Source organism: Pantoea sp. AG702, assembly GCF_003182295.1.
Lineage (GTDB): Bacteria > Pseudomonadota > Gammaproteobacteria > Enterobacterales > Enterobacteriaceae > Pantoea > Pantoea ananatis.
The window spans coordinates 801,069-858,739 of record NZ_QGTU01000001.1 but is presented as its reverse complement, the minus strand read 5'-3'; the positions used below and the strand labels follow the sequence as shown (position 1 = coordinate 858,739).

52 protein-coding genes (2 of these 52 cut by a window edge) are annotated in these 57,671 nt (G+C 52.3%); 23 read left to right on the top strand and 29 right to left on the bottom strand.

The genetic code is table 11. The features are described 5' to 3' along the window. On the top strand, positions 1-667 hold the 3' portion of the coding sequence (tus, locus tag DFO57_RS04145) for a DNA replication terminus site-binding protein (RefSeq protein WP_110015101.1). The gene continues 263 nt to the left of window position 1, outside the view; the window shows 667 of its 930 coding nt (coding positions 264-930); the start codon falls outside the window, past its left edge; it ends in the stop codon at positions 665-667. A 33-nt stretch (positions 668-700) separates the two neighbouring features. Here tus and fumC read toward each other — a convergent pair whose 3' ends face one another. Next, positions 701-2,098 (bottom strand): class II fumarate hydratase, encoded by a 1,398-nt coding sequence (gene fumC, locus DFO57_RS04140; protein ID WP_013025710.1) that lies wholly within the window; start codon positions 2,096-2,098, stop codon positions 701-703. A gap of 198 nt (positions 2,099-2,296) precedes the next feature. Between fumC and manA the strand changes: the two genes are divergently transcribed. The 3 genes from manA to add all read left to right on the top strand — a co-directional run bounded on the left by manA (position 2,297) and on the right by add (position 6,315). Continuing rightward, positions 2,297-3,472 (top strand): mannose-6-phosphate isomerase, encoded by a 1,176-nt coding sequence (gene manA, locus DFO57_RS04135; protein ID WP_110015100.1) that lies wholly within the window; start codon positions 2,297-2,299, stop codon positions 3,470-3,472. Between the two features lie 132 nt (positions 3,473-3,604). Continuing rightward, positions 3,605-5,104: a YdgA family protein gene (locus DFO57_RS04130; protein ID WP_110015099.1), complete on the top strand. Its 1,500-nt coding sequence runs from the start codon at positions 3,605-3,607 to the stop codon at positions 5,102-5,104. Between the two features lie 215 nt (positions 5,105-5,319). Then, positions 5,320-6,315, top strand: a complete 996-nt coding sequence (gene add / locus DFO57_RS04125; RefSeq protein WP_028715104.1) for an adenosine deaminase — start codon at positions 5,320-5,322, stop codon at positions 6,313-6,315. A 43-nt stretch (positions 6,316-6,358) separates the two neighbouring features. Here the strand turns inward: add and DFO57_RS04120 are convergent, their stop codons facing one another. The 5 genes from DFO57_RS04120 to DFO57_RS04100 form a co-directional block, all read right to left on the bottom strand. Further along, positions 6,359-7,399: an oxidoreductase gene (locus DFO57_RS04120; RefSeq protein ID WP_104933360.1), complete on the bottom strand. Its 1,041-nt coding sequence runs from the start codon at positions 7,397-7,399 to the stop codon at positions 6,359-6,361. Positions 7,400-7,477: 78 nt separating this feature from the next. Continuing rightward, positions 7,478-8,395: an arabinose operon transcriptional regulator AraC gene (gene araC, locus DFO57_RS04115; RefSeq protein ID WP_014593654.1), complete on the bottom strand. Its 918-nt coding sequence runs from the start codon at positions 8,393-8,395 to the stop codon at positions 7,478-7,480. A 72-nt stretch (positions 8,396-8,467) separates the two neighbouring features. Next, positions 8,468-9,454: an L-arabinose ABC transporter permease AraH gene (araH, locus tag DFO57_RS04110; protein WP_013025704.1), complete on the bottom strand. Its 987-nt coding sequence runs from the start codon at positions 9,452-9,454 to the stop codon at positions 8,468-8,470. A gap of 12 nt (positions 9,455-9,466) precedes the next feature. Beyond that, positions 9,467-10,987: an L-arabinose ABC transporter ATP-binding protein AraG gene (gene araG / locus DFO57_RS04105; protein WP_024471580.1), complete on the bottom strand. Its 1,521-nt coding sequence runs from the start codon at positions 10,985-10,987 to the stop codon at positions 9,467-9,469. 144 nt (positions 10,988-11,131) lie between these two features. Further along, on the bottom strand, positions 11,132-12,115 hold the full coding sequence (locus DFO57_RS04100; RefSeq protein WP_110015098.1) for an arabinose ABC transporter substrate-binding protein: 984 nt from the start codon (positions 12,113-12,115) through the stop codon (positions 11,132-11,134). Positions 12,116-12,480: 365 nt separating this feature from the next. On the opposite strand from DFO57_RS04100, the gene DFO57_RS04095 reads away from it, so the two are divergent. Both DFO57_RS04095 and araA read left to right on the top strand, forming a co-directional pair. Beyond that, entirely contained in the window at positions 12,481-14,166 is a 1,686-nt protein-coding gene (locus DFO57_RS04095; RefSeq protein ID WP_015700357.1) for a ribulokinase, read from the top strand. Between the two features lie 11 nt (positions 14,167-14,177). Then, complete coding sequence (gene araA / locus DFO57_RS04090; RefSeq protein WP_014593649.1) at positions 14,178-15,668, top strand: L-arabinose isomerase; 1,491 nt, start codon at positions 14,178-14,180, stop codon at positions 15,666-15,668. A gap of 333 nt (positions 15,669-16,001) precedes the next feature. Here araA and DFO57_RS04085 read toward each other — a convergent pair whose 3' ends face one another. Continuing rightward, the gene (locus DFO57_RS04085) at positions 16,002-16,739 is read right to left on the bottom strand and encodes a hypothetical protein (RefSeq protein ID WP_014605895.1); all 738 of its coding nucleotides are present in this window, start codon (positions 16,737-16,739) and stop codon (positions 16,002-16,004) included. 210 nt (positions 16,740-16,949) lie between these two features. Beyond that, positions 16,950-17,672 (bottom strand): SDR family oxidoreductase, encoded by a 723-nt coding sequence (locus tag DFO57_RS04080; RefSeq protein ID WP_022622740.1) that lies wholly within the window; start codon positions 17,670-17,672, stop codon positions 16,950-16,952. Positions 17,673-17,765: 93 nt separating this feature from the next. On the opposite strand from DFO57_RS04080, the gene DFO57_RS04075 reads away from it, so the two are divergent. Both DFO57_RS04075 and DFO57_RS04070 read left to right on the top strand, forming a co-directional pair. Next, a complete protein-coding gene (locus DFO57_RS04075; RefSeq protein WP_022622739.1) occupies positions 17,766-18,716 on the top strand; it encodes a LysR family transcriptional regulator in 951 nt (316 codons plus the stop codon). Positions 18,717-18,858: 142 nt separating this feature from the next. After that, the gene (locus tag DFO57_RS04070) at positions 18,859-19,557 is read left to right on the top strand and encodes an RluA family pseudouridine synthase (RefSeq protein WP_022622738.1); all 699 of its coding nucleotides are present in this window, start codon (positions 18,859-18,861) and stop codon (positions 19,555-19,557) included. 101 nt (positions 19,558-19,658) lie between these two features. Here DFO57_RS04070 and DFO57_RS04065 read toward each other — a convergent pair whose 3' ends face one another. Beyond that, entirely contained in the window at positions 19,659-20,594 is a 936-nt protein-coding gene (locus tag DFO57_RS04065) for an alpha/beta fold hydrolase (protein WP_014605899.1), read from the bottom strand. A 97-nt stretch (positions 20,595-20,691) separates the two neighbouring features. Here DFO57_RS04065 and DFO57_RS04060 point away from each other — a divergent pair, with 97 nt between their 5' ends. Continuing rightward, the gene (locus DFO57_RS04060) at positions 20,692-21,282 is read left to right on the top strand and encodes an ABATE domain-containing protein (protein ID WP_013025694.1); all 591 of its coding nucleotides are present in this window, start codon (positions 20,692-20,694) and stop codon (positions 21,280-21,282) included. Positions 21,283-21,370: 88 nt separating this feature from the next. On the opposite strand, the gene DFO57_RS04055 is transcribed toward DFO57_RS04060, so the two are convergent. Both DFO57_RS04055 and DFO57_RS04050 read right to left on the bottom strand, forming a co-directional pair. After that, the gene (locus tag DFO57_RS04055) at positions 21,371-21,910 is read right to left on the bottom strand and encodes a DUF2058 domain-containing protein (protein WP_014593642.1); all 540 of its coding nucleotides are present in this window, start codon (positions 21,908-21,910) and stop codon (positions 21,371-21,373) included. 395 nt (positions 21,911-22,305) lie between these two features. Then, positions 22,306-22,788, bottom strand: a complete 483-nt coding sequence (locus tag DFO57_RS04050) for a cold-shock protein (RefSeq protein WP_013025692.1) — start codon at positions 22,786-22,788, stop codon at positions 22,306-22,308. Positions 22,789-23,080: 292 nt separating this feature from the next. Here DFO57_RS04050 and DFO57_RS04045 point away from each other — a divergent pair, with 292 nt between their 5' ends. The 5 genes from DFO57_RS04045 (at position 23,081) to DFO57_RS04025 (ending at position 27,770) form a co-directional block, all read left to right on the top strand. Continuing rightward, positions 23,081-23,746 carry a haloacid dehalogenase type II gene (locus tag DFO57_RS04045; RefSeq protein ID WP_014593641.1) on the top strand — a complete coding sequence of 222 codons (666 nt, stop codon included), beginning with the start codon at positions 23,081-23,083 and terminating at the stop codon, positions 23,744-23,746. Positions 23,747-23,780: 34 nt separating this feature from the next. Next, a complete protein-coding gene (locus DFO57_RS04040) occupies positions 23,781-24,827 on the top strand; it encodes a phosphotransferase (protein WP_072136724.1) in 1,047 nt (348 codons plus the stop codon). A 14-nt stretch (positions 24,828-24,841) separates the two neighbouring features. Continuing rightward, complete coding sequence (locus tag DFO57_RS04035) at positions 24,842-26,209, top strand: aspartate aminotransferase family protein (protein ID WP_022622736.1); 1,368 nt, start codon at positions 24,842-24,844, stop codon at positions 26,207-26,209. 10 nt (positions 26,210-26,219) lie between these two features. Further along, positions 26,220-26,723, top strand: a complete 504-nt coding sequence (locus DFO57_RS04030) for an Lrp/AsnC family transcriptional regulator (protein WP_014605903.1) — start codon at positions 26,220-26,222, stop codon at positions 26,721-26,723. Between the two features lie 675 nt (positions 26,724-27,398). Then, the gene (locus DFO57_RS04025) at positions 27,399-27,770 is read left to right on the top strand and encodes a hypothetical protein (RefSeq protein ID WP_228225217.1); all 372 of its coding nucleotides are present in this window, start codon (positions 27,399-27,401) and stop codon (positions 27,768-27,770) included. A gap of 107 nt (positions 27,771-27,877) precedes the next feature. Here DFO57_RS04025 and DFO57_RS22565 read toward each other — a convergent pair whose 3' ends face one another. The 6 genes from DFO57_RS22565 to DFO57_RS03995 form a co-directional block, all read right to left on the bottom strand. Then, positions 27,878-28,171, bottom strand: a complete 294-nt coding sequence (locus DFO57_RS22565; protein ID WP_146206683.1) for a hypothetical protein — start codon at positions 28,169-28,171, stop codon at positions 27,878-27,880. Positions 28,172-28,213: 42 nt separating this feature from the next. Continuing rightward, entirely contained in the window at positions 28,214-29,041 is an 828-nt protein-coding gene (locus DFO57_RS04015) for an MBL fold metallo-hydrolase (protein ID WP_110015096.1), read from the bottom strand. Between the two features lie 106 nt (positions 29,042-29,147). Then, positions 29,148-29,855: an alpha/beta fold hydrolase gene (locus DFO57_RS04010; protein WP_110015095.1), complete on the bottom strand. Its 708-nt coding sequence runs from the start codon at positions 29,853-29,855 to the stop codon at positions 29,148-29,150. 104 nt (positions 29,856-29,959) lie between these two features. Then, on the bottom strand, positions 29,960-30,541 hold the full coding sequence (locus DFO57_RS04005) for a histidine phosphatase family protein (protein ID WP_014605907.1): 582 nt from the start codon (positions 30,539-30,541) through the stop codon (positions 29,960-29,962). A 172-nt stretch (positions 30,542-30,713) separates the two neighbouring features. After that, positions 30,714-31,817, bottom strand: a complete 1,104-nt coding sequence (locus DFO57_RS04000) for a mechanosensitive ion channel family protein (RefSeq protein WP_176019091.1) — start codon at positions 31,815-31,817, stop codon at positions 30,714-30,716. A gap of 572 nt (positions 31,818-32,389) precedes the next feature. Continuing rightward, on the bottom strand, positions 32,390-33,277 hold the full coding sequence (locus tag DFO57_RS03995) for an SDR family oxidoreductase (RefSeq protein WP_110015093.1): 888 nt from the start codon (positions 33,275-33,277) through the stop codon (positions 32,390-32,392). A gap of 79 nt (positions 33,278-33,356) precedes the next feature. Here DFO57_RS03995 and DFO57_RS03990 point away from each other — a divergent pair, with 79 nt between their 5' ends. Continuing rightward, positions 33,357-34,304, top strand: a complete 948-nt coding sequence (locus DFO57_RS03990; RefSeq protein WP_072138732.1) for an AraC family transcriptional regulator — start codon at positions 33,357-33,359, stop codon at positions 34,302-34,304. An 89-nt stretch (positions 34,305-34,393) separates the two neighbouring features. Here the strand turns inward: DFO57_RS03990 and DFO57_RS03985 are convergent, their stop codons facing one another. From DFO57_RS03985 to DFO57_RS03950, 7 genes are all read right to left on the bottom strand, one after another. Then, entirely contained in the window at positions 34,394-35,824 is a 1,431-nt protein-coding gene (locus tag DFO57_RS03985) for a cytosine permease (RefSeq protein WP_015700374.1), read from the bottom strand. A 513-nt stretch (positions 35,825-36,337) separates the two neighbouring features. Then, entirely contained in the window at positions 36,338-37,231 is an 894-nt protein-coding gene (locus DFO57_RS03980; protein WP_105088132.1) for an N-acetylmuramoyl-L-alanine amidase, read from the bottom strand. Further along, a complete protein-coding gene (locus tag DFO57_RS03975; protein WP_029568750.1) occupies positions 37,232-37,507 on the bottom strand; it encodes a helix-turn-helix transcriptional regulator in 276 nt (91 codons plus the stop codon). Positions 37,508-38,189: 682 nt separating this feature from the next. Beyond that, positions 38,190-38,438: a helix-turn-helix domain-containing protein gene (locus DFO57_RS03965; RefSeq protein ID WP_105078606.1), complete on the bottom strand. Its 249-nt coding sequence runs from the start codon at positions 38,436-38,438 to the stop codon at positions 38,190-38,192. A gap of 51 nt (positions 38,439-38,489) precedes the next feature. Beyond that, positions 38,490-39,194 (bottom strand): fimbria/pilus periplasmic chaperone, encoded by a 705-nt coding sequence (locus DFO57_RS03960; RefSeq protein ID WP_105091445.1) that lies wholly within the window; start codon positions 39,192-39,194, stop codon positions 38,490-38,492. After that, positions 39,166-41,526 (bottom strand): fimbrial biogenesis outer membrane usher protein, encoded by a 2,361-nt coding sequence (locus DFO57_RS03955; protein ID WP_110015092.1) that lies wholly within the window; start codon positions 41,524-41,526, stop codon positions 39,166-39,168. The genes DFO57_RS03960 and DFO57_RS03955 overlap by 29 nt, the downstream gene beginning before the upstream one ends. 55 nt (positions 41,527-41,581) lie before the next feature. After that, on the bottom strand, positions 41,582-42,268 hold the full coding sequence (locus tag DFO57_RS03950; RefSeq protein ID WP_231858583.1) for a DUF1120 domain-containing protein: 687 nt from the start codon (positions 42,266-42,268) through the stop codon (positions 41,582-41,584). Positions 42,269-44,032: 1,764 nt separating this feature from the next. On the opposite strand from DFO57_RS03950, the gene DFO57_RS03945 reads away from it, so the two are divergent. Both DFO57_RS03945 and DFO57_RS03940 read left to right on the top strand, forming a co-directional pair. After that, positions 44,033-44,938 carry a winged helix-turn-helix domain-containing protein gene (locus DFO57_RS03945; protein ID WP_014593630.1) on the top strand — a complete coding sequence of 302 codons (906 nt, stop codon included), beginning with the start codon at positions 44,033-44,035 and terminating at the stop codon, positions 44,936-44,938. After that, positions 44,931-45,389, top strand: a complete 459-nt coding sequence (locus DFO57_RS03940) for a hypothetical protein (protein ID WP_019105277.1) — start codon at positions 44,931-44,933, stop codon at positions 45,387-45,389. Before DFO57_RS03945 ends, DFO57_RS03940 begins: the two co-directional genes overlap by 8 nt. 84 nt (positions 45,390-45,473) lie before the next feature. On the opposite strand, the gene DFO57_RS03935 is transcribed toward DFO57_RS03940, so the two are convergent. The 5 genes from DFO57_RS03935 to ytfQ all read right to left on the bottom strand — a co-directional run bounded on the left by DFO57_RS03935 (position 45,474) and on the right by ytfQ (position 52,104). Continuing rightward, complete coding sequence (locus DFO57_RS03935) at positions 45,474-47,054, bottom strand: sensor domain-containing diguanylate cyclase (RefSeq protein ID WP_110015091.1); 1,581 nt, start codon at positions 47,052-47,054, stop codon at positions 45,474-45,476. Between the two features lie 526 nt (positions 47,055-47,580). Further along, positions 47,581-48,567: a galactofuranose ABC transporter, permease protein YjfF gene (gene yjfF, locus DFO57_RS03930; protein WP_014605917.1), complete on the bottom strand. Its 987-nt coding sequence runs from the start codon at positions 48,565-48,567 to the stop codon at positions 47,581-47,583. Continuing rightward, positions 48,564-49,580: a galactofuranose ABC transporter, ATP-binding protein YtfT gene (gene ytfT / locus DFO57_RS03925; protein ID WP_014593626.1), complete on the bottom strand. Its 1,017-nt coding sequence runs from the start codon at positions 49,578-49,580 to the stop codon at positions 48,564-48,566. The genes yjfF and ytfT overlap by 4 nt, the downstream gene beginning before the upstream one ends. Beyond that, positions 49,573-51,093, bottom strand: coding sequence for a sugar ABC transporter ATP-binding protein (locus tag DFO57_RS03920; protein WP_014605918.1), 1,521 nt, complete (start codon positions 51,091-51,093; stop codon positions 49,573-49,575). The genes ytfT and DFO57_RS03920 overlap by 8 nt, the downstream gene beginning before the upstream one ends. 54 nt (positions 51,094-51,147) lie before the next feature. Next, positions 51,148-52,104: a galactofuranose ABC transporter, galactofuranose-binding protein YtfQ gene (gene ytfQ, locus DFO57_RS03915; RefSeq protein ID WP_013025666.1), complete on the bottom strand. Its 957-nt coding sequence runs from the start codon at positions 52,102-52,104 to the stop codon at positions 51,148-51,150. A 666-nt stretch (positions 52,105-52,770) separates the two neighbouring features. On the opposite strand from ytfQ, the gene ydgT reads away from it, so the two are divergent. From ydgT to rsxD, 6 genes are all read left to right on the top strand, one after another. Then, positions 52,771-52,986, top strand: a complete 216-nt coding sequence (gene ydgT, locus DFO57_RS03910; RefSeq protein WP_014605919.1) for a transcription modulator YdgT — start codon at positions 52,771-52,773, stop codon at positions 52,984-52,986. 106 nt (positions 52,987-53,092) lie between these two features. After that, positions 53,093-53,536 carry a DUF2569 domain-containing protein gene (locus tag DFO57_RS03905; RefSeq protein ID WP_013025664.1) on the top strand — a complete coding sequence of 148 codons (444 nt, stop codon included), beginning with the start codon at positions 53,093-53,095 and terminating at the stop codon, positions 53,534-53,536. 123 nt (positions 53,537-53,659) lie between these two features. Then, complete coding sequence (rsxA, locus tag DFO57_RS03900; protein ID WP_013025663.1) at positions 53,660-54,241, top strand: electron transport complex subunit RsxA; 582 nt, start codon at positions 53,660-53,662, stop codon at positions 54,239-54,241. Then, on the top strand, positions 54,241-54,819 hold the full coding sequence (gene rsxB, locus DFO57_RS03895) for an electron transport complex subunit RsxB (protein ID WP_013025662.1): 579 nt from the start codon (positions 54,241-54,243) through the stop codon (positions 54,817-54,819). The genes rsxA and rsxB overlap by 1 nt, the downstream gene beginning before the upstream one ends. After that, the gene (gene rsxC, locus DFO57_RS03890) at positions 54,812-57,256 is read left to right on the top strand and encodes an electron transport complex subunit RsxC (protein ID WP_104933350.1); all 2,445 of its coding nucleotides are present in this window, start codon (positions 54,812-54,814) and stop codon (positions 57,254-57,256) included. Before rsxB ends, rsxC begins: the two co-directional genes overlap by 8 nt. Further along, positions 57,257-57,671, top strand: the start of a protein-coding gene (rsxD, locus tag DFO57_RS03885) for an electron transport complex subunit RsxD (protein ID WP_072138019.1). 644 nt of this gene lie beyond the right edge of the window; 415 of the gene's 1,059 nt are visible here — the first part of the coding sequence; its start codon is at positions 57,257-57,259; the stop codon falls past the right edge of the window. It abuts the gene before it with no gap.

Sequence of the window (57,671 nt, the reverse complement as noted above, 5' to 3'; positions counted from 1 at the left end):
TAAAGCCGCCGTGCGCTTGCCAGGTGCGCTTTGTATTGCGTGCAGCGAACAGGAAGAAACGGAGCTCACTGAGCGCATCGCGGGAATCAATCACCTTAAAGCCCGGCTGGAGCACCTGATTACGGTGGAGTCCGGCCTGCCCTCTGAAGCCCGCTTCGAGTTTGTCCATCAGCATTTGCGAGGGCTAATCACCCTGAATGCCTACCGGACCATCACTGCGATCGCGGCACCGGAAAGTGTACGTTTTGGCTGGGCCAATAAGCAGGTGATTAAAAACGTGAAACGGGAAGAGATCGTTGCCCAACTGGAAAGAAGCCTGAAAGCGGGCCGCGCACAGGCGCCCTGGACACGAGAACAGTGGGCAGAAAAGGTTCAACAGGAGCTGGCAGATGTCCGCGCCCTGCCCGCCTCAGCACGTCTCAAGATTAAACGCCCGGTGAAAGTGCAGCCTATTGCGCGCATCTGGCGCGCAGAAGAGAAAAAGCAAACCCAGCTGGCCTGCCCGTCACCGATTCTGGTGCTGTGCCGCGACCGCAGCCAGGTGCCGCAGTTGGGTGAGCTGCTGAATTATGATGCCGACAATATTACGCATCGTTATAAGCCAGCCGCCGAACCACTGTCTTTGCTGATCCCCCGGCTGCACTTATGGGTTGATTGTCTGGTGTGATGTCAGGGCCGTGAAGGCCCTGACGTGCCTGACTCACTGCTTCATGCTGCCAACCATCTCTTCCGGGCGAACCCAGGCATCAAACTCGTCTTCAGTCAGATAACCCAGTTTCAGCGCCGAGGCTTTAAGCGTTAAGCCTTGCTTGTGAGCCTGCTTGGCAATTTCCGCCGCTTTGTCATAACCGATGTGGGTATTTAACGCGGTAACCAGCATGAGCGATTCGTTGAGTAACTGTTCAATTCGCTCACGCACCGGCTCAATACCGGTCGCGCAATGGTGGTTAAAGCTGTCCATGCCGTCGGCCAGTAAACGAACCGATTGCAGGAAGTTATGAATAATCATCGGACGATAAACGTTCAGCTCGAAGTTGCCTGACGCACCGCCCATGTTAATCGCTACATCATTTCCCATCACCTGGCAGCACAACATTGTCAGGGCTTCACACTGGGTTGGATTCACTTTGCCCGGCATAATGGAGCTGCCCGGTTCATTTTCCGGAATAGCGATTTCACCGATACCACAACGTGGGCCCGATGACAGCCAGCGCACGTCGTTGGCAATCTTCATCAACGACGCCGCCAGCCCTTTAAGTGCGCCGTGCGCATGCACCAGCGCATCGCAGGTTGCCAGCGCTTCAAATTTGTTGGGCGCGGTCACAAAGGGTTGTCCGGTCAGGTCGGCCAGTGCTTTAGCCACGCGAACGGCATATTCAGGATGCGTATTCAACCCGGTTCCTACCGCCGTTCCACCCAGCGCCAGTTCTCCAAGGTGCGGAATGCTCTGTTCGATGTGCCTGAGGTTATGCTCAAGCATGGCAACCCAGCCCGAGATTTCCTGTCCCAGTGTTAACGGCGTGGCGTCCTGGAGATGGGTGCGGCCAATTTTAACGATGTCTTTAAACGCCTCAGATTTGGCGCTCAGCGTTTGTTTAAGCACGTTCAGCTGTGGGATCAGATGTTCACGCACCGCAATGACGGCCGCCACGTGCATGGCGGTGGGAAACACATCATTCGAACTCTGGCTCTTGTTAACATCGTCGTTAGGATGCACGAGGCGCGACATACCGCGCTCTCCGCCGAGCAGCTCACTGGCCCGGTTAGCCAACACTTCATTCATGTTCATGTTGGTCTGGGTACCTGAACCGGTCTGCCAGATTGCCAGGGGGAATTCGTCACTGTGCTTGTCCGCTAACACCTCATCGGCGGCGTTCACGATCGCTTCCGCCCGCTCGGCCGGTAATAAGCCCAGATCCCGGTTAACGCTCGCGGCGGCGCGCTTGGTCATTGCCAGCGCATGAACCAGCGCGACAGGCATTTTTTCTGTCGAGATGCGGAAGTGCTCCAGTGAGCGCTGTGTCTGAGCGCCCCAAAGTTTCTCAGCCGGTACATCAATTGGCCCCATTGAATCTTTTTCAACGCGATTGGCTGCCATGATTTTCTCCTTAGCACAGTTTTAGATAAGACTTAGCGTCATCGGTTGTCGATTAGCCCCTGTCTGACGCGGTTAAACTTACACAATTTTTTAACATCCTCCGAGCTTAGCATCCTTCTTGCGCGGGATATGTATTTTCCATGGCGGTTTCTGGTTTAATAAGCGCAGTCTTTTTCCGCCAGTAAGGCAATTAAAAAAATGAAAAAAATGATTAACTCCCTGCAAAATTATGCATGGGGCAGTAAAACCGCTTTAACCTCGCTGTATGGCATAGCCAATCCAAAGCAGTTACCGATGGCTGAATTGTGGATGGGTGCGCACCCTAAAAGCCCATCGACTGTGGAAGAACATGGCAAGCCCCGTTCGTTACGTGATGTGATTGCGGCCAATCCGCAGCAGATGCTGGGCGATGCCGTGGCGAAGCGCTTTGGCGAGCTGCCTTTTTTGTTTAAAGTGCTTTGTGCCGATCAGCCGCTGTCCATTCAGGTGCATCCCTGCAAACGCGCTGCCGAAGAGGGGTTTGCGCGTGAAAATGCCGCGTCAGTCCCTCTCAATTCCGCAGAACGCAATTATAAAGACGCTAATCACAAGCCCGAACTGGTCTATGCGCTGACGCCCTTCAAAGCCATCAACGGCTTTCGCGAACTTAACGAAATGGTTTCGCTGCTGGAGCCGGTTGCCGAGGCACACCCGCAGATCGCCCAGTTCCTGCGCCAGCCCACTTTGGCGAATCTTGCCCAGCTGTTTTCCACCCTGCTTTCCCTTGAGGATGATGAAAAAACGCAGGCGCTGCGCGTACTGATGACCGCCGCACAGCAGCATCATGGCGAGCCATGGCAGACTATCAACGACATTGCGGAAGTGTATCCGCAAGACAGCGGCCTGTTTTCACCGCTGCTGCTTAACGTGATCACGCTGCAACCCGGCGAAGCCATGTTCCTGTTTGCCGAAACCCCGCACGCCTACCTGCACGGCGTCGCGCTGGAAGTCATGGCCAACTCTGATAACGTGTTGCGCGCGGGCCTGACGCCGAAATATATCGATATCCCAGAATTGATGGCCAACCTTGCATTTAAAGAAAAGCCGGCCAGTCAACTGCTCACGCAACCCGAGCAGCACGAAAACAGCCTGCATTTCCCCGTACCCGTGGAGGATTTTTCGTTCTCTATTCATGCGCTTACTGATAAGCCGCTTTCTGTCCATCAGGACAGCGCTGCGTTGCTGTTTTGCGTTGAAGGCGAGGCGACGCTCGTCTGTGGTCAGCAGCAGCTGGTGCTCAAACCTGGCGAATCCTGTTTCGTGGCAGCCAGCGATCCGTCTCTGATCATTGCAGGTCACGGCCGTGTTGCACGCGTATTTAATGAGTTAAGCTGAGACGGCTGACGTCACCGCGCTTAACTGCTATTATTTCAATCTATTAGCTAAAAATGCCTGTGGGCGCTTTTTCATCCGCCGTTTGGCGCGGTCTGTCAGGCGGGTGAAATCAAGGATAAGGACGATTCAGCAATGAAAAAGACTCAAGTTGCCGTTGGTGTGGTAGTTGCTCTGGGCGTAGTCTGGACAGGTGCGGCATGGTTTACCGGCAAAAAGCTGGAAAGCAATATGGATCAGATGATCCAGAACGCCAATGCCCAGTTAACGGCGATGGCCCCGAACAGTCGTCTTAAAGTGAGCTATCAGGATTATCAACGCGGCATTTTCAGCAGTAAAATGAATGTGGTTATCCAGGCGAGCTCGCAGACGGAAGACAACCCGCTGCTAAAACCCGGCCAGAGCATCATTCTGAATGAACAGATCGATCACGGTCCTTTCCCGTTTGCCCAGCTGAAAAAATTCAACCTCATTCCCAGCATGGCCTCTGTTCACACCACGCTGGCAAACACCGATGCGGTAAAAAAACTGTTTGAGCTGACCAACAACCAGTCGTTTATCAATGCTGAAACGCGCGTGGGATACAGTGGAAGCACCGATACCGCGGTAAATATTCTGCCCATCGATTATCAAAATGCACAAACGGCGCAGCGCGCGGCCACCAGCGGCGGCACGGTGAATATCAGCGCAGATAACAAAGGCGATAAAGTTTCGCTGGGCAGCGACATCGACAGTATTGCGATCACCAGCAAAAACCAGGTCGATCAGCCGGTCATGTTTACGTTAAACGGACTGAAGCTTAAAGCCGATACGCACCTGACCAGCGAAGGCGTTCGCATTGGCGATCAGTCAATCAGCGTGGATAAACTGGCTGCCGCCGTTAACGGACAGGATGCGGTGATCCTGAATAAGATGGTCGGTGATTCTGCTTTTGATAATAAAGCGGGCAAAATCAGTGGCGACATCAACTATAAAATTGATGGCGTGGAAGTGCAGAAACAAAATCTGGGCCAGTTCGCATTAAAAATGAAGCTGTCTCAGTTCGATGCGCAAAGCGTAAAAACCTTCTCTGACAACTACAACGCACAGCTGACCACGCTGATGAATCAGCCGGGCGTGGAAGATGATCCGGTTCGTTTCCAGAACGGTGTTCGTGCCATTCTGCTGAATAATCTGCCTACCCTGTTAAAAGGTGCGCCTACCGTTAGCGTTGCACCGCTGAGCTGGAAGAACGATAAAGGCGAAAGCACCTTTAATCTGAACGTTAATTTTAACGATCCGTCGACGGTAACGGGCGAGCCGCAGACGCTGGCCGCATCGGTTGATCGCGTGCTGAAAACGCTGGATTTAAAACTCTCTGTGAATATGCCAATGGCAACCGAAACCATGCGCCATATTGGCCTGGCTGAGGGCTATCAGGCGGACGACGCGCAGAAGCTGGCGGATCAGCAGGTCAAAGGTCTGGCAGCGATGGGACAGATGTTCCGTCTGACACAAACCCAGGACAACAATATCGTCACCAGCCTGCAGTATGCTAACGGCCAGGTAAATATGAACGGCGACAAAATGACGCTGGAACAGTTTATGTCGCGTTACATGCTGGGCGTGCCAACCAACGAAGGCATGCCAGAGTAAGCGTTATCTTCTGGAATCAGGCGGCCTTTGGCCGCCTTTTTTTATTCCAATGCCTGGCGGGTGTGCCGCTGCTGGTAAATTCATTCAGTGCCCATCACGCAACTTTGCGCAATTTATCAGCACCTGACTCACTTGTTGCGCAAATTGCTGGCGTTGTTGCGCAAGATATTTTTATAATGCTCTGCACTTTACAGATACCCGGACGAGTGCACTCCATGATTGATTCAAAACTTCCGCTTACCGACATTCATCGCCACCTTGATGGCAACATCCGTGCACAAACCATTCTTGATTTAGGCCGCCAGTTTAACCTGTCGTTGCCCGCCACTACGCTTGAAGCCCTGCGCCCGCATGTGCAGGTAACCGAAACACAGCCGGATCTGGTGAGCTTTCTGCAAAAGCTGGACTGGGGCGTAAAAGTGCTGGGCGATCTTGACGCCTGCCAGCGCGTGGCGCGGGAGAACGTGGAAGATGCCGCCAGAGCAGGCATTCATTACACCGAGCTGCGTTTCTCGCCGGGCTACATGGCGATGACCCATAATCTGCCGATTGCAGGCGTGGTCGAGGCGGTCATTGATGGCATAAAAGCCGGATGCCAGCAGCATGATATCGACGTGCGTTTAACCGGCATCATGAGCCGTACGTTTGGCGAACAGGCCTGTCTGGATGAGCTCAACGGTTTACTGGCCTTCCGCGACCATATCACCGCCGTCGACTTAGCCGGTGACGAGCTGGGTGCGCCGGGGAGTCAATTCCTCAGCCACTTTGCCCGCGCGCGTGATGCCGGTTTCCGCATTACGGTTCATGCTGGTGAAGCAGCAGGCCCGGAAAGCATCTGGCAGGCCATTCGTGAATTAGGCGCTGAACGTATCGGTCACGGTGTGAAAGCGATTGAAGATCGCGCACTGATGGATTACCTGGCGGAACACGCGATCGGCATCGAATCCTGCCTGACCTCCAATATTCAAACCAGTACCGTGTCCTCGCTGGCCCAGCACCCACTGAAAGTCTTCCTGGAGCACGGCGTTCTGGCTACGATTAACACCGACGATCCTGCGGTACAAGGCATTGAGCTGGCCCATGAATACCTGCATGCCGCCCCGGCGGCAGGGTTAAGCCAGGCTCAGATGCGACAGGCCCAGGAAAATGGCCTGACGATTGCCTTCCTGAATGAGGCGGAAAAAGCGGCCATTCGGGCGAAGGTGCAGTAAACAACAAGGCCGCTGATTCAGCGGCCTTTTTTTTGCGTATTGACTATTTTAAAGACACCGTCTGGCGTTTTTCTGCAGACTGTAGCCCTCGCTCAATCAGCTCCATCACCTGAATTGCCTCTTCAGCAGTGACCGGGTTCGCGCCTCGTCCGTTAATGGCATCACGGATCCCCGCATAGTAGGCCGGATAGTTGCCGGGCTGTGTCAGGCAGGTTTTCTCGGTCATGCTATCACCCTCAACCTGCGTCAGCGTGCCATCGCGCATATCGTAGCCCCACTCTTCGCTCGGCGGAAAATCACCGGCTTTAAGACGATCTTCCTGCGGGTCCAGACCGTATTTCACGTAGCTGCCTCGCGTACCGTGAACCGTATAGCGCGGTGACTCTGCCGCCGCTAACATGCTGGCATGGAGTACCACGCGTCGCTGCGGATAGGTTAACGTGGCGTGGAAGTAGTCGGTCGTTTGTGCGCCGGGACGCAGTTCAGCTAAATCCACATTGATCGCCACCGGTGGTCCAAACAGCTGCAGCGCCTGGTCCAACAGATGCGGGCCTAAATCGAACCAGATGCCGCTGCCCGGCCCTTTCATTTCACGCCAGCGTTGGCGAACCTCCAGCCGGAAGCGGTCAAAGTGCGATTCAAAATAGCGCACCTCCCCCAGCTCGCCCTCGGCAAGTAAGGCTTTTAGCGTCAGGAAATCGCTGTCCCAGCGGCGGTTGTGGAACACAGACAGCAACAACCCTTTGGCTTTGGCTAGCGCATCCAGCTCGCGCGCCTGTGACAACGTCACGGTAAAGGGCTTATCAACGACCACGTGCTTGCCCGCATTCAGTGCCGCTTTGGCCAGGGGAAAATGCGTATCGTTGGGGGTGGGGATGACAATCAGTTGTAGGGTGGGATCGTCCAACAGCGCCTGAGGATCGGCCACCACCTTTATGGAGGGCCAGTCGGCATTGACTTTGCTGGCATCGCTGCTGGAAATGGCTGCCAGCTCAACATCCGGCGTTCCCGCAATCAGCGGGGCATGAAATGTTTTACTGGCAAAGCCATATCCAATGAGTCCAACTCGCAGTTTCTCGCTCATTCCTTTTCCTCTCTATTCGCTAACCAGACTGATTTAAGACTAATAGTCTCGTCAGGACAAGGAGGATTCCCCTTAAAATCAGGAGACTGTGCTGCGGGCGACCGTCCAGGCGTGCTGACTGGCTAAATTATCGTGCACGTCCTGATTACGTCGACGAAAATCACTGGGGCTGACGCCCACACGTTTACGGAAGACGCGCGAGAAATAAAGCTGATCGTCATAGCCCACTTCGCGACCAATGCTGGCAATCGGCTCCTGCGTGGTCTGCAGCAGCAACTTGGCCCGTATCACCCGCTGATCTTCACGCCAGCGAAGCAAATTCACGCCCATCTGCTCACGGAACAGGTGCGCCAGCCGCGAAGGCGATAAGCAGACGTGGCGAGCCACTTCTTCAATTTTCACCTCGCTGGCGAGATGATTGTTCACATACTGGCAGGCTTCGATGATGCGCGGATCGCGAATTTGCTGGTGATTCCGCGGATCTTCCTCCACCGCACGCAGCAACAGGCGCTCCAGCAAATTCATCGCCAGTTCTTCGGCAAAGCGGCGTGAGGAGTTATGGGTTTGTTCAATGGTGGCAAACAGGCGATCGAATTCGCCACGCAGGGATTCGGGCAACCGCAGGCGCCCTACACCTTCCTGCTCATCCTGCCAGCGCAGCCAGTCATGCCAGTAAGCGCGCGGCCGGAAATAGACCCAGCGGTGAAACCACTGCGGGCTGTCGGGGGCACGACCGTAATAGTGGGCGGTTTTCGGCTGAAACAGCAGCATTTCACCGGGTTCACAATCAAAGGCTTTTTCGCCATCGAATACCCGGCCTTTGCCTTTGATGGTCAGGTTAAGAATATAGCCCTTCATGCCGTGCGGGCGATCGATAAAGAAATCCAGCGGACCATCCGCGGTGATAGGCGTTAACCCCGCCACCAGCCAGGCATTAAACGCGTATCCGGGCAGCAGGGGATTTTGCTGCTCTGCCGGTAATTCACGGTGATACATAATGTCCTCACTTCGTCGTTGAGTGATCACCCGCGGACGCCTTTCGCGTCCGCGGGAAGGTTTCACGCCAAATCAGACTTTATTTTTTTGTTTGTAGCGGTCAAATATCACCGCGGCTAACAGTATCAAACCACGCACAACATACTGTGAGAATGGCGAGATATTTAACAAATTCATCGCATTCTCGACGGTGCCAAGAATAAGCACGCCCGCCACCACGTAGGAAATTTTACCGATTCCGCCCTTAAGGGATACGCCGCCCAGGACGCAGGCAGAAATGACCACCAGCTCATAACCGATGGAGGTCATCGGCTGTCCGCTGGTCATACGGGACGCCAGAATGATGCCCGCCGCGGCGGAAACCAGACCTGAAAGGATAAAAATAATGATACGAGTCCGCACTACCGGTACGCCTGCCAGTCGCGCGGCTTCTTCATTGCCGCCGATAGCCAGCGTGTTGCGTCCAAACGTGGTTTTATTCAGCAGGAAGGCAAAAATCACCATGGTGGCCAGGGTGATCCAGATGGGGGCAGGCACGCCCAGCCAGTTGGCGAAGCCCAGCACAAAGAAGCGCTCGTCTTCGATGCCGACCGCTTTGCCATCGGAGAAAATGTAGGCCAGACCACGCACGATCTGCATTGTCGCCAGGGTCGTAATCAGGGCGTTAATCTTCAGTCGTGCAATCACGAAACCGTTGATAAAGCCGGTCGCCATTCCAAGCAGCAGCCCGGCCCCCACGCCAATCCACAGGCTTTCGGTCATGTTAATGACCACCGCCGTTACTACGCCTGCACAGGCGATAACGGAGGCAACCGAGAGATCGAAATCGCCGGATGCCAGACAGAACAGCATGCCGCAGGCGACCATGCCGGACATCGACATGGCCAGCCCCAGGCCTTTCATATTGATAAAGGAGCCGAAGTTGGGCACAAACACAGCACAGGCAATAAACAGCAGTGCAAAGACCACCAGCATGCCGAAATTGTCCCAGATGCGACCAAAATGCAGACCACGGCGTGGCGCTGCTGGCGGCGTATTAGATGTCGTGGATGAAGTCACGGTACTCTCCTGTCAGGCCACGGCGGCCGCTTGTGTCGTTTTAGGCATAGCCAGGCTCAGCGTCTGCTGCTCCGTAGCCTCGTCATGCAGTATTTCTCCGGCGATAGCCCCTTCACGCATGACCACAATGCGGTCAGCAAGGCCCATCACTTCCGGAAGATCGCTGGAAGCAAACAGCACCGCAATGCCCTTGTTTGCCAGCGCATAAATCAGGTTATAAATTTCGTGCTTGGCCCCAACGTCAATGCCGCGCGTGGGCTCATCCAGCAGGATCACTTTCATCTCCTCTGACAACCAGCGCCCCAGAATGGCTTTTTGCTGGTTGCCGCCAGAGAGGTTCATGATCAGCTGATCGGCACTCGGTGTTTTGATGTTGAGCGAACGAATATGACGGTCAGCGTTCGTGGCTTCCCAGCCGTTTTTAATCAGGCATCCGGCGGTCAGGTTATGGCGACGGGCGCTGATGTTGATATTGTCGCGGACCGAATGTACCGGAATGATGCCTTCGGCTTTGCGATCTTCCGGGCAGAGCATCACGCCAGCACGGATAGCATCGATTGGGGCACTGAGCTTCAGCGGTTTGCCATCCAGCAGCACCTGACCGCCACGCAGTCGCGTTGCGCCAAACAGCCCTTTCAGCAGCTCGCTGCGCCCTGCGCCAACGAGGCCAAATAAGCCGACAATTTCGCCCGCGTGCACATTGAGCGAAATCGGCGTTCTGACGCCCTTCGCTTCCACATTTTGCAGTTCGAGCCGCACGGCGCCTTTTTCACGCGGCGAATACCCATAAATGTCGCCCAGATTACGCCCGACCATCGCCTGAACCAGATCGTCGTGATGCGTGTTGGCCATGTCGGTAAAGGTTCGAACATAGCGGCCATCTTTAAAAACGGTGATGGCGTCGCTGAGGGCAAAGATCTCTTCCATACGATGCGAAACGTAGAGCACCACGCGCCCTTCTGCCCGCAGCTGACGGATAACCCGGAACAGGTTATCGATTTCCCGTGCAGACAGTGAACTGGTGGGCTCATCAAACGCGATGATGCGCGCATTGCGCGCCAGCGCTTTGGCAATTTCCACCATCTGCCATTGCCCCAGAGACAGGTATTTCAGCGGCATGTCGGGATCAACGTCCATGCCTAAGTTTTTCAGTTGCAGTCCGGCTTCGTAACGCAGCAGTTTTCGGTTGACCAGCCCGCGCTTGTGCGGCAACTGACCGAGATAAATATTTTCTGCCACGCTCATTTCGGGGACTAAATGCAGTTCCTGGTAGATAATCGCCACGCCCGCGTCCAGCGCGTCAGTGGTGTGCTGAAAATTAACCGGCTTTCCTTTGATACGAATTTCACCGCCGCTCGGCAGATAGCTACCACTGAGGATTTTAAGCAGTGTCGATTTACCGGCACCGTTTTCTCCCATCAGCGCATGCACCTGACCACCGTGGCACTCAAAAGAGATGTCCTGTAACGCTTTGACGCCGGGAAAGGTTTTACTGATGCCATGAAACGACAGAAAGGCTGAATCAGTGTTCATGGTTTCTCCAAAAAATGGCGTTGATGATTCGGGCCACCGGCAGTTAAGGATTTATCCTGTTACCCCATTGGGTAACGCTGTAAAACCCCTGCTTTCTCTGTGGCCCGATAATGACTTTACCTGTGCTGCCTCAGCAGCCTGTTGTTACATCAACCCTTTCTTCGCCAGCTCGGCTTTAAAGTTGTCGCGGGTGATTAACACCACGTCGGTGACTTCAGTGAATTTCGGCGGTTCCTGACCTTTGCTCACCCAGTTGTAGAGCATCTGGCTGCTCTTATAACCGTGGATATCCGGGCTTGGCAGCAGAGATCCATAGAAGCCGGTTGCGTTGGCCTTCGACAGTTCACTCACCGCATCCACACCGTTAATACCGATACCGATGACGTCAGCGGCTTTAAAGCCCTGTCCTTCGGTTGCGCGCACGCCGCCCAGCACGGTGTTGTCGTTCATGCCGACAATCAACCAGTGTTTCACTTCCGGGTGCTGAACCAGCAGAGAGTTACCCGCATCGAATGCACCAGGGATATCATTGGACTTGGTAGGCACCTGGTAGATCTGTTTTTCCGGGAATCCTGCGGCTTTTAGCGCATCCATCGCCCCCCCGGTACGACGACGGGCGGTATCCAGCTCGTTCGCCGTAATCGCCATCACCGCCGTGTCTTTTGCGTCCCAGCCGCGTTTTTGCATTTCTTTATAGAGTTCCTGACCCTGACGCTCACCTATCTTGGTCGCCGCCATCATCACTAACGGCACGCTATCCATGGGTTTGCCTTTGGCGTTGACGAACTGGTCATCCACCGCAATCACTTTCAGTCCGTAGCCCCGTGCTTTTGCCATAATGGCCGAGCCCAGCTTGGGATCCGGTGTACAGATAACAAAACCTTTCGCGCCGCTTGCCGCAAGGCTGTCTATCGCATTGAGGGTTTTTTCACCGTCCGGAACGGCAATTTTGATGACCTCGAAGCCCAGATCTTTTCCGGCCTTATCGGCAAATTTCCATTCCGTCTGGAACCACGGCTCCTCGGGTTGCTTGACCAGAAAACCCAGCTTCATGGTCTCGGCGATAGCTGATTGTGACATAACCGCTGCCAGCCCAATGGCTGCCAACGCTTTAGTGAATTTATGCATGATGCTCTCCGGCGCTAGTTGTTTTATCGCTGTTAAAAACGAATTGGTGTAAACGCTACCAGTTAACTTTCTTTTAGGGGTACAGAAGTAAATCAGGACGTTAGCGCGAGCCGCGATGGTAGCCTGCTTAAACGTTGGCCTATTTTTAGCGGGAATGGAGAAGAAAAATGTAGAGCGGTATCACATCTTAAAATCACGACAGAATGATCCATATATTCAGCGAATTTAACCGTCTCTTAACTTTTGCAATGGATCACAATTTCACTGCTGATGGCAGAAAAGTGCATATTCTCAGCCAGCCGTGACTAACCGTTATTTCTTACACATCACAGGATAAGGAGGTTTATTCATAACAGGAGATTCAAATGCGTACTGAAGCCATCACCCTGGGACTGGACTTTGGTAGTGATTCGGTGCGTGCGCTGGCGGTGGATTGTCACTCTGGTCAGGAGCTGCAAAGTGCCGTGGCAAACTATGCACGCTGGCAGCAAGGCCTTTACAGCGATCCTCACAGCAACCGCTTCCGTCACCATCCACAAGACTATATTGATGCCATGGAGCAGGCGATGCTCGAGGTGTTAAATGCGTTGAGTGAAGAACAACGCGCTGCCGTCGTCGGTATCGGCGTTGACAGTACCGGCTCCACACCCGCGCCTGTTGACCGTGACGGCAAGGTTCTGGCGCTGCGGCCTGAATTTGCTGAAAACCCGAACGCGATGTTTGTGCTGTGGAAAGATCATACGGCAATTGAAGAAGCCGAAGAGATCAATCAGCTGTGCCGTAGCGGCCGCTTTACCGACTACAGCCGTTACATTGGCGGCATTTACTCTTCTGAATGGTTTTGGGCAAAAATCCTTCACGTGACGCGTCACGATGCAGCGGTGCGCGAGGCCGCAGTCTCCTGGGTTGAACTGTGCGACTGGGTACCGGCATTGCTCAGCGATACCGTTGCCCCAGAAAAACTGCGCCGTGGACGCTGCGCCGCCGGTCATAAAGCACTGTGGCACGGCGACTGGAACGGCTTGCCGGATGTGGAATTTCTGAATGCGCTCGATCCCCATCTTACTCAGCAGCTTGACTCCCCGCTGTTTAAAGACACCTGGACCGCGGATTTGCCGGTGGGCACGTTGAGTCCCGAGTGGTCACAGCGCCTGGGCTTATCCCAGCAGGTGACGATTTCAGGCGGTGCCTTTGACTGTCATATGGGTGCAGTGGGCGCAGGCGCACGGCCCTACACGCTGGTGAAAGTGATTGGCACCTCCACCTGCGACATTTTGATTGCGGATACTGAGAAGGTGGGCGACCGCGCGATCAAAGGCATTTGCGGACAGGTCGATGGCAGCGTGGTGCCGGGCGCCATGGGTCTGGAAGCCGGACAGTCGGCGTTTGGCGATATTTATGCCTGGTTCAGTCGTCTGCTCGGCTGGCCGTTACAGCAGGCGGCGCAGCACCATCCTGAACTAAAACCGCAACTGGCAGAGATGCAAAAGTCGCTGATCAAAAACCTGACTGACGCCTGGGCCGCCAATCCGCAATTGGATCATATGCCGGTGGTGCTGGACTGGTTCAATGGCCGCCGCACACCGAACGCCAATCAGCGCCTTAAAGGTGTGATCACCGATCTTAATCTCGGCACCGATGCGCCTGCCCTGTTTGGCGGCCTGATTGCGGCGACCGCATTTGGCGCCCGCGCCATCATGGAGTGCTTCGAGCAGCAGGATATTCCGGTTGAGAACATTTTGACCCTGGGCGGCATTGCCCGTAAGTCTCCCGCCATTATGCAGGCCTGCTGCGACGTGATGAATCGCCCGCTGGATATCGTCTCTTCAGATGAATGCTGCGCCCTGGGCGCCGCCATCTTCGCCGCCGTGGCCGCCGGTGTTCACCGCGACGTCGAGCAGGCACAGAACGTGATGGCCAGCCCGATTGACGTCACGCTGCAGCCCGATCCGCAGCGCGTCGCGCGCTATCAGGAACTTTATCAACGCTATCAACAATGGTGCGTGACGGCAGAACCTCATTATGCCGCACGTTCCGCTTCCGCTAAGTAAAGGAGTGGTTTATGCAACAGTTCAACGTGTGGTTTGTCATTGGTACACAGCACCTCTACGGAGCGGAAACGTTACGTCAGGTTGAGCAGAATGCCCGTCAGGTGGTGGAAGGTCTGAATCAGGCGGGATTGCCTGTGCGCCTGGCACTCAAACCGCTGGTGAAATCGCCAGATGAAGCGCTGTCGCTGTGCCGTGACGCCAGTCACGATCAAAACTGTGTGGGCATCATTACCTGGCTTCATACTTTTTCGCCGGCCAAAATGTGGATCGGCGGTTTAAACGTATTAACGAAACCGTTATTGCAGTTTCATACCCAGTTTAATGCCGAAATTCCGTGGGACAGCATGGACATGGACTTCATGAACCTGAACCAGACCGCTCACGGCGGTCGTGAGTTTGGCTTTATCGGCGCACGTATGGGCCTGCAGCACAGCGTGGTGACCGGCCACTGGCAGGATAAACACAGCCAACAGCGCGTGGCCAACTGGATGCGCGCCGCGCTGGCCAAACAGGCCAGTCAGCACCTGAAAGTGGCCCGTTTCGGCGATAACATGCGTGAAGTGGCCGTAACGGAAGGCGATAAGGTCGCGGCACAAATCAAATTTGGCTATGCCGTTAACGGCTGGGGCGTGGGCGATTTGGTCGAAGTGATTAACGGCGTCAGCGATGGCGATGTTAATGCACTGGTCGATGAGTATGAGAGCCAGTACCGCTTTACCGATGTCGCCGCCGTCGGCGGTGAAAAGCGGCAAAACGTTCTGGATGCCGCGCGCATTGAGCTGGGCCTGAAGCGTTTTCTGGACGATGAAGGCTGTATGGCATTCACCACCAACTTCCAGACGCTGCATGGCATGACCCAGCTACCCGGCCTGGCGGTACAGCGCCTGATGGGCCAGGGCTATGGTTTTGCAGGCGAAGGCGACTGGAAAACGGCCGCCCTGCTGCGCATTTTCAAAGTGCTGGCGGGCGATCGTCCCGGCGGAACCTCCTTTATGGAGGATTACACTTACCACTTCTCACCGGGCAACGATTTAGTACTGGGTTCACATATGCTGGAGGTGTGCCCGTCCATCGCGCTGGAAGAGAAGCCGCTGATTGACGTTCAGTTCCTGGGCATTGGCAACAAAGCCGATCCGGCACGACTGATCTTCTCAACACCGGCAGGCCGTGCCATCAACGCCAGCGTGATCGATATGGGTGACCGCTTCCGTCTGCTGGTGAACGTAGTGGACGCCATTGAGCAGCCCAAACCTCTGCCAAAACTGCCCGTGGCCCGTGCGCTGTGGAAAGCTCAGCCATCGCTGGCAACGGCCTCTGAAGCCTGGATCCTGGCGGGCGGCGCTCACCATACCGTGTTCAGTCAGGCACTGAGCCTGGATGATATGTATCTGTACGGTGAGATGCACGGCATTGAGGTGCTGGTGATTGACGAACATACCCAGTTGCCTGCGTTTAAGGATGCCCTGCGCTGGAACGATGCTTACTACCATATGAAGCGTTAAGATTGCTGAGACGTTGCGAACGGGTCAGATTGCTGGCCCGTTTTTTTATGGCTTGCCGCCGACCTTATCAACTCAGGCGGTCAACCGTGAATCACCCGAGGTAATACAATTGGATCAGTACGCCTTGAGTCACGGCTTTGCTTCTTCTTTTTTATCTGTTTCGTTATGAGGTTCTGCGTCAATTCGAGCCTGTTTCTGTGCAGTCAGTAGGCTGATGCAAAAGGGTTATCTGGCAGCAGAAATTAACATACGGGCTAGACGTTCTTTGTACAAAGGGCACAGGCCTGGATCACTCATTGCCTGCCACGTAACAGCGGCAGGCAGGCCTGGCATTTATTTTTTCAATAAACGTGGCAGTTGATTATCAAGCTCAAGAACACAGGCATCCATCAGCTTTTGCGTTTCCTGGGTCACTTTAGCGTAATTGTTGGCCTTCCAGTCACTGAGCGGTGCTGTCGCCGGTTTCGGTGCACACTCTGATACCACATAGGCGCTGAGAATATTGCCGCCTTCCGGACGTTTATAGAACAGCACGCGGTAGGTTAAATCGTAGTTGCTGTTATTGGCCGACATATCGCTATAAACCAGTGACCATTGCGCCGCGGCAATGAACAGCGGCTGTGTATAAGCATATCCGTTGCCATTTTTATCGAGCCAGCTTTTTATTTTCACTACGGCTTTTGGGGTAAAATAGTGCGCCGTAGGTTCGGGCAGCGCATCAACAGAGGTGCCTTTATAACTGTTTTTGTCAAAGGAGCCGGTGCTGATTCCCCCACCTAACACTGCCGTTAGCACAGACATGCCCACACCCGCACCGGTACTCACCGGTGTGACTTCGCGCAGTTTTACGTCTGAGTAATGATTGTTATTCATATCCACTGGCGCATAAATCGTCTCAACAGTCAGCGTGCTGCCGTTATCGGCCTTAACGACCTGAGCATTATTTTTACCTGCGCATCCCACCAGAAAGACTAATGACAACGTACCCGTTATTAATAACTTGCTCATATTTATCGCATTCCCTTTACGTAAAAAGCCCTTGTTTCCGATTGTCTCTTTAAGGATTTCCAACCGGATTCCAGCTTCTATAACGGGTAAAAGGGAAAAAGCTTTAGGATTTTTTCATTAATTTTTGATGAATACTCATGGCTTAGTGTCGGTTAAGCATGATGGTACGCGGGAACCTTCAGGCAGCTGACGGGCACCTGTGGTTCAGCAGTGCCCACGGATGCCCTCACAGAAGAGGCCTGAATATCACCCTTTCCATCACTGAATGGCGGTTTACCACGTCACCGGCTTGCCAAAGCGATCCAGATACTCCAGCCCCGGTCGGCCCCGCTTGTGCTCGATGACGTTCACGATATCAGGCAGGGTTTCCTCAAGGCTAAAGGCCCCCTCTTCACCGCCCAGAGCCGTGCGGATCCAGCCCGGTGCCAGCAGTAATAAAGCCCGGTCCGGATGAGAGCGCGCCTGCCGTGCCGCATAGCTTCGCATATATTGATTCAGCGCGGCTTTAGAGCCGCGATACACTTCTCTTCCCCCTTTCACATTATCTCCCACGCTACCTTGACCGGATGACATGACGCCAATCAGTCCGTTGGCTCTGACCCGATCCTGACAGGTTTCAACAACCCGCATTGGCGAAAGCGCATTCGTTACCATGACGTGAATAAAATCTTCGGTACTGACCTCTCCAATCGTCTCACTCTGGTTGGGATTCGCCGTTCCGGCATTCACAAAAAGCGCGTCATAGCAACGATGCTGCAACCGCGAATTAAGCTGAGAAATTTGATCGGTATCGTTGATGTCCAGTTGTTCAATGGTAAGTGCATGCGGATAACGTGCAGACAAATCCTGCATAGCCTCGGGATGGCTGTTACGCACCGTTGCCGTCACTTCCCAGCCGCGGCTGAGCAGCTCACTGGTCATGGCCAACCCGATACCTCGTGAGGCACCTATTAATAACATTTTGGGCTTGTCGGCCTGAGATGAATGAAGCGTCATAAGAGTTACTCCTGCTGGTTACGGAAATAACGACTTTAATGCGCAAAGAACAGTTGAGCCAGACGCACAGGATGCAATAATAGATTGCGTCTGATGCAAGGGTCTGACTTTATGCCTGATATTGATCTGAATTTACTCACTGCGCTGGATGCTTTGCTGACAGAGTGCAGCGTGACACGCGCAGCGAAACGGTTGGGGCTCAGTACCTCAGCCATGAGCCGCACGCTAGGCCGCTTACGCCTGGCGACCGGCGATCCGCTACTGGTTCAGGCCGGGCATAATATGGTTCCAACGCCCTATGCCACTGAACTGGCCACGCGCGTCCATGAGACGACTATGGACGCGTTCGCCCTGCTGCGCCCCGCAGATAAACGCCTCGATCTTTCTACAACCGCGCGCAGCATCGTTATACGGGCGAATGAAGGATTTATCGATTTAACCGCCGCCGCGCTGCTTAACGAGCTTCGCCAGACCGCGCCCAAGCTACGACTCATTTTCGTCAATAAATCAGATAAAGCGCCGCATGCGTTGCGTGAAGGCAAGATTGATCTTGAAATTGGCGTGCTGGGTACGGATGCGCCGGAACTCAAGACCAGGCTGCTATTCAGCGACCACTTTGTGGGCATCTGCCGACGCGATCATCCGCTGCTGGATAACCCAGGCGTGACGGCAGAGCGCTATGCCAGCTTTTCGCATATCGTCATGTCCAGAAATAATGCCCGCTCTGGGCCTGTTGACGCCGCGCTTGATGCGCTTCAACTGCGCCGGGACATTCTGATGTCCGTTCCGACTTACAGCAGCGCCATCAATATTGTTTGTCAGACAGACCTCATTGGGCTGGTACCCTCATCCGCGCTGGTCGGGCCCAATCGGCGCGCCGACCTGGTGCATTTCGACCTGCCGGTAGCTACACCGGTGATAAAAGTGCTGGCTATCTGGCATCCAAGACTGCACGCGGACCCGGTGCACCGCTGGCTTCGTGATACGATCGTCGCCGTTTGCCGCCGGGAGCAGGGTAAAAACCAGATGAATAGCGCGATGTGATACCGGGTCGACACAGAGACTCGCGATCTTGCAAGCCAGTATCAGACTTTTTTCCTTTCCGGGCTGACGCTTATAGCGCCCCGTTCGCCTGGGGGGTGAAAATTCGTTATCATCAGCGCCTGTTCCCCCCCCAGGCCCACTGATGTCTACGATCGTTGATACTTTTATTGCCCCGCCGTGCCATGAGGAGATACGCATTCTCTATCAGGACGACCATCTGGTGCTGATCGACAAGCCCAGTGGGCTGTTGAGCCTGTCAGGCAAAAACCCCCAAAACCTGGACTCGGTACACTATCGCCTGGTGACGATCTTCCCCGGCTGCACACTGGTGCACCGGCTGGATTTTGGCACCTCCGGATTGATGGTTGTGGCGCGTAACAAAACCATTAACGCGGCGCTCAGCCAGCAATTCAGCGCGCGCACGGTGGCTAAGCATTACAGCGCCCTGCTGTGCGGGCATTTACCGGATGAAGAAGGCATCATCGATGCTCCCATCGCGAAAGACCCAGCCCGTTTTCCACGGATGTCTATTTGCGCCGAATGGGGCAAGCCTGCCCGTTCCCGTTATCGGGTTGTTGAGCGTTTTAACTTTAAACGGGATGACGCCAGTGTAATTCCCCTGACGCGCGTGACGCTGATCCCAGAAACCGGTCGCACTCATCAGTTGCGTATTCACTGCCAGCTGCTGGGCCATCCGATTTTAGGCTGTGACCTCTACGGGGGGCTTTTGCTGCCGGGCACGGAACAGACGCCAAGGTTAATGCTTCATGCCAGTGAACTGCAGTTTGTTCATCCCGTTACCGGTGAGCCCTTTCACATCGTCAGCCCCAGTCCGTTTTAACGCAACGCCTTTACATTGGCGCCAGGAACACGGCTGACATTGTTGTGCCAGGCCGCTTCAGCCCGCAAACGCCTCTTGTTGTCACGGCTCACGGCACCGGTTTACTTCAGGTGCAGGTTATTCAGAAAGTCGGTAATAGCCGCAGCGATCGCCAGGCCGTGCGTTTCCAGCGCAAAGTGTCCGGTATCATAGAAGCGAATCTCCGCATCGGGCAGATCCCGTTTCCACGCCTCGGCACCAGCCGGCAGGAAGAAGGGATCGTTTTTCCCCCACACCGCCAGCAAGGGGGGCTGAAACTGACGGAAGTAGTTCTGAAACGCCGGGTACAGCGCCACGTTTGATGCGTAATCCAGCAGCAAATCGAGTTGAATCTCCGCGTTACCCGGCTGAAGAATGTGCAAACCCTCAAGCGTGTAACCATCCGGTGAGACACGACTTTTATCGGGCACGCCCTCAAGATATTGCCATTTGATCGAAGCTGGCGTTGGGAAGTCTCGCAGCGCGTCACGGTTTTCCTGGCTGGGTTCCTGCCAGTAGCGCTGGATCGGTTTCCAGCCCTCACCCAGTCCTTCCTCATAGGCGTTACCGTTTTGAGAAATAATGGCCGTAATCCGTTCCGGATGACTGACGGCAAGCCGCCAGCCGACGGGGGCGCCATAGTCATGAACCATCAGCGCATAGCGCTCCAGCTTAAGCTGTTGCGTTAACTGTTCAATAGTGATTGCCAGCTGGCTGAAGGCGTAAACGTATTCGCCTCGTGCCGGAGATTCCGTGAAGCCAAACGCAGGCAGGTCGGGTGCAATCACGTGGTAGTGCCCCGCAAGATGCGGGATCAGGTCTCTGAACATAAATGAGGATCCCGCGAAGCCATGTAACAGCAGTATTGTCGGCCTGTTGGGATCGCCCGCTTCGCGGTAAAACACATTGACGTCGCCAACCTGTTCGTAGCGGTATTTTACGCCATCCCGTTGCTGTGCATCGTTAACGTCTTGCGTACGCAAACTGTCTGTCGTCGTAATGGATTTTGAAGCCGCCATGATGTTTCCTTATGATGTAACCGTTAAAGTTATTATTTGAAGGTTACGATCTGTTTTGCTAACCTGTCAAATATGTTTTTAACAGTTACAGGCAGCTATGAACCCCGATCTCAACACCCACGACTTCCTTTTCCTGGCGGATAACCTCGCACTGGACTTTATCAATAGTGAATACGGCGTGGACGAGCAGCGACATGACTGTTTCAGCGACGATCGACGCGTGATGCTCTGGCTGGAGATGGCAGGGATCTTGCCGGATGGCGCGCCTTTGCAGGCACCTGATGGGCTGTTACATGAAGCGCGGGCGCTGCGCGACAGTGCACGTGCACTTGTCGATGCTGCGATGAATGGCTTATCTGCGGATCTGACTGTTCTTAACAGGCTCTATAAGGACGGGCGCCCGACGAAGCGACTGGCGTGGGATGATGACGCGCAGCGATACCAGATCGCGGTTAGCCACGAGGAGATAAGCATAGCCATCCTGCTTTGGCCGGTGGTCAACGCACTGGTCGAGCTTGTTGTCAGTGACAGCTTTACGTACGTGCGCCAGTGTGAAGCACATGACTGTATCCTGCTTTTCCATGACCTCAGTAAATCGCACCGCCGCCGCTGGTGCAGCATGGCGACCTGTGGCAATCGCATGAAAGTCGCTGCGTTTCGATCCCGAAAGCGATCGGATCAGGTTTGATTATGGCTGCAAACGGCACGAGCCCTGCGGCGAAAGTGCGCAGCACTTTGCAGCAAGGCTCAGCGGTTATCCCGCCTGATTGCAATCATTACCACATCAGATCATCGGGTACTTTGAAATCGGCATAGGGATCGTCTTCATCCTGGGCTTCCTGACTCAGCGCACTGTTTAAGACAATACTGTTGGCATCACGTTGGGCAATTTTATCAGCAACGCTCGCGGGAATAATGGCGTAATGGCTCTCTTCGCTGTTATCCACCTGCAAACGTGCGATCGCCAGACGGCCATTGATAAGTTGTGCCTGGGTGGGCTTATCCACCATGATTTTTTTAATCAGGTTGTTATCTGTGAAGTTAAAACCGATATCACCTCGGGAAATGTCGATTTTGTTCATGTCAATCAGCTGCTTCACCTGCGCCTTGTACTCTTTTGAAAGCACAGCCTGCCGTTGTTGTTCATTGAGCTGCTTGTCACGCTCTTGCTGGGCTTTTTTGTTCTCTTCTACAGCTTCGCGCGCCTCGCGGGCCTGAACACGCGATTTTTTGGCCGTTCTCTGGACCTTGTCCATTTTCTTACTGGTGACTAATCCTGCTTTTAACAGCTGCTCTTGTAAGGTGAGTTTTGCCATCTTGTTCTCTGAATCTGATGAGGAATGGGCGGGATTATACCTGAGGCGATAGCAGATTGCAGACGCTGATGTAGTGCGCACTTAAGATTCGAGCGGACGTTGTATGCGCGAAGTCGTGAGGTTCCCCACGTCGGGTCCGGTATCCGTCAGTCGCTCATCCCCGGGTTAGCGTCCTGCAGATGCTGGCTGAGAGGGAGCCGGTGGTTTGCTAACGCAATCGGCTATGCGCAACAGAGACGACGTTGAAGGAAGTCTGTAAGCTCATTAAGAGGCGCACTGGAATATATAACAAACCTGTTAGTCACAGGCGGGAAGGCGCGAAGAGAGATAAAAAGAAGGCATAAACGCCGCCAGCGCCCTGTCAGGCGAGGCACTGGCAGACAGGTCTGATGATGTCAGACCTTGAGCATTTTTACCGTGGCATCAATGTCTATCTCATCTTCAGAGAAGATTAAGGTTGCGCCCTGAAAGGTGGTGATGGCCAGTTTTTTCAACGTACGCATCTCATCGGCCTGGGCTGCGGATTTAGGTTTGATATTGTTCATCAAGATGCCCACAGACAGCACCGTATTTTCTTTATCGATACGGCTGCTGGCAGGCACTTCCTCGCTGAAGACCACATAAGACTTGATGGCAGTGAGCTTGATTCGCTCACCCGCGATAAAAATGTATTTGCTCTCTGGCAGGACTTTCACCGCAAAGGCCGACAGCCCTTTATTGTTGGTGGTGGGTTCAAACGTCACCGCCGCATCTTTCTTAATCAGATCAGGGTTGGCGACCTTAATCACGTGAAAATACCGGTTATCACCGTTTTCATCTTTGATAAAGCCAAAGCCTTTATCCTGAAACCAGGTTGTGATTGTTCCATTCATCGCCATTACCGCCTACCTAATCGTTTATCTACTCAATTTTTTCAGCGCGCAGTGTAAAACACAATGCGGGTGCAAACTACGTCTTTGGGCTAAGTGTGGCCGATAAATTTCTGCTCTGCACCTAAGCGTTACGGGCAGAGAGGTTGGGAAAACCATGAGGGCGTGGCTGGCGGCAGATAAATAATGCCGCCCTCCGCTGTGAATTGAGCAAAAACCACTCCGTTACCGGGTCAATAAGAAATTATCTGTTCGGTCACAGCGATATACTTCTTTAAAACAAATTAAAGAGGTTAATCGCATGATTTATCAGCCAAAATTTATCAGCTTCGACTGCTACGGAACGCTCATAAACTTTGAAATGGGGCCGACCGCTAAGGGGCTTTTTGCCGACCGGATTGCAGAACAGCGAATGCCTGCGTTTCTGGACAGCTTCCGTTTCTACCGGCTTGATGAAGTGCTGGGTGACTGGAAGCCGTTTTTTCAGGTCGTTGAAAACGCTATTCAGCGGGCCTGTAAAGCGCATGATGTGGAGTACCGCGATTCTGATGCACTCACTCTCTATAACGCGGTGCCGACCTGGCAGCCACATCCTCACGTTGTGGAAACGCTGGAATTGATCTCTCAACATATTCCGTTAGTGATTTTGTCGAATTCGATGGTGGATCTTATTCCCCACAGCGTCGCCCATCTTAAAGCGCCTTTTCATGCGGTGTACACCGCTGAAGCGGCTCAGGCTTATAAGCCGCGTGCACAGATTTTCGAATACATGTTTGACCAGTTGGGCTGCGGACCCGAGCAGATGATGCACTGCTCCTCCAGCTTCCGTTATGACCTGATGACGGCATCCGACCTTGGCTTTATGGCCAAAGCGTTTATCGATCGTGGGCATGAACCCGCCTTAGAAGGTTATGGCGTTGATCGGCTCACCGACTTCCGCCAGCTTGCCGGCCTGCTTGGTCTTTAATGCGTCTCTGGGTGCGGAGAAACGAGGAAATATGATGCCTGATGAACAGAGGCCCAAGGCGGTCGCACTCAGCACAGCTGCGCCAGCGCTTTCGCTACCGGCTATCCAATCTTTAGTGTCTGAAAAATATGGCATTGAGGGCACCGTCCTGCCGCTGGCCAGTGAGCGCGATCAGAACTGTTGCATCGAGCAGGCCGACGGCACGCGCTACGTGTTAAAGATCAGTAATCCCTCTGAAGCGCTGTCCATCGTGGATTTTCAGATTGCCGCGCTTAATCACATCGCCGAGGCTGCGCCCGGGCTGTCCACGCCGCGCGTCGTGCGAACGCTAGAGGGCTCCCTGCGTGACAACGTCACTCTTGACGGCGGAGAAATAACGACCGTCAGAATGCTGACCTATTTAGACGGTATACAGGTTAAGGATACGGAGAGAACCCCAGCACAGCGTTGCGCGATGGGCACCTGTCTGGCCCGGCTTGACCTGGCTTTACAGGCATTCAGCCATCCCGCTGCCAGCCACGATCTTCTCTGGAACGTTTCAGCCGCGCATCGCCTGATGGATAAGCTGGAAGACCTCGTGGATCCCACCCGTCGCAGGCTGGCTGAAAAATTTATGACACGTTTTATCACCCATATCCTGCCGCGCCTTCCGGCGCTGAGGGCGCAGGTTATCCATAACGACTTCCATCTCTACAACGTGATGGTTGCGCCAGAGGCGCAGGATCATATTACGGGCATTATCGATTTTGGCGACATGCTTTATGCCCCCCTGGTCGGCGAAGTCGCAACCGCGGCGGCCTTTCAGATGACAGGCAGCGTCGATCCTTTTGCCGGCGCCGCCCAGTTTGTCGGCGCCTACCACCAGACGCTCCCGCTTACCGATCTGGAGCAGGCGGTCGTGACCGATCTGATGGCGACCCGTCATCTGATTACCGTTTTGATTACCGAGTGGCGCGCGGTTCGCTATCCACACAATCGCGCCTATATCATGCGGCACAATCCAGCCGCGTGGGAGGCGCTGTCTTTAATGGCGGATCTGTCTCGCGATACGGCACGTGACCGACTGCTGGCTGAACTCTGAAACCGGAGAATTGTATGAAAAGCACGACAGATCTCAATATGGTAAACGCCTATATCCCCGGCCAGGTCGACGTGGGGCCGGTCACCGCCGCGATGATTCAACGGCGCGATGCGCTGCTCGGCCCAGCCTATCGCCTGATGTACGAGCATCCCTTACATATCGTGCGCGGTGAAGGCGTGTGGCTCATCGATCCTGAGGGCCGTCGCTATCTGGATATTTATAATAATGTCACCTCGCTTGGGCACTGCCATCCTGCCGTCACCGAGGCCATCTGTCAGCAGGTTCAGACGCTGGCAACAAATACCCGCTACCTGCACGACACCATTCTGGAACTGGCCGAACGCCTGCTGGCCACCGTGCCGGAAACCGCGCTTGCGCATCTGATGCTGACCTGCACAGGCAGTGAGGCCAATGACCTGGCTTACCGTATTGCCAAAGTTCGTACCGGGGGCACCGGCATTATTGTGACCGAGACGGCCTATCACGGCATCACGGACGCGGTGTCTCAGTTCTCGCCCTCTTTAGGCACGTCGGTGGATCTTGGCGCCCATGTGCGCCTGATTCCTGCCCCACGGCTTTATCATGCTGAGGGAGCCGATCTTAGCGAGCGCTTCACGCGCGACGTGGAAAACGCAATCGCCGACCTGCAGCGTCACGGCATCAAACCCGCCGCGCTGATCGTCGATTCCTTGTTCACCAGCGATGGCATCTTGCCTGGTCCGGTGGGCTTTATGAAAGGTGCAGTTGAAGCCATCAAGCGGGCCGGTGGCGTGTTTATTGCCGATGAAGTTCAGCCCGGCTTTGGGCGCACAGGCGAGACAATGTGGGGCTTCCAGCGCCACGGCGTTATTCCGGACATGGTGACGCTGGGCAAGCCGATGGGCAACGGTCAGCCGATTGCCGGCCTGCTGGCCACCGCTGACGTGCTGGCGGAGTTTGGTCAACGCTCACGGTATTTCAATACTTTTGCGGGCAATACCGTTTCCTGCGCAGCCGCACTGGCCGTTCTGAAAACCATTGAAAGGGATGGCCTGGTTGCCCATGCGCGCGATGTAGGCAAACAGCTGCTTGATGGCATAACCGCGCTGGGTAAAAAGCATGAGGCGATCGGTGATGTTCGCGGTGCCGGCCTCTTCGTTGGCGTGGAACTGGTTTCCGATCGTCTGTCGCGCACCCCGGATCGCTGGCTGACCAGTCAGGTGGTGAACAGAATGCGTCAAAAAGGCGTGCTGCTGAGCGCATGCGCAATGGGCCACAACGTGCTGAAAATTCGCCCACCGCTGGTCTTGACGGCAGATCAGGCGGGAATGATAATCGATGTCCTCGATCAGTCGCTGACAGAAGCGACGGCCGCCAGGGCTTCCCAGTCTGTTCTGAGGTAATCACCTGACCATGACGCACACTAAACCCCTCGATCGTACCGATATCAGAATACTTGAGCATCTTCAGCGCGAGGGGCGGTGTTCGATAGTGGAACTAGCTGAGGCGATCAGCCTCAGCCCCAGTCCCTGCCTGGCGCGCACCCGACGCCTGGAGCAGAGCGGAATTATTTCGGGTTACGCCGCCAGGGTTACGCTGAACAAACTGGGTAATAACCTGGTTGTGTTCTCCGAAATCACCCTGAACAGTCATTACCCGTCCGATTTTATCAAATTCGAATCCGGCGCCTGTAAGTACCGGGAGATTGTAGAGTGCTACAACATCAGCGGAGGCTATGACTATCTGTTAAAAATCATCGCCCCGAATCTTCACAGGTTTCAGGATCTGATGGATCGTTTGCTGGACGATGAGATCGGTATTGCCAAATTCGCCAGCCGGGTCGTTCTTCGGCAACCCTGGCAGTGGCGCGAAGAGCCACTGAGCGAGATTGCAACCGGGCAGGCAAGCTGGTCGTAATGCCTTGTGCAGGCTGACGGCACGTCAAATCACAGGAAATGCGCCTGACCGTTACCCGCCTGTCGATAAGACCCGAGTTCAGGCCAAAAGCGCGATTTGCCCCTCATCAGGGGCGGACATTTCTGTGAGGGGTGCCGACTGTACTGGACGGTTGTTCCCCCTTCCCGGTCCGGCTTTGAAAACATCCTGTATGTCCACGTGCCCCTGGTGTAAGCCGACTGCCAGGCACTGCGAAACAGCGCGCCAGCAGCAGAACGGCGTTGCGACCTGTCCATGTGGTAATGCGATCAAAGACATTGCCGTACGGCGCCTTGAAGCATCCAAAAACACCACCATGCAACGCATCTTTTCTGACAGCACGCCGATGCATCACACCGTCTCACGAGGCTTAAGGCCAGCATCGCCAACGGGATCACCGCGCCCGGTTTCTACGCCGTTTTTGGCTGATAAGAGGCCCTGTTGGAAGAGGGAGTGCAGTGCTATAGTGCCCTTTACGCTCAGCGCAGCAGAGACTGACGTAAAGGCGCTGATCGGCTTTCTGCACCCTGTTAACCCCGGCTTTTCGACCGTAGCTGAGGGTGACTTTAGGGATGAGCCTGATGCAGCGGTATTATCCGCAATAAACCAGGCCGAACGTTCAGGCTTTGAGCGGTGAAAATGATCATGCGATATCAGATGGCTGTCTTGTTGTTTGCAGGAACGACCGCTGCGCTGGCAGCGCCCCCCGTTGCCAATGTCTGGCAGATCTATCAGGCTGAACTCGCTCGCCAGTGCCCGGCTAAACATCTTGAATGGCTCGCACCGGCTGACATTCGTGATGCGCTTGATGACTATCAATCCCATCTGAGTACCGGTTTACAAAGTGCGATGACGACCGCCGAACGTCACCGCTGCCGCGATGTGTCGGCAGGTGTGACATGTGACAATGTCGGTGACCTGGATATTGCCTGGAAAAACGATTTAATGCCCGCTGTTGCGGCCTCTTTTTGTCGCCGTTTTACGATGTGCCGAAAACAGTCGGACTGCGACAACCTTGCTGCACCTTAGCGCTCGCCTACCCGCCACCGACGCGAAACCTAAGCGCATGCCGGAATCCGCAGAAGCCTTGCGATCCTTTTTAAGACAATCAATAAATGCGCGCAACGGCGCAGACATCAACCGGCGGGGGAAATAGCGCCAGGGGCCTGCCACGCGTCAGGCAGCGGCATGAGTTCGCCTGTCTTAACGTGAGGCTGCACCCCGTTTTCGAACGTCGCGGTCACGCCCTGACCTTTTAGGGTCAGATCGCTTGCACCAGATACACAGTTAACCCCGATAGTCAGGCGTCCGGGCGCATCCATGCGAACCGTTTCTCCATTGCGCGCAAACGTCGCGGGGACGCGTGCAACGTGGGGAAATCCTAGATTGATGCCGCCTGCCCCGGCACCGCCATTCAACGCGGGGCGCACTGAGGTCAGGCAAGGATGACAACGTGAGATAACCCAACCGGCTCAGACAAAACGCCATTCAAAGCCGTTTGCCGTTTTATTGATATAACCGGCGGAACTTCGGGCAAAGTGAGCGCTGAACCATAGCGCCTGATTCTCGACAGCCCATTCCATCGCCCAGCGGCGTTGAACTTCAGCCTGCTCTGCATTGGCACAAAAGCGTGAGGCCAGATGAGGCTGCCTGACCTGAAGCTCGTTATGCATCAGGTCACCGCTGAATAAGGCATATTCCCCCGCACTGTGCAGGATAATCGACGCATGATCGTGGCTGTGCCCCGGTGTCGGGACAACGCGTAACACTTCTGCGAAATGCGGCGTTTGACTCACATCGAACGTCTCAAGTAACCCGGCATCGATCACCGGGTTAAAGCTGTCTTCTAAAACCGTTTTTCTTGCCGGATCGTTTTGCCAGCTTTTCAGGCCAATAGCGGAACAGTGATAGCGCGCATTTTTGAAAAATGGCGTCCACTTGCCTTCAACCTGATGGGTATTCCAGCCAACATGGTCGCCATGCAGATGGGTGAGCAAAACGACGTCCACCTCATCGGGATCAATGCCTGTCTCGCGAAAACGTTGTTCATAAGGCGTATCCAGTTGGTGGGAAAGCGGAGAGCCGGGGCGCTCACGTCCATTACCACTCGCTGTATCAATGACAATGACGTTATCCGGCGTCCGGACAATCCAGCTATGCACCGAAAGCGCGATATTTTCAGGAGAAAGGCCGTCCAGCTGCTGGTCTGGATATAGCATGCTCACAGATAATGACGCCTCAAGTTCAGAAACCTTGAAGACGTCACAGTCACCCACGCGATAGATCGATTTCTGTTTCACAGTAGCCCCTAAGACAGGATGAAATGATGCTTTTGATGAGTATGATTGAATCGTATCAGCTGGAAGAGGTTATCCCTGCAAAAATCTCATCGCCCCGCCCTCTGTGCTAATCAGTCACCAGAAGGGCTATGTTTTCGCCCAAATCTAAAAGAAAGGCCTCCCGCGACGGATGTGAATCGGTTACCTGCGGAGGCAAGGTATTCATGAAGGTAAAATGCCCGGCCTCTTCCATCACACAGAGATAAGTCTGCGTGTAACCCTCCAGTGCCTGTTTAAGAAAGCAGGCCTGGGACGGGGGCGTCAGGCTGTCCTTTTCACCTGCCCAGATGTGAACAGGTACGTTCACCGCTGCCAGCGCAGACGGAGCCTGGAAAAAATCGGCGGGCGGTGCCAGTAAAATAAGTCGATGCAACATCCGGTCGCCTGTGAAAACAACCGATTCCCCTGCGCTTGTCATCGCTACAGCCCCGGCATTCAGCAATAAAATCACGCTACCCAGGGAGTGGCCAACACCGGTAACCGACGCATAACCGCTACAAAATTCATTCTGAGCCCGCGCAAGCCGCTGGCAGCGTTCCAGTAATTCAGCGCTGGCGGGCACGGGTGAAGTCAACCGTTCAAAGTGTGGCGCGACAACGGAAACGCCATGGCGGGCAAAGGTCTGGAGAAGTTCAAGATGGCGCAGCGGACTGCCGCCCAGCCCCGCAGCAAAAAGGATACAGCGCGTCGCCCCCTTAACCTGCAATAAGGTGACGTCAAACGCCTCTTCCCCATGTTTGATCCGAGACGTTTCCGTGAGATCACTTTTGTCCATCAAAACGCATCCCGCTTAACCGATTGTCAAAAATATTAACAGGCTCTCGCCACCTTTACGCGTTGGATGCCGTTCTGCCACACAGCAAACCCCGGCTTCGTCAATTATGACTGGTCAGGACATTGGGATGAAACGTCATTGAGCCCCTCTGCATCCTGAGTAAATGATTTGAAGTGCTGACGATCGTCAATTTTTACCACATAAATTGAATCAAAATCCGCTGACGGCCAGTCAGGTACAAGCCCCGCATCTCCGCCCGTTTTTTCAACAAGTGTCCGGGCAGCAATGACCAGATTTTTATGCTCCCAGGCGATCATGGTCAGCGGAACGCGTTTCTCATTGAGAAGGTCAGAGACCAGTTTACGGGGTTTATCCGCGTGAAAGCGCAGTATTACAGGCCTGGAAACCTGCACCGCCAGAGGGATCAGCGTGGAGAGTGGCCGCAGCGAACTCCCTGTTTTATCCTCTTTTGGTGCAGAGGCGTAAAGCGCATCCGGGTTTCCATAGCGGCTCAGCAACACTGCAGGAAGTTTCAAGGCTCGATTAAGACCTTTGCAGGTCAGTTGACCACTTGCGTTGTCGGGTTTTTCACCATGACGAAAAAAAACATAGGTACTGTCGGCCTCAGCACTCAAGGGGACAAGGACAGTACACGCAAACATTAATGCCAAAAATTTCTTCATCATGACGTCCTGTGAGTCATAAATTCGCCAGTAAGGGCCTGATTTCAGAGCAGTTCACTAACAACAGATTAACGATCGATGAACGAATGAATCCGCTGACTGGCTGCACAAGTGCGCCAGACACAGGCACAATAGCGCTTATGCCCCGTCCGGCGCATCTGTATTCTGTGCGCTGTCACCCAAGCGAACCCGGTTGCGACCTGGCCTCCTGGCCGTTCATCTCCGAATCGGTCAGCGTCGCTCTGACATGCGGCAAACTCTGCGGATAATGTTGCTGGATAAACTCAATCATTTTCTCACGTACGTAACAGCGTAAATCCCAGGCCGTGGGAGAGTTCTGTGCGGTCATTAACAACCTGATGGTCATGGTTTTTTCGCTGGTATCGGTGACCTGGAGCACCTGCGTCTGCTGATCCCAAAGCCTCGTTTCACTGAGTACTTTTTCAAAATGCTGGCGGAGAGGTTCCAGCGGCATGGAATAATCCACGTAAAGAAAAACCGAGCCGAGTATTTGCGCGTTATTCCGCGTCCAGTTCTGAAAGGCATTTTCGGTAAAGTAGGTAATGGGCAGAACCAGTCGGCGCAGGTCCCAGATACGCACGACAACGTAGGTCAGATTGATCTCCTCAATCCAGCCCCACTCTTTTTCCACGACCACGGCATCGTCAATTTTTATCGGTTGCGTGAAGGCAATTTGGATTCCGGCAAACAGATTCACCAGCGACTTCTGCAGTGCAAAGCCAATGATGATTCCGGCTACGCCAGCACCCGCCAGAATCGTCGTGCCAAATTTACGCACACCCGGAAAGCTCAGCAGAATCATGGACAGACAGAATAACACCAGGATGACGATGGCAACCTTTTTGACATACATTAATTGCGTACGAATCTTGCGGGCGCGAAGGTTATTCGACAGATTAATGTCATAACGGATAAAGAGCATATCCTGCGCCACATTCGTTAACCGAATTAATACCGAGCAGACCGACAGGATAATAAAAATATTGGCGGTGGCGGTGATAAAATTTAGGGATTTTTGGGGGATATTAATATAATTCACCCCAATATTGATGAGCAGTAGGGGAATAAAAAGAAACAGGGATCCACGTAGATGCTTTTCAAGCGATTTGAACAGTTTTCTGTCGCGATTTTGCCAGTAGCGAATAAACACAAAAAGAACAAATCGGGACAGAAAGCCCACAATTAACGAAAAGATAACCAGTAAAACCGCAGGCACCCAGGTTGGCACCCCAGAGAACTCATCAAAGATCAACGACATCATTTTCCCTTCTCTAGCAATCGACAGCCTTCGGCTGTATGAAAGGTCACTAAAATCAGTAACCGCTGTTTTCTCGGTTATCTGCGAACAACGTGATTACGTATAGTAGTCTATGAAAAATTTGACCCACTGCCTCTTTAATCGGATAAAAACCGCGTAAGGCAGCCATTTTTAGCGGCGTTGTGTTCATAACCGACTGAAAATAAGACTTATTTACTTTCGGGCAAGTAAGATATCGCCATCGGTTTCACTCAACCGACATGCTCTGCTGGTAGCGGGGGAAATACGCGAAAGCGCAGCAAGGCCCGGCAGGCCAGGCTTCAGTGCAAAACATGCCGAGCGAGACAGGCACGATTGCCGCACAACCGCCACGTCAAACACAAAGCCGCCACCTTGCAGAAGGCAAACACTCCTACCCGTCAGTTGAAAAAGGGGTTTTCCCCGGGGAAAGCACACCACCTGGCCGCCTGCGGTCGGCGACGCGCAGAACGATGTCGCTTTGGCAGGGCATATTACGTTGAGCAGGCCCACTTAGGGTGCAGCGGACCTGGCAGAGCAGTGTCGTTATCCCTTTAACGCAGACGAACCTGCTCAAGGTCAGCCAGTAAGCCGGGCCCCTGTGGCTTCCAGTCCAGCTCCCTGCGGGTGATTGCAGCCGAAGCAGACATGTCCTCTGCAACAAATTTGCTCAACGCGCCAAAGTGTGCTGATGCTTCACTCGCCTCAATGCGTACCACCGGCACATCAAGCACCTGTCCAATCGTTTCGGCAATGCTGCGCAGGGGAATACCTTCTTCTGCTACGGCATGATAGCGCCTGCCCGCCAGATTTTTTTCAAGGGCGAGGACATAAAGCCGTGAAGCATCACTGATATGTACTGCCGACCAGCGGTTCTGACCCTCGCCCACCCAGGCCGAGACGCCCTTTTGCCGGGCCGTTTCAATCAATGAGGTCACTAGCCCTTGTTTCAAGGGATTATGCACCTGAGAGAGCCGGATGACGGCAACATTGATCCCTTTTTCTAAGACCGCCATTGCGCCCCGTTCTGTCGCCTTACGCGGATTGCGGTGTTCAACGTTAACGTGGTTTTCAACTGCCAGGCTGCCAGGCCCTGCTGAGCCCAGCGCGACGGCGGACGTGACGATCAGCGGCCGCTGCGTTCCCGCCAGGGCTTCACCCAGCGCCTCAACCACCAGCCTGTCTTTTTCGCATTGGGCGACAAACGTGGAAAAATCATGATTAAACGCTGTGTGAATAACCCCGTCGCTTAGTGACGCGCCGCGCCGCAGGCATTGAAGGTCGTTAATGTCGCCAAAAAAGGGTTCGACACCCGCAGCAGCCAGCACTTCCGCGCCTTTTTGGCTGCGGGTCAGCCCTGAAACCTGGTAGCCGGAGGCAATAAGCTGAGCGGCAACCGCGGTGCCGATAAATCCCGTCGCGCCGGTAAGAAAAATTCGCATCCTGTTCGTCCTTACTGTGAATCAGCCATCATTTAACAACCCGATGCAGCTAATTTAGACGGGAGGCGTAATACATTCTATGCTGGAACGTCGCTGTTTTATGTCCGATCGTCCGGAGCAGACTATGGACCCGCTATCACAGTTGTTATCGCTACTCAAAACTGAAAGTTACGTTTCAGGCGGTGTTGTTCTTGATCCTGCACAGGCAGTCCAGTGGCCCGCTCATGACGGGGTCAAATGCTATGCCGTCGTGTTTGGATCCTGCTGGCTGTCCGTTGAGGGACTGGCAGAGCCCGTCAGGCTCACCGCTGGAGAGTGTTATCTTTTACCTCCCGGCCCCCCTTTCAGACTGGCAACAGACTTAACGCAAAAACCGGTCGATTTTCAGACCGTCCGGACTGAAATGATTTCCGATATCGCAACCAAAACGCACGAAACGTCAGGTTGTTTTCTGGTAGGCGGGCATTTTTTACTGGCTGGCCGCGCTGCACGCCTGCTTTTGCATTCCTTATCACCCGTGGTGCATGTTCACAGAGACGCAGATAAAAAGGCGATGTATTGGGCACTTGAACGGATGGCTCAGGAAGTGCGCGCCCCTCAGCCGGGCAGCGAGCTTATCGTGCAGCAACTGGCTTTTATGCTGGTCATACAGGCCCTGCGATTGCACGCCGATGACAGCACAACTCCCCGCACTGGCTGGCTCTTTGCTCTCCGCGATAAAAAGCTGAGCGCGGCGATAGCCTGTATGCACGATGCCCCCGGACAGGGCTGGACAGTGGAAACGCTCGCCACGCAAGTGGGAATGTCACGTTCGGCGTTCGCACAACACTTTAGCCAAACCGTGGGTATGGCTCCTGCTGCCTATCTCACCCAGTGGCGAATGCTGTTGGCCTGCGACCGCTTACAACAGACTGATGACTCTGTACTGCATATTGCCACCTCGCTGGGATACGAGTCAGAAAGTGCATTCAGAAAAGCCTTTAAGCGCGTCATCGGCTGCACACCTGGAAAATTCCCCGCAGGGTAACAGGTTCAAGCCTGCCCTGGCAGACGGCAACAGACGGGAATGTTGGACATGATGCGAGACGATCGCCGCGGTTGGCGATCGTCTCGCGGTTATTTGGCCGGGCAGACAGACGCTTCAAGTTTGCCCCGCCGATCCCACCGGCAGGCAAGCAGCCACAGCAGCGCCGTCACAATCCAGCCGATGATCCACGAGATGTCGTTGCCGGCAAAGATCCAGGTCAGCGAACCATGATAAAGCGGGTTATCGATAAACGGCAGTTGCACCAGCACGCCCAGAAAGTAGACCGAAATACCGGCCCCGTTCCAGCGCCCATAGCGCCCGTCTGGCTGCGACAGCGCCGGGATATCTACTTTGCCATGGGTGATGAGATAAAAATCAGTCAGGCTTATCGCGCTCCAGGGCACAAAGAAAGCCAGCAGAAACAGCAGGAAGTGCGTAAAGGATTTCAGGAAAGCCGGTTCACTCAGCAGGGCAATAACGCAGGCCAGCGTCACCATTGAGGTGACAAACATAACGCGCCCCGCCCGACTGAGCGAGGTTTGCTGGCGAAAACCCGACACAATGGTCGTCAGAGACATAAAACTGCCATAGGCATTTAACGTGGTGAACGTAATTTTGCCAAAGCAGATGGCGAAATAGATCACCATCGCCATGGTGGCGCTGCTGCCCAGACTCACAATATAGCCAACCTCATTGCCTGAAAAGGCCTTACCGGCGATCGCGGCAACGATCACGCCCAGGGTCATTGATGCCTGGGTGCCGGTCATGCTGCCAAAGAACACCGAGCAGAACAGCTTCCTTGCGGAAACATCGGCGGGAAGATAGCGCGAATAGTCAGAGACATAGGGGCAAAACGCAATTTGCCAGGAGGAAGACAGCGAGATCGCCAGCAGAAAGTTAGCCAGCGTAAAATGGCGATTCTGCCATACCGCCGATAAATCGTGAGTGGAGAGCAGCGTGATGAATAAATAGGCAAAGGCCAGGACGCCGATCACGCTCGCCAGTTTCCCCAGTTGATGAATCACACGATAGCCCAGCACCGCAATCACCACAATAAGGGCGCTAAACACCACCATTCCGGTCGCGTTGCTGACGTGAATAAGCTTCGCCAGCGCCTGTCCCGCCAGCACCGTACCACTGGCAGAAAAGCCGACGTACATTATACAGACCAGCACCAGGGGAATGACCGCACCGAATACACCAAACTGCATGCGGCTGGTGATCATCTGCGGTAACCCCAGGCGCGGGCCCTGAATGGCATGTAACGACATGATGCCCGCCCCGATGATTTGGCCGACCAGCAGCCCAACCAGCGACCACACCACATCGCCGCCCAGAACCACAGCCAGCGCGCCCGTGACAATGGCGGTGATTTGCAGATTACCGCCAAACCAGAGGGTAAACTGGCTGAAAGGCTGCCCGTGACGTTCGCGCGGCGGGATATAATCAATCGAACGGGTTTCTGACAGGCGCGGTTTCTCTGCGCCTGAATAATCTGCTGCAGGTGATTCAGCTGGCATAGTTTCCTCACTGGAACACAGCATACGCGGTGCGTTGAGACCTATTGTTGAACGGATGGATGCGTAAACGGTAGTACATGTATATACATGTAACGATACTGTCACGCGAGTTGAGAAGTTACAAGATGAGGCGTCATTGGAAAATGTGATGGTGCAGGCAAGCCTGACAGGTGACCACGCATCGCTTGCTAGCATGTCGGGCGTGAAAACGAACAATCGCGCTGGCTCCTGCCCTCAACCCGTCAGATTGACGTATTGAAGGCAAAGCCGAGTACAGGAGAAACGCGCCACATGCCTTACCAGGTGTTAAATCCACAACAGCCAACACGGGAAAATTGCGATATGAATCGCCGTCTGGCTCCGTTCACAAACTGACAGGAGCCCTTATAAGGAGTCAGCCTAAACATAACGTTTGCCCGTTAGACGCCCACCCAGCATACTGCCTCTGCGTGACTGGCGTCGGTAACAGCCCGATGCTCAAAGTCGCTGCCTGACCTTGAGTTGATGATCCCTTCAATCGATGGCCTTTGGGCGATACTGTTCGTTAAGCGCCTGAGCAATTGCCTCTGTTTCCGCATCAGGTATGCCGTTATCAAGCGCCGGTCTGAAGTGCATTTGAAACGCCTGAATGGTTTTTATAGTCTCCTCGTCCAGCACACCCGTTTGTGGAATAGCATCATATCCATAGGTTTTAAGTAGCACCTGCATTTCATGAACATTCACAGGTGCGGTTGGCAGACGACCGTTGAGATATTTTTTTATTTTCTCTGCTTCCGGCCAGGCCCCGATCCCCTGAGCAGCCAGTTGTTTCCAGGGAAACAGCTTACCGGGGTCTTGTTTTCGCAGGGGGGCGATATCACTATGACCGACTACGTTATCAGGGGTAATATTATAACGCTGGATAATGCGCCTGGACAACGCGACAAGCGCCTTGATTTGTTTTTCATCGTAGGGATACCAGGTTTTATGTCCCAACATATTTTCTGAAAAACCACGATTAACAATCTCAATACCGACAGAAGAATCATTGAGATTGACACGCCCATTCCAGTTACTGACACCGGCGTGCCAGGCGCGCTTATCTTCATGGACCAGTTGATAGATGAGGGGTTTATCTGCTGTATTGTCAGGCGACTCGGGAATAATGTAATGGGCGCTGACATTATTACCTGTAAGAAGTTTTAACGATGTCGCGTTATCAGCGGCCGTGTAATGAAAAACCAGGAAACGAATACGTTCGTTTTGGGCGAGTGAAGAATAATCATGGCTGAGCGTATAGTCTTGCCTGTTTGCTTTTGACGAAATGCTATGGCTACAACCTGTAAGTGATAACAGTAAAAACAGGCTGGTAAGGATGCATCTTGCATTCTTTTTAATTCCCATATCAATTAAATCTTTTTGCAACATTTACTTTATCCTGATCGCTCTTTTATTCTGACGGAGGATAGAAAATTCAATCTCGCTCCTCTGATAAGAAAGCCTGTTTTCCAAAAACCACATAATGAATTCATTATCATTCTTCACGCCGATTTTTTTCATCACTCTCCGTTTATAATAACTGACTGCTTTCTCCGGCAGATTCATCCATTCGGCTATTTGCCTTACTGTCATCCCGGTCATAAAAAACCAGGTAACCGCTACTTCATTTTCAGTAAATGTCAGACAACGTTTTGCATTATCCATAAAAGTCACAACCCCTCCACTGGAGCAATAATTTTTTATCTCTCCACAAATAACCAAAAAAAACATTTAATTAACAATCAACTTCAAATTCCAACCTGTCATTCATCATCCCAACGCCATATAAAAATGCCACCTTCCCTAACCTGGTGGCATTCAGTGAACGACTAGCTAAGATAATTCCGGATTGTACGTGCCGGATTAACATGCCCCCCTCAACCCGGCATCATAATTTCTAAAAACGCCGCATTTAATTGATAGAAACCCTAAGCACGAAGCCACACAGAACAGATTTCCATTCTCAGAATATCGGATGTACTTTTTTTATTCGCCTCTCGCTATTTTCATATTCAATAAAGCGTTCAGCTCAGAACATTGAGATAACAATTTTAGGACGTTACACAACCAGAAAGGGTATTCTGCGCCTGTCTGTAACTCATCCCCGCCAGTTACAGAAAGGCGCAGAATCCTCCGGCAATATCTTTCCTCCTACAGCGGCCAAAAGCCCCCTTTTCCTCGCAACGTTTTGCCAGCACCGCCTCCAACGCCATAAACCTTCCCTGCACCTGCCCACTTACATTGCGGAGAGGAAGGCATATCGCCGGCACAGTGCCGAGAGCGTTCGCCAAAATATTCAAACCACGTACACCCATTGGTTATTAATTGGATGAATCCTCGTTTTGCACTAACCATCCCTCTCCTCAAGACTAAAAGAGGGACGGTTGGCGATGAACCAGAGAATAAGTTCCTTATTGTTTTTCACACCTAATTTACGCATCACCCTGCGTTTGTGGTAACGAATTTTCAGCACATCCATGCCTGTCCGGCACGCAATCTGCTGTAATTTCATTCCGGTCATGTAAAACCCTATTACGGCAATTTCTTTGTCCGTTAAAAAAACATTTTCTCCATGTTTCCCGATAACCCTAAGCACATGTTATCTCCTTAGCGAATCAGTAAACCTCAAAGGCGCGCCTGCAATAAACTACAGGGTGACTTTGTTTGTTTTTAACTCATAATTATAGTCACTGACGCTGGTGATGCTCAGATGCATACCCTTTGAAAGTGGATGAGAAGGTGTAGCGCACAACGTCTCCTGCGGAAGAACATAAGGCTTCGTAAAAGTGATTTTCGATCCGCCTTCATCTGTATTAACCAAAGGTGAGAAACGAAAGACTTTAGCGCTGGGATTACTTATACAGAGATCGCCGCGGACTAACTGATATTGTACGCGCTGCCACATATCTTTTTGCTCGATATCTTTTCTGACGTTAACTACGACCGGCAGATCTTGCCCAATGAGAATTTTCACCTTTCCATCGCTGACCTCATCCTTAGGTGGTAATCCTGTAAATACGACGCGCGCGATATGCTCTTTTACATCCGGCGTATTGGTTCGGTAAATTACCCGAATGCTCTGGATGTCGCCCGGACCTATTACAATAGCCTGAGGTTCAGTATACAGTGTGCCACCGGCAAGATTATCGTCTGGTAGACGCCGGATTTTGCTGTAAAGCAGCACACTTTTATCGCCATTATTCTTAATATCAATAGTCGACTCCTGCTTACCTGACTCGATCAACACCGCTGATGATGAAGGAAGAATTTCGGCACTGGCATCATGAATAAGACCTGTAAATATGAAAACACTCATAGAAACGTTACGAAGCATGGCAGTTGAAAATAACATTTTTAATACTCTCCTGTTGATTCAGACGACGAGATGAAAGTTTACATTGCATATTTAAATGCGTAGGTGACGACATACCTTCTGATTCCAGCTTTCCGATATCTTTTTCATCGATTAAAAGAATATCTTTGTCGATGAAACGGGCAATTAATTTTCCAGAACCGTCATAAAAAAGATCACTCTGATGAATGTCAGAAGGTTTGTGGCTCCATTTCAACAGCATTGAACGGTTATCCGCTATGCCAAATTTAAAGAACGGCACCGATCCGCGAACAGCTGAAAAATCTCTGACGTTGTTTTTAATGATTACACCTGATGGCAGACCTTCCGGGCTAACGCGAATAAAATCATTTCGTCCTTCAGCGACAGGCGTAATTATGGCTTTTCCATCATGATTGGTGACCGCACTACTTTGTAATGAGGCGACATCAAGATAATGATGGACGCCTGTGTCGACCACCGCCCAGGTATTGCCAATACGGTTTGGTGAGAAAATAACGCCTTCTTTACTAATGGCAACAGCACCGGATAAATATGCCGCGGTGGTCTGCGATACGCCTCCGGCATCTCGTCCCTGGGAGAGCGAGACATCCGCAGTGGTGTAAGGTGTAATGACGGCATTATCCAGCGAGTAGCTTTCTGAACGACCCGCGCCCGACGTACGCATCTGGCTGGCAGTCACGGTATAGTTTTTAGATACCGGCGCACTGAGCGAATTCGACAGGCGCGCTCTGTTACCGTACGTGTAATACTGACTTCGCCAGTTAGCGCTGTGTTTGTTGAAACTTAGTGGAAGGCTCAAGAAAAGATTGAGGCTGATCTTATCTTTTTGCGTTTGTCCGGGGCTTAATGACATGTAGGAGACACCTACGCCCAACGAAGCTTTTCCCACAGGTAAGTTCAGACTGCCTGACAATGAATTGAAACCAGGCGCATCGTAGAAACGATAATGTGTTAACGAGATACTTCCTGTCACGCCATAGGAAAACTGCTGCGTCTGCGTTAAACCAATGCTGCTCCGCTGTGCATTGTAATTCCCGAGTCGTGCCTGGTCAATATAGCTAAAATGCCGGCTGTTACGACTAAAATTAAGGCTGGTATTTTTATAGCTGCCTGAAACATCCAAACTCAGGCCCTTCTGGTTTTTCTCATTTTGTACGCTTGTCAGGCTGGAGCGAAAGCGAAAATCTTTTTCGAAAGCCGTATTGCTGACCGTAAGCCCGCGATAGCCTGACGCAGTGACCATAGCGACCGATGGGGCGAAGATTGAATTTAGCGTTCTGGAGAAACCGGCGCCGCTTACCGTGCTTCTGCTGCCGCTAACGGTACGTCCCGTAAAAGCATAATAGCCCGCGTTACCATCCTGGTCAGAGGTGATTTGCGCGCGTGAGATGATGCGCGAGTCAACGATCTGCCCGTCTCGCTTAACCAATACCCTGACGTCATCACTAAAGCCAGCTACCGGAATATTACGCAGTTCCGCATGGCCTTTCTGAATGATTTGTTTCCAGAGAAGCAAGTTATTTTGCCAGAACTCGACAGTCAGCGTTTCTGCAGCTTCATAATTAAAGTTCACAAATGCCGTCGCGTTGCCGTTGGCGGAGGAGATGATGGCACCATCAATATAGCCAGTGCCAAACCCACCATCGCTAACGATTGTTCGTCCTGCGCGGACGCGAACATTTTGATAGTCTCGCTCAATATAGCCATCACGTATCGTGTTAACCGCCGTACGTGCGTTACGGTTGCTAAAGGAACTGTAGTAACCATGTGAGCGAATAATCGTATTTTTCATATTAATTCCGGCTTCATAATCTGTATTGATACTGTTGAGGGAGGTTTCTCCTCCTGAAAAGCGATAGGCATAGGTATTGTAATTTATAAATGCCCCGTTCCCGCCACTCAACCTTTGCTTCCCCTCTGGATTAATCAGATATTTTACAGGGACTAATAACCGTAAGGTATTATTAGCGCGATCAAATTTAGCCTGAATCTGTTTATCCAGATAAAAATATTTACTGCCATTTCTGGCTTTGTAGGGCGACCATGCTAACGCTTTTATTCCTGCTTTTGATTTTATGTCTTGCGAATAAACCGCTGCATTTTTAACCGAAAAAACCCTTCCTGATAAAATATATTTTCCATTGATGTAAATATCAGATTCCGTTTCTCGCTCTGGCATTACATGCTGATTAAGTGCATTATCAAGCTGCGCAGAAGTGATACCATTCGCAGCCATCAAATTAGAATCAAAATGTAGCGTTTCACTCCGCACTGGTGCTATAAAAATTAAAAAGAAAATAACAGTAACAACATAATATATTTTTTGCATGTCAAAATCAGGCACCTCATAGGGAGATGCCTGCTGTCGCTCTCAAAAAAATAAATTAGAAATAACGTACGTTAATCTGTGCAGTACCCTGCCAGTCAACCTGTTGTGCATTGGTTATCATATTTCCGGCGTTTAATTGCGGTTCGATGTCAAACACCCATGAAATAACTTTCCCTGAGGCTGGTGCACTAGTCGTTTCATCCCATGGTGTCCAGTCTTCCGTTTTCTTATAACTCCAATTGGCATTTAACACACGACCAAACGCAGTACCACTATGCGAACCACTATTCTGGTAACCGAAAGAGGTCGTATTGGTCACGCCGTCTACCGTTGATGAAACAGGGCTGATGGTAAAATTCCCCAATTTATTTCCCGTTACCGGATCCATCCCTAAACCAAAAATACGCGTACTATCTGCATGCCCACTTCTGTTATTGGTATTCACACCCACCATAGCACTGCTTTCATTGGGGTCGGTCGCCCAGAATGCCACTTTCTGCGCTGAGGGACAACTTACCTGTAATGTCACTTGTTTCGCTGCAAAGGTATTGACCGCGGTTTGATTAAGATCTTCGTGCTGAGTAATCCCCCAGTCAAGAGCCTCACCGCCTACAACATTTGCTGTACAGGCGTTCGGCGCAATGATGCCATGAACATTAATGTCGGTTCCCGCCATGGCTGAATGGCAAAATAATGCACTGGTGGTGAAACTCAACGCTAATACTGTTTTATTAAAAGACACGTTATTCTTCCTTATCTCTGTATAAAAAAATCGACACAAGCCGCTCAGGCTTAATGCGGTGAGAAATATAACGTTAAATATTGAAATCGCCATATGAATTAATCTCTTTTTTTATAAAATAATCTTTTGTTTTTTATTGTTAAAAATCAATAAGATAGACACATACCCTATGCCACATTTAAAGCAATGTTTTTTTGATTGATTTATAAATAAATTCAGAAAAGAACATACACATCAACTCCCAATATTTACTTATCACTGCGTGAAAACCCGTCTTTTAAAGATTGCAATGGACACCTGCCGGATTAGCCTGCCCTTTCCAGTACCTTTTCATACTTTTTTCTGTGTCGAAGCGTCAGTACACACAACGCCATGCCGTCACATCTGATTGACGCTGTTTCATTGCCCTACTAATCACGTTTAAAATAGACAAACGTTCAGCCTGACGCTGTCGTTAGTCACTCAACCTGAATGCATTACTTAAGATGTTTCATTCCTGACCATTTTCATTCCTTTAGTTCATTACTGGTTTACATTGACTCACAGCCATATCTTTTAGTCAGATAGTCGTACCAGAAAAGCTTACCGTTTTATCCTACCTTCCCGTTAAATCAGCAATCTGTTTGAAAAAGAAAGTGCGGTGCAAACCGTGACGCTCTTAGAACATTGGGCCTCAGGCCTGGGTAGCGCACTTTTCGATACTTAACGTCAGGAGATCAGGAAACGACAGACATTCTGTCAGGTCGATGAGAGTGGTGTTTGTTACAGCGGGATATTGATTACATGATATCTACGATGCGTTGCTAAGCCATAATGTCGCAGGTATGGATAAATACAGAATGACACAGGTAAGTGAGGGCAGTTAAAAACATCATCAACGCCCCATTGAAATGCAATACCTTAACGTTAAACGAAGCAACGTAAGATTCTGTGATGCCCACCTTGAATTCTCGCGTGATTTACTTAAACAACGGCTGATGCGTGATCTCAGGCTGCAGTGACGATGAGTATCATTGAGGTAGAGGTTCTTTGAAAATGGAGGGTGTATTCGTTCCGCTCAGTCTGCAATCTGGGCTTAATCTGGTTGGTTTAACAACCCTGCACATTATTTTCTTGCAGATTTTATCCTCGCCCAACCCCCCTGGTCGCATGATGTCTGTCTGCGCGACCTGAGGATTGCGCGCATGCAGCTACGCCTACCTCTGATGTGGATAGCGCTGACGGCTTATTAAAGTATGTATGTGCGTTTTTCATATGAGTGCGTATGCTGACAACAACGTCTGTTTTGAATGATGCAGTGAACGGCAGCAAGCGCGTCAACCAATGAGAGTTCAAATGAATCTGACACCTGCCGTTGACCAGAACGCCTGACTGACAGGGCAAATGAGAATGTATATAATTACTATTAGAGAAATTTTTGAGAAGTTAATTGCGCGTTTTAACATCGTTATCTGCTGTCTTTCGCGTGCGACAGCGGGCTACATAAGAAGCCTAAACCCGCTTCAGGTTCCCTCTAAAAACATTACTATTTTTTATTAAATTAAATTTAAAATTATAAACAATAAAATCAATTACTTACAACTTAAATCATGTATTTTATATTCCACTTAAATTAAAAAAGCCAAAGGCATGCAAATAAAACTCTTTTATTTAATTTGATTTGGAAATTATTCAGCACTATGCTGATGTCGATTCAGATAACAAATTTTTATCTATTAATTCCTTTCAATAGATGGGTATTCATGTCCATTTCTTTTGGTACAGATGGAGAGCACTTTGAGCCGAAAGATTACACTTAATCACTTTCTGGTTTTTGAACCCGAGAAAAAAAGAATTACTGGCAGAGGCAATCCGGCGATCATTAGTGCTTCAGCATCACTATGCTTCGAGTTGCTCATTGAAAATGTCGGTGAGTTAGTCACTCATCAACAGTTTTTTGACTATGCATGGCGTCGTTTTGGCATGGAGCCGACCTCTACGTCCCTCTATCAGAATATATCCAGCCTCAGGCGCGCACTGAGTAAAGCCGGACTGCAGGAAGACATCATTCGAACGATGCCCCGGCGTGGTTTTATTCTGTCACCACAAACCGTGGTGATGAAAGAAAATACCGTTACAGCCTCTTCAGCAACTGTCTTGAGTGAGAAAAATTATGAACCTCTTTCGTCAGAAGAAAACACAGAATCGCACGAGGGAGCATCTCCAGCCGTGTTACAGCACGCAGATGTCGAGGATGATAAAGATGATAAGACGGTTTTACCCTCAACACGTCAACGTGATCACTCGCCATGGCTACCCACAACAGAAATGTTGTTAGCACGACTCTCTTTTAAAAATGTGTTTTTTACCGCCATCACTTTCGTTTCTTTTTGCTGTATTTTTATTTTTATCAAAGTCGAACCGCAATCGGCAGAGCCCGTTTTCGCTCACAGCATGGACTATAAAGGCTGCGTGATTTTTAATAACTCAGACGCCTGGCTCAATAGCGCTGAGTTAAAAAAACGCGTAGATGATTTGGATATCAATTGTAAAGACAGTCAATATATCTATATGACATCTTTTAAAAATGCTGACAGACTCTCTTACTTTCAATGCCAGCACCCCTTGCACGCTACAATTCGAGCAAACTGTCTCTCTCATTATTATGTTAAGAATTTCAATGATGAATAAAATTCTGGTTCTGACAGGGCTATGCTTTATCGCTCTTTTATTGTATCCATTTAGTGGAAACCGGGAACACCGTATATCATGTAAAGCGGATATTTCTTATCAGTGGCAAGATAGCACGCTAAATTTATTCATTTCTCAAAACATCCAGAATGGCAAAGGTATACTGGCTCTCTCTGGTACGCTTCATGAAAAAAATAAAGCCGATGGTTATTTAAGTAAAACCATATCTTTCTCCTATCGAGAACAGGGCTATTATTATCACCTTAACTCAGATTTGGTCATCAACTCGCCACAAATGACCATGAGCGTTCAGGATCAAAGAAAATGGTTACCTGATTTCTTTATTGAAAAAGGGAAGCCTCTGCTGCTGAAAATCAGGCCTTACGGTGATAAAGCCTGGCTTTTTTACTCTGAGACTACGCCACTTTTCGTCTGTGAAAGAAGTAGTTAGCTTTTTTAACGATTTTTCACCCTTGTCCACTGCACGACGCTGAGATCTCAATGTTGATAATCTTGACGTCGTGCAGTGCATTTTTTACGACGAAATCAGTTTACTTCTGGCAGAAACAACTCTGTTTCGCCCCTCATGCTTTGCCTGGTACAACCATTGGTCAACGGAAAGCAATGTTTCCTCAATATCGTTGTTATGGTGAGCTAAACTCTCCACGCCAGCTGATATTGTCATTTTTCCTATTTCGCTAAATTGCGCACATGCGATATGTTCACGGATACGATTTGCAATAGATTCAGCCTCTGAGATTTGTGTATTCGGAAAGAAAACAACAAATTCTTCGCCACCAAACCGACAAACAATATCGTTAGTGCGGCAGCCTTTTTTTAAAAACATCGCGACGGCCACTAACGTTTTATCACCGATATCATGCCCATAGTGATCATTAATGCGCTTAAAGTAATCGATATCGAAAGAGGCAAGACTATGTTCGTTTTTAGCAGAGAGGTAAGGCGCGGTAAGTTGCTCAAATCCACGTCGGTTATACAGTTTGGTCAGATGATCGGTTATTGCATCATCTCGTAATATGGCCAACGTTTTATTAATTGTGTTCGAATAAGCCAAAAAAGATTTTTTCAGCCTGTCAGATTCTTTATACCACGTTTTTATATCCTTTATTTTGGGAGGCAAATCCTTCGTTGTAGTAGACCGGGTCAGGCCAGCGAGTCTTTCGAGCGGTTTGGAAATCTGCGTGGAAACAAAGATGCTCACACCGACCAATAGCAATGCTATCACCAGTCCATAAACCAACACATCTTTAGCGATAAGCGTGAGTGTCGTGGTGACCACGTCAGGCGAAACGCATACGAATACGTGCCAGTTGGTTTTGATAACGTCTGAATAGCCTAACAGGCAGTCACGCTGTTCTAACGTTGTCTTTAATCCACCGCTGCTGGCCTGATTCAGGTGTGTGGTCAGGCTGCCAGGCAAAGGATTGTTTTTTCCTGTCAGCGTCTCATCAGGTGAATAAATGACTTCTCCAGTATCTGAAACAATGCTGATCGTTGTTTTATCAGTGTAAAAATGATGACTCATGAGGCGGCTTAAAATACTTTTTCTTTTCAGGTAGATAGATCCTGCAATATAACCCAGATACGCCCCCGAAGAGGAATAGACCGGGTTCGACAAGAAAATGAGATAGTTACCTGTGTAAGGCGTAAGGGGTTCTGATACGAACGCTCCCTTTTTAACCGCCATCAACTGCTCAGGGGCAACATTTAAAGACGTACCAACAGGCAGTAAACCTGGTGGAGAGGATACCGCAACGTAACCGTCTGGGGTTAGCATCACGACTGAACTGAACATATCCGATTGCAGTCTTAATCTGTCAGCTTCTTGCTGTAATGCCTGTTTGTCATCAAAACGTTTAATCTGAGTGGCACTGTATGCAAGCTCTTTTTGTGCCGTTCTGAATGTGCTGTCGGTCATATCAGCAAGCTTACGGGCATAGGCGGTGTTAGATTCAATGATTCTTTTTTCAGTCAGAACCTTAAGAACAACGCCCACCACCAATATCAGCATGAGTGCAGTAATCACTATGCAACCAACAGAATGCAGGCACAGAAGCCCTTTTAACGAGGGTTTATAGGTTTTATTCATTCCCACAGCAGGTCTCTGTTATTTGCCATCATTATTTCAAAGATATTAGCACTGCCTGGAAAAAACAAAGCGTTTCACGGCTAAACGTCACCCTCTTACTCTCGCTAATCAGCGACATCGCGCTGATAAAGGCGTAAATCCAGCGCTTGCCAGACTGGCAATCCGGTGACGCAGTTATACCGCTGGCACCCTCTTCTCCATCATTAACCTTATTCTGCCGTGAAAAAAGAGGCGGGCCGTCGTTAACGTCTTCTGAAACAGGCCAAATACGTACAGGACAGGCATTCATTGCAAATGCGTTATGACCTGCTAGCAATAATAAACCGACATAACGCAGAGGGAATGGACATGCTTTATCCGTGATTGAGAAAGCATGCAGGCTGGCATGATGTGATACAACGCATGCACCCGCACGATGAATAATCCCTGTTCAGGCAATGCTTATTCATTCACGCTCTCTCACCTACCATTACCGATTATGGGTTGCGCCACCTGCTACTTAAAAAAGCGGCGCATCAGCGCCGCCCTTAGCTTATTGAATCAGCCGTTTCACCGGCGCGTTCCGTTGACGATCCCACATTACCGTTAGCAGGCGCTGTAACGCGATAAACGCAAACAGCAGAATGCCAATAGCAATCTTGGTCCACCAGGAACTGAGCGTGCCGTCAAAGTTGATCCAGGTTTGAATAAGCCCCTGAATTAACACGCCGAACAAGGTGCCCAGCACCGTGCCTACGCCACCCGAGAGTAAGGTTCCGCCAATCACTACAGAGGCAATCGCATCCAGTTCCACGCCCAATCCAGCCAGGGCATAGCCCGCCGAGGTATAGATGGAAAACACAATGCCGGCCAGCGTCGCCAGGGTAGTCGACAGCATGTAGATCTTAATGGTGGTGGCGCGGGTTGAAACGCCCATGAGTTGCGCGGAGGTCAGGCTGCCGCCAATCGCATAAACCTGATTACCAAAGCGAGTGCGATGCGCCAGAATGATCCCGCCCGCCACCACCACCAGCATGATCAGCGCCAGCAAACTTAGCCGCCCGCCCCCCGGCACCTTCCATGCCATGCTGGACAGCGTGGCGTAAAGAGGATGATCGATCGGAATAGAATTCTCAGAGACCAGGTAACTGCAGCCGCGCAGAAAAAACATGCCCGCCAGGGTGATAATAAATGCGGGAATTTTCAGCGCATCAATCAGCCAGCCCATCATGGCACCAAACATCGCTCCCATACTCAGGATGAGGGCAAACGCCAGGACGGGGTTGAGGTGATAGTCACCGATAACCTTTGCCAAAAATACACCCGAAAACGCAATGACGGCCCCCACGGAAAGATCGATGCCGCCCGATAAAATCACAAAGGTCATACCGACAGCGATAATGCCGAGGAAGGCGTTATCCGTCAAAATGTTACAGATCACCCGCGTGGAAGCAAAGCCGGGAAACTGGCTCAGGCAAAACAGATAGCCCATGACGAACACCAGTAGGGTGATCATCAGAGGCAGATGACGTTTAATCATGATGGACGTCTCCGTTTAAACATCGCAATAAAGCGCGGGGATTGCAGAAGCAGAACGCACATGACCACTATAGCCTTCACCACCTGATTCAACTCTGGCGGAAAGCCAGAGAGTAGAATACCGGTGTTCATCGACTGAATAATCAGCGCACCTATCAATGACAGCACGATGTTAAACCGGCCGCCCATTAGGGACGCTCCGCCGATGACCACGGCGAGAATCGCATCCAGTTCCAGCCACAATCCGGCATTGTTAGCATCTGCGCCACGAATATCCGCCGCCACAATCAGGCCGGCTACCGCCGCGCAAAGGCCGCTGATGGCATAGGTGGACATCACCACCAGCCAGCCATTCACGCCTGCATTGCGCGCGGCGCGCAGGTTAATGCCCACGGCTTCGATAAACAGCCCCAGGGCGGTTTTACGCGCCAGTAGCCAGACCAGCAACGCAACCGCCACCGTGATCCAGACCGGCACCGGTAACAACCACAGCGCCCCATTCCCAAACCAGCCAAGGCTGTCATTATTAAAGGTTACGATTTGCCCCTGAGTAATAAGCTGAGCAATACCGCGTCCGGCGACCATTAAAATCAGCGTGGCAACAAACGGCTGGATACGGAGTAAGGCCACCAGAATGCCGTTCCATATGCCGCAGGCCAGACCGCTGGCCAGCGTCACCATAATGATAAAGGGTACACCGTGCCCGGCGACGGTCAGCGTAGCGGCGGTGGCGCCGGCAATCGCCATCACGGCGCCGACTGACAGGTCGATCCCGCCGGTGGCGATGACCAGCGTCATGCCGATGGCCAGTAAAGCAACGGGTGCGGCGCGGTTGATAATGTCGATCGGACTGCCAAACAGCCGTCCGTCCTGAAGATGAATCGCAAAGAAGTTATTCGCGACCAGGCTGTCAACTAACAGCACCAGCAACAGGGCAATAATCTGCGGCATGCCGGGCGGCAGCCTGAACTTGCGACGTTGAGGTTTGGTCGCGGTGACCGGGGATTCAAGCATGCTGCGTACCTCCGTCAGCAATAGCGTTAACGATTGCCGCCACTGAAAGCTGCTCCAGTGGAATTTCAGCCACCTGTTTCAGATCACGCATGATCAATACACGATCGGCGTAGCCGACCAGCTCTTCCAGCTCTGAAGAGATAACCAGCAGCGCCAGACCATCAGCACACAGCGACTCGATGAGGCGGATAATTTCCGCATGCGCGCCCACATCAATGCCGCGCGTCGGTTCATCCAGGATCAGGAACTGCGGTTTTGTCACCAGCCAGCGTGAAAGCAGAACCTTTTGCTGATTGCCGCCCGATAACAGCTCAACGGGCTGCTCTGCATGCGGCGTGCGAATACCCAGACTTTTAATAAAACGTTCGGCAATCGCCTGCTGTTCCCGTTTTTTAATCGGCCGTAACCAGCCGCGCTGCGCCTGCAGGGCCAGAATAATATTTTCCCGCACCGAGGCCGCACCAATGATACCGTCGGTTTTGCGGTCTTCCGGACAGAACCCCATGCCCAGGCGTGAGGCCTGAGCAGGCGTGCGAATGTGTTCAACTTTGCCTTTGATTTTTGCCGTACCGCGATCGGCGCGACGAATACCAAATAACACTTCGGCCGTTTCAGTGCGTCCGGACCCCAACAGTCCGGCCAGCCCCACCACTTCGCCGGGCCTGACCTGCAGGCTGAAAGGCTCGATGGTGCCTTTCTTGCCGTAATCTTCAAAAGACACCACAGGCTGATTACTGCGTAGCGTGCTGCCCTGACGCTGCAGCGCGGTCGCCATCAGCTCACGGCCAATCATCAGTTTCACCAGTTCAATCTGCGGCAGCGTTGCCGTGTCATGCGTGGCGATGAATTTACCATTGCGCAGTACGGTGATGCGGTCGGTGATGCGATAAACCTGATCCAGAAAATGCGTGACGAAAATCAGGCTCATGCCGCGATTTTTCAGCTGCGTCATGAGGGTAAACAGCATTTCAACCTCGCTGGCATCCAGGCTGGCAGTAGGTTCATCCAGAATCAGGACCTGCGCAGAAAGATCGACAGCCCGGCAGATGGCAATGATCTGCTGCATGGCGACTGAATAGTGGCCAAGGGGCTGGGTGACATCAAGGGCAAAACCGTAATTACGCATCAGGGCATCGGCATCGCGAACCATGCGCTTACGATCGATCATGCCAAAACGACGCGGTTCACGCCCGATATACAGGTTATCTGCCACCGACATGTTGGGCAGCAGGTTAACTTCCTGATAAACCGTACCGATACCGATATCCTGGGCTTCGGCGGTGCTGTGCGGCGAAATCGCCTGGCCGTTTAGCGTTACGGTGCCGCTGTCCCGGGTGTAAACGCCGGTCAGGACTTTTATGAGTGTGGATTTTCCGGCGCCGTTTTCACCTAACAGCGCCATGATCTCGCCTTTACGCAGGCTGAAAGACACATCGTCCAGCGCTTTGACGCCGGGGAAGCCTTTACTGACGCCGCTGATGGCTAAAAGAGGTTGTTCGTTGTGTGTGGTCATGCTGTCAACTCCGCCCTACATCATGGAAAACCGCCCCGAAGGGCGGCCTGCGGCTTAGTAACCCATGTTCTTTTTCTTATCTAACTCGGCCTGCGCGTCAGCAGGTAAAAAGAGTTTTGATTGCGTTCTGATAATTTTTGGCGGCAGCGTGCCGTCTTTTTTGAATTTTTCCAGCGCGTCAAACGCCGGGCCTGCCATGTTTGGCGTTAATTCCACGTTTGCGTTGGCTTCGCCTGCCAGCATGGCTTTATAGATATCAGGTACACCGTCAATCGAACCGGTCAGGATGTCTTTACCCGGTTTCAGGCCGGCCTCTTTGATGGCCTGAATGGCACCGATGGCCATGTCATCGTTATGGGCGTAAACCATGCAAATGTTTTTGCCGTTATTCTCTGCTTTGATAAAGCTTTCCATGACTTCTTTACCTTTACTGCGGGTGAAGTCGCCAGACTGAGAACGGATGATTTTGATATTAGGATGACCGCTAATCGCTTCGGCAAAGCCTTTTTTGCGGTCGATGGCGACGCTGGCGCCTACCGTGCCTTGAAGTTCAACGACGTTACACTTCTTGTCGCCCACCGTTTTCACCAGCCAGTCACCGATAAGCTTACCTTCCAGCACGTTATCTGCCGTTACGACAGCCTGGTACAGCGAGTTGTCTTTCACCACAATGGCGCGATCCAGCAGGTAAACCGGGATTTTCGCGTCTTTAGCTTCTTCTAATACCGGCTCCCAGCCCGTCTGAACCACTGGTGCGATAAAGATGGCATCAACGCCCTGCGCAATAAATGAACGCACGGCCTTGATTTGGTTCTCTTGTTTTTGTTGTCCATCGGCAATCTTCAGATTGATGCCGCGTTTTTTGGCTTCGCTTTTTGCCACATTGGTTTCAGCGGAGCGCCAGCCGGATTCAGAACCTACCTGTGAGAATCCCACTGTCATTTCCGCCGCTAACACTGAGCCACTTAATGCGGCGCTGACCAGCGTGGTCAGGAGTAAACGTTTCCACATAGTTTTTATTCCTCTGAAGGGCGTTCGCTGTATAGGGTAAAGTGCCCATTAAGACTGACGTAAAAAAAAGTAAATTAGGGCGACACGCTTCACAAAATCGAGCGATTTAAAGGAGTTACGCGTTTCATGAGGGGGCATTTCATCAGGGGTTATGGACAAAACGCCTGTGTGTTTTTTCAACTTATGATAAATAAATGTAATAAACAGAATCGTTTAAGTGTAGGCCAGTTGAAAACGATTACAGGGAGGCGTACAGAATGAGTTACGGCAATTATTCGGCGACAAAAAGTGCATTTTGTGATTTCCAGCACATCCCTACACGGCCCTGTATATCGAATGAAACGATTCCGCTATAAGCCTTTGTTGAGGGTTTACTGACGTTCTCTTCATCTGACGCGGGAAACGGGAATTAATGGCAGTCGATTCGTACATATAAACAAATAAAAAGTTACCTGGTCTGATCAACCCAAACAACATACGCCCTGTACAGCACCTGACCTGATAACGGCGGCGACGTTTACTGTGCACGAAAATGTTGAAAAGGGTTGTTTAGCGATCAATCTCTCGTGATTGTCTGATTTTTGCTTTTTTTAAGTGGCAGAACTGGACACGGCCGGGTGTCTCCCTATACTTGGCACTCTTTCCCATCCATCCGTTACGATAAAAATGACTGCGCACGATTATCTTTTAAAATTCCGCAAAGTGAATAACCTCGACAGTCTGGAAAAACTCTACGACCATCTGAATTATTCCCTTTCTGACAACACCGATATCATCAATATGTACCGGGCTGCAGATCATCGTCGCGCAGAGCTGGTATCCGGTGGTCGTCTGTTTGATCTGGGCTGCGTACCTAAATCGGTATGGCGCTACGTGGTATAATTCTGAGGTTCAGAATATTGTCTGAAAGCGCTTAGCCATAATGTTTCCCTTCTGTCTTAACATGCTATTCTGAGCCGCTTCTGACATTGAGACAGGATTAACCGCAATGAACACACAGGATGCCGCACCTCGTATTGGTGGCTGGCTTTTAGTGCCGCTGGCATGGTTGCTGATGACGCTGCTCACCACGGCGCTGGTGATGGCCATGTATCTGACACCGCTGTTTGATACACAATGGCGCGCCACCCTGTTTAATCACAGTTCGCTCGTCACCACCTACTGGGCCATTTCGCTTTTCACCGCCACCGCGCTGTGGGCTTACAGCATGTGGGTTGTGTGGATTTTCTTTAAGCGCTCTTCCCGGCTGCCACGCCACTATATTGTCTGGTTGCTGATTACCGTGCTGCTGGCCCTGAAAACGTTTGCCTTTACGCCGGTTTCTGACGCCCGGGCGATTCAGACGTTACTGCTGTCTCTGGCGGCAGCGGCAATTTTTGTGCCTTATTTCAAGCGTTCAGCACGGGTAAAAGCGACGTTTACTCAGCGGTGAGGCCAAAATTATCGCCAACAGTTTAATCCTGAGTGCGGTTGTCCGTAGACAATGTTGTGTCACAGTTGTGATACCGCGTTTTATCAATGATAATAAGCCGCTTTCTGGTATTCAGGCGAAAAAATGACCGATTATCTCCTTCTCTTTGTGGGTACTGTGCTGGTGAATAACTTCGTTTTGGTGAAGTTCCTCGGCCTGTGTCCCTTTATGGGCGTTTCCAAAAAGCTGGAAACGGCGATTGGCATGGGCCTCGCCACCACATTTGTTATCACACTGGCCTCTATTTGTGCATGGCTGGTGAACCATCTTATTCTGGTGCCACTGGACTTAGTGTACCTGCGCACCATGGCCTATATTCTGGTGATCGCCGTGGTTGTGCAGTTCACCGAAATGGTGGTGCGCAAAACCAGCCCGTCGCTTTACCGACTGTTGGGTATTTTCCTGCCACTGATTACCACCAACTGCGCGGTGCTGGGCGTTCCCTTGTTGAGTGTTAACCTCAACCACACCTTCCTGCAGGCGGCGCTGTATGGATTCAGCGCCTCGCTGGGCTTCTCGCTTGTCATGGTGCTGTTTGCCGGTATGCGTGAGCGCCTGGTTCTGGCAAACGTGCCTGCCCCATTCAAAGGAAACTCGATTGCGCTGATCACCGCAGGCCTGATGGCACTGGCGTTTATGGGCTTTACCGGTTTGGTGAAATTCTGATGAGTGCGATTTGGATAGCGGTTGCGGTATTAAGCGCCCTGAGCCTTGTGTTTGGCGCCCTGCTGGGTTACGCCTCACGACGCTTTGAGGTTGAAGAAGATCCCATTGTTGAGCAGATCGACGCTGTTCTTCCGCAAAGCCAGTGCGGTCAGTGCGGTTATCCTGGCTGTCGTCCTTATGCCGATGCGGTGGGCAATAACGGTGAAGCCATCAACAAATGTGCGCCCGGTGGCGAACAGACCATGCTGAAGCTGGCGGCCCTGCTCAACGTTGAGCCGCAGCCGATTGATGGCGACGAAGAAGCCAAAGCGCCCGTGCGCACCGTAGCATGGATAGATGAAGCGAACTGTATTGGCTGCACGAAATGTATTCAGGCCTGCCCGGTTGATGCCATCGTTGGCGCAACACGCGCCATGCACACCGTGCTGAGCGACGTGTGTACGGGCTGCGACCTGTGTGTCGCGCCTTGTCCTACCGATTGTATTGAGATGCGTCCGGTTGCCACCACCACGGCCAACTGGAAATGGGATCTTGAAACCATTCCTGTTCGGGTGATCCCGGTAGAGAGTCATGCTTAATCTGCTAAATTTTTTTAAAAAAGAGAAAACCTGGGATTTTCAGGGCGGCATTCATCCGCCTGAAATGAAAACCCAGTCTAACGGTACGCCGCTGGCCGAGCTGCCGCTGCCGCACCGGTTTATTATTCCGCTGAAACAGCATATTGGTCATGAAGGTGAGATCTGCGTATCGCCCGGCGATCGCGTACTGCGCGGTCAGCCACTGACGTTTGGCCAGGGCAGAATGCTGCCGGTGCACGCACCGACGTCCGGCGTCATCGAGGATATTGCCCAGCACATGACGGCTCATCCTTCGGGCCTGTCAGAGCTGTGTATTTTCCTGACGCCGGATGGTGAGGACCGCTGGATGCCGCTGGAACCGCTGCCGGACTACCGCCAGCATGAACGAGCCGTCATCCTGAAACGCATTCACGATGCCGGCATCGCCGGCCTGGGCGGTGCAGGCTTCCCGACCGCCACTAAGCTGAAAGGCGGCCTGCGGGGCGTTAAAACGCTGATTATCAATGCCGCCGAGTGTGAGCCCTATATCACCGCTGACGATCGGCTGATGCAGGATTACGCAGCCGAAGTGCTGGAAGGCAGCCGGATTCTGGCCTGGGTCTTACAGGCAGATCGCGTTTTAATTGGCATCGAAGATAACAAACCTGAAGCCATCGCCGCTCTGAAGCAGGCGCTGGGCGGTGAGCGCGATCTCCAGATTCGCGTCATTCCCACCAAGTATCCTTCGGGCGGTGCCAAACAGCTCACCAAAATTCTTACCGGTATGGAAGTGCCGCACGGCGGACGCTCGACAGACATTGGCGTGCTGATGCAAAACGTCGGCACGGCCTGGGCGGTTAAGCGCGCCATCATTAATGGCGAGCCCATCACCGAGCGCGTGGTTACGCTGACAGGTGAAGCCATCGCCCAGCCACGTAATGTGTGGAGCCGATTGGGTACGCCAATCAGTCATCTGCTTCATCAGGTCGGTTTTCATCCCTCGCCACGCCAGATGGTGATTATGGGCGGCCCGCTGATGGGCTTTACCCTGCCGTCACTGGATGTTCCGGTGGTTAAAATCACCAACTGTATTCTGGCTCCGTCCAGCACGGAAATGGGCAACGACGAGCAGGAGCAGTCCTGTATTCGCTGCTCTGCCTGTGCTGATGCCTGCCCGGCTAAGCTGCTGCCGCAGCAGCTTTACTGGTACAGCAAGGGCGGCGATCATGATAAAGCCCGTGCGCACCATATTGATGACTGTATTGAATGCGGTGCCTGCGCCTATGTTTGCCCCAGCAACATCCCGCTGGTGCAGTATTACCGCCAGGAAAAAGCCGAGTTGCGGGCTATCGATCTGGAAGCCAAACGGACGCTGGAAGCGAAAGCACGGTTTGAAGCGCGTCAGGCACGACTCGAACGGGAAAAACAGGCACGTGAAGCTCGTCATGCAGAGGCGAAGCAGCGCGTAGCGCGCAGCGACAGTGCTGAACTGGCTGCGGCTCAGGCACGCGCGAAAGCAAAACCTGGTGGAAACGAAGAGGCCGTCGCCGAGGCTCGCCATGCTCAGGCTCGCCTGCGCCAGGCTGAAGCCCAGTCGGAAACCCAGGCACTGAGCCGCCAGACGACCGATCCGCGCAAAGCGGCGGTTGAAGCCGCTATTGCGCGTGCTAAAGCAAAAAAATCAGCCGTTCCGGACGCGTCTGAAGAGGTGGCGGAGGATCCACGCAAGGCCGCCGTAGCCGCCGCCGTGGAGCGAGCCAAAGCGAAGAAAGCCGCGCAGGCCGCCAGCGCTGAAGGTACTGAGGATGTGCAGCCCGCCCCACCGGAGGATCCACGCAAGGCCGCTGTGGCCGCCGCCGTGGAACGTGCCAGAGCGAAGAAAGCCGCGCAGGCCGCCAGCGCTGAAAGTACTGAGGATGTGCCGCCCGCCCCGCCGGAAGACCCGCGCAAGGCCGCCGTGGCCGCCGCCGTGGAACGCGCCAGAGCGAAGAAAGCCGCGCAGGCCGCCGTCGCTGAAAGTACTGAGGATGTGCAGCCCGCTCCGCCGGAAGACCCGCGCAAGGCCGCCGTGGCCGCCGCCGTGGAACGCGCCAAAGCGAAGAAAGCCGCGCAGGCCGCCGTCACTGAAAGTACTGAGGATGTGCAGCCCGCTCCGCCGGAAGACCCGCGCAAGGCCGCCGTGGCCGCCGCCGTGGAGCGTGCCAAAGCGAAGAAAGCCGCCGCCGCCCTGGCTCGCGCGGAGGACGCTTCTCGCGATGCTGCACTGGCTGCAACAGAGGCGCACCGTGACGTCGAGCAGGCGGAAATGGCGCAAGAACAAGCCAATAATGCGAATGCTGAAGCCGAACAGGCGCCGGAACTTGAGCACCCTACTGACGCGCGCAAAGCCGCTATTGCGGCTGCTATCGAACGTGCCAAAGCGCGTAAAGCGCAATCGACATTGACACCTGAGGACTAAATGGCTTTTCGTATAGCAAGTTCACCTTATACCCACAACCGGCGCAGCACCGGCAACATCATGATGCTGGTGGTGCTGGCTGCACTGCCGGGCTTTGCAGCGCAGTGTTATTTCTTTGGCGTGGGCACGCTGTTGCAGGTGATTCTGGCCTCGGTAACGGCGTTGCTTACCGAAGCGGCCATCCTGCGTTTACGCAAAAGCCCGGTTGCTGCCAATCTTGCGGATAATTCAGCCCTCTTGACGGCCATTCTGCTGGGAATCAGCATCCCCTCTCTGGCGCCCTGGTGGCTGGTAGTGATCGGTACAGTCTTTGCGATTGTGATCGCCAAGCAGCTTTACGGTGGACTGGGACAAAATCCCTTTAATCCGGCGATGGTAGGCTATGTGGTGCTACTGATCTCGTTTCCGGTACAGA

Excerpts from the sequence above, each read along its gene's own strand:
- fumC (WP_013025710.1), bottom strand. The coding sequence starts at position 2,098 with ATGGCAGCCAATCGCGTTGAAAAAGATTCAATGGGGCCAATTGATGTA.
- manA (WP_110015100.1), top strand. The coding sequence starts at position 2,297 with ATGAAAAAAATGATTAACTCCCTGCAAAATTATGCATGGGGCAGTAAA.
- DFO57_RS04130 (WP_110015099.1), top strand. The coding sequence starts at position 3,605 with ATGAAAAAGACTCAAGTTGCCGTTGGTGTGGTAGTTGCTCTGGGCGTA.
- add (WP_028715104.1), top strand. The coding sequence starts at position 5,320 with ATGATTGATTCAAAACTTCCGCTTACCGACATTCATCGCCACCTTGAT.
- DFO57_RS04120 (WP_104933360.1), bottom strand. The coding sequence starts at position 7,399 with ATGAGCGAGAAACTGCGAGTTGGACTCATTGGATATGGCTTTGCCAGT.
- araC (WP_014593654.1), bottom strand. The coding sequence starts at position 8,395 with ATGTATCACCGTGAATTACCGGCAGAGCAGCAAAATCCCCTGCTGCCC.
- araG (WP_024471580.1), bottom strand. The coding sequence starts at position 10,987 with ATGAACACTGATTCAGCCTTTCTGTCGTTTCATGGCATCAGTAAAACC.
- DFO57_RS04100 (WP_110015098.1), bottom strand. The coding sequence starts at position 12,115 with ATGCATAAATTCACTAAAGCGTTGGCAGCCATTGGGCTGGCAGCGGTT.
- DFO57_RS04095 (WP_015700357.1), top strand. The coding sequence starts at position 12,481 with ATGCGTACTGAAGCCATCACCCTGGGACTGGACTTTGGTAGTGATTCG.
- araA (WP_014593649.1), top strand. The coding sequence starts at position 14,178 with ATGCAACAGTTCAACGTGTGGTTTGTCATTGGTACACAGCACCTCTAC.
- DFO57_RS04080 (WP_022622740.1), bottom strand. The coding sequence starts at position 17,672 with ATGACGCTTCATTCATCTCAGGCCGACAAGCCCAAAATGTTATTAATA.
- DFO57_RS04075 (WP_022622739.1), top strand. The coding sequence starts at position 17,766 with ATGCAAGGGTCTGACTTTATGCCTGATATTGATCTGAATTTACTCACT.
- DFO57_RS04070 (WP_022622738.1), top strand. The coding sequence starts at position 18,859 with ATGTCTACGATCGTTGATACTTTTATTGCCCCGCCGTGCCATGAGGAG.
- DFO57_RS04065 (WP_014605899.1), bottom strand. The coding sequence starts at position 20,594 with ATGGCGGCTTCAAAATCCATTACGACGACAGACAGTTTGCGTACGCAA.
- DFO57_RS04060 (WP_013025694.1), top strand. The coding sequence starts at position 20,692 with ATGAACCCCGATCTCAACACCCACGACTTCCTTTTCCTGGCGGATAAC.
- DFO57_RS04055 (WP_014593642.1), bottom strand. The coding sequence starts at position 21,910 with ATGGCAAAACTCACCTTACAAGAGCAGCTGTTAAAAGCAGGATTAGTC.
- DFO57_RS04050 (WP_013025692.1), bottom strand. The coding sequence starts at position 22,788 with ATGGCGATGAATGGAACAATCACAACCTGGTTTCAGGATAAAGGCTTT.
- DFO57_RS04045 (WP_014593641.1), top strand. The coding sequence starts at position 23,081 with ATGATTTATCAGCCAAAATTTATCAGCTTCGACTGCTACGGAACGCTC.
- DFO57_RS04040 (WP_072136724.1), top strand. The coding sequence starts at position 23,781 with ATGCCTGATGAACAGAGGCCCAAGGCGGTCGCACTCAGCACAGCTGCG.
- DFO57_RS04035 (WP_022622736.1), top strand. The coding sequence starts at position 24,842 with ATGAAAAGCACGACAGATCTCAATATGGTAAACGCCTATATCCCCGGC.
- DFO57_RS04030 (WP_014605903.1), top strand. The coding sequence starts at position 26,220 with ATGACGCACACTAAACCCCTCGATCGTACCGATATCAGAATACTTGAG.
- DFO57_RS04025 (WP_228225217.1), top strand. The coding sequence starts at position 27,399 with ATGGCTGTCTTGTTGTTTGCAGGAACGACCGCTGCGCTGGCAGCGCCC.
- DFO57_RS04010 (WP_110015095.1), bottom strand. The coding sequence starts at position 29,855 with ATGGACAAAAGTGATCTCACGGAAACGTCTCGGATCAAACATGGGGAA.
- DFO57_RS04005 (WP_014605907.1), bottom strand. The coding sequence starts at position 30,541 with ATGATGAAGAAATTTTTGGCATTAATGTTTGCGTGTACTGTCCTTGTC.
- DFO57_RS04000 (WP_176019091.1), bottom strand. The coding sequence starts at position 31,817 with ATGTCGTTGATCTTTGATGAGTTCTCTGGGGTGCCAACCTGGGTGCCT.
- DFO57_RS03995 (WP_110015093.1), bottom strand. The coding sequence starts at position 33,277 with ATGCGAATTTTTCTTACCGGCGCGACGGGATTTATCGGCACCGCGGTT.
- DFO57_RS03990 (WP_072138732.1), top strand. The coding sequence starts at position 33,357 with ATGCTGGAACGTCGCTGTTTTATGTCCGATCGTCCGGAGCAGACTATG.
- DFO57_RS03985 (WP_015700374.1), bottom strand. The coding sequence starts at position 35,824 with ATGCCAGCTGAATCACCTGCAGCAGATTATTCAGGCGCAGAGAAACCG.
- DFO57_RS03980 (WP_105088132.1), bottom strand. The coding sequence starts at position 37,231 with ATGTTGCAAAAAGATTTAATTGATATGGGAATTAAAAAGAATGCAAGA.
- DFO57_RS03975 (WP_029568750.1), bottom strand. The coding sequence starts at position 37,507 with ATGGATAATGCAAAACGTTGTCTGACATTTACTGAAAATGAAGTAGCG.
- DFO57_RS03960 (WP_105091445.1), bottom strand. The coding sequence starts at position 39,194 with ATGTTATTTTCAACTGCCATGCTTCGTAACGTTTCTATGAGTGTTTTC.
- DFO57_RS03955 (WP_110015092.1), bottom strand. The coding sequence starts at position 41,526 with ATGCAAAAAATATATTATGTTGTTACTGTTATTTTCTTTTTAATTTTT.
- DFO57_RS03945 (WP_014593630.1), top strand. The coding sequence starts at position 44,033 with ATGGAGAGCACTTTGAGCCGAAAGATTACACTTAATCACTTTCTGGTT.
- DFO57_RS03940 (WP_019105277.1), top strand. The coding sequence starts at position 44,931 with ATGAATAAAATTCTGGTTCTGACAGGGCTATGCTTTATCGCTCTTTTA.
- yjfF (WP_014605917.1), bottom strand. The coding sequence starts at position 48,567 with ATGATTAAACGTCATCTGCCTCTGATGATCACCCTACTGGTGTTCGTC.
- ytfT (WP_014593626.1), bottom strand. The coding sequence starts at position 49,580 with ATGCTTGAATCCCCGGTCACCGCGACCAAACCTCAACGTCGCAAGTTC.
- DFO57_RS03920 (WP_014605918.1), bottom strand. The coding sequence starts at position 51,093 with ATGACCACACACAACGAACAACCTCTTTTAGCCATCAGCGGCGTCAGT.
- ytfQ (WP_013025666.1), bottom strand. The coding sequence starts at position 52,104 with ATGTGGAAACGTTTACTCCTGACCACGCTGGTCAGCGCCGCATTAAGT.
- ydgT (WP_014605919.1), top strand. The coding sequence starts at position 52,771 with ATGACTGCGCACGATTATCTTTTAAAATTCCGCAAAGTGAATAACCTC.
- DFO57_RS03905 (WP_013025664.1), top strand. The coding sequence starts at position 53,093 with ATGAACACACAGGATGCCGCACCTCGTATTGGTGGCTGGCTTTTAGTG.
- rsxA (WP_013025663.1), top strand. The coding sequence starts at position 53,660 with ATGACCGATTATCTCCTTCTCTTTGTGGGTACTGTGCTGGTGAATAAC.
- rsxB (WP_013025662.1), top strand. The coding sequence starts at position 54,241 with ATGAGTGCGATTTGGATAGCGGTTGCGGTATTAAGCGCCCTGAGCCTT.
- rsxC (WP_104933350.1), top strand. The coding sequence starts at position 54,812 with ATGCTTAATCTGCTAAATTTTTTTAAAAAAGAGAAAACCTGGGATTTT.